Origin of the sequence: Amycolatopsis lurida, from assembly GCF_900105055.1 — a bacterium.
GTDB classification, from domain to species: Bacteria; Actinomycetota; Actinomycetes; order Mycobacteriales; family Pseudonocardiaceae; genus Amycolatopsis; species Amycolatopsis lurida.
In genome coordinates, this window is the sequence record NZ_FNTA01000004.1 from 4962604 (window position 1) to 5018026 (window position 55423).

Below are 55423 nucleotides of genomic sequence, written 5' to 3' on the forward strand. Positions count from 1 at the left end.
CTGCGCCACCAGATAGGTCGTCGACCGCTGCTGTTCCGGGTTGAGGGAGTCCCAGCCCTCGCGCTCACGGGAGAAGTCGATGTCGGCGGGGTTCCAGAACTTCTTGTTGCCCTTGACGAACAGCCGCAGCGGGAACGAATCCCAGTTCAGCCCGCCCTTGCGCAGTGAGGAAAAACCGGTCCGCAGTTCGGAGAGCGTATCGGTCATGACGTACCCTTCGTGTCACTCCATTGTGGACGAATCGGTGGTCAGCGCCCGGATCGCGGGCGCCAGCACGGCGACGACGGAGGCCGCCGCCTCGTCGGCCGGATGCGTCGGCATGACGAGATGGGACAGGGAAAGCCGCACGACGGTCTCCGCCAGCAGCGTGGCGGATTCCGGGGAGAGCGACGGCTCGAACTCCCGGTACTGCCTGGCCGCGACCTCGGTGGCCGCGGTCAGGATGGGCTCGCCCTTGGTGGTGAGCAGGGGGAGGAGGTCCTCGCCCGCTTCGGTGCCCAGCGTGGTGGCGACGAGCCGGTTCTCCCGGGCGTGCTCGATCGTGTAGACGACCGCTTCGCGGATCCCGGCGCGCAGGTCCGGCGCGTCCTGCACTCTCAGCCGGATGCCTTCCAGGAACTCCGACGTCGTCCGGAGGACCACGGCCTCGGTGAGCGCGGCCTTGGTGCCGAACTCGTTGTAGACGGTCTGCCTGCTCACCCCGGCGCGAGCGGCGACGTCCGCCATCCGCAAGGCCGCATAGCCGCGTTCGGTGAGCAGCTCGGTGGCCGCGTCGAGCAGCGCCTCCCGCAGAGAGGCCTTGGTCCGATCGGAGAAGCTCGTGATCTCGCCCACATTCCCAGCTTGACACAGATCGCGTCCATGTCAAAGAAGTTGACGGGCGGCCATGCGATGTAAATCGGTCGGTGGTGGCGGCTACCGTGGCCGTATGGGCATCACCGTGGGGTTCGACCTCGACATGACACTGATCGATCCGCGGCCGGGCATGGTCGCGGTGATGAACGCGCTCGGCGTGGAGTCCGGCCTGCCGCTGGACGGCGAATTCTTCGCGGCCAACCTCGGCCCGCCCCTCGACGCCAGCCTGCGGGGCTTCGGGGCGCCGGAGGAGCGGATCCCGGAGCTGGTCACCCGGTTCCGCGCGATGTATCCGGACACGGTCGTGCCCGTGACGGTCGCGCTGCCCGGCGCGGCCGAGGCACTGCACGCGGTCCGCGAGGCGGGCGGGCGCACCGTCGTCGTCACGGGCAAGTACGGGCCCAACGCGAAACTCCACCTGGACGCGCTCGGTTTCGAGGTCGACGTCCTGGTCGGGGAGCTGTGGTCGACGGAGAAGGCCGCCGCGCTCACCGAGCACGGCGTCCGTGTCTACGTCGGCGACCACCTCGGCGACATCCGCGGCGCGCTGGCGGCGGGCGCGGTCCCCATCGGGGTCACGACCGGCCCGTGCACCAAGGACGAGCTGCTCGCGGAAGGGGCCGACGTGGTGTTCGACTCGCTGACCGAGTTCCCCGGCTGGTTCAGCTCTTTCGGCGAGCCTCGCGGATCAGGGCGATCAGCCCGAGGGCGAGCCCCAGCGGAGTGATCACGCCCGCCGCGGCGGACAGCCACACCGGCAGGTTCTCCAGCCCGGCGGCGAACAGCACGAACACCGCCGTGACGGCGAGCATGCCGAGCGCGAACAGGCCGATGCCGACGCGCATGAGGATCGGTTTGCCGGGCTTCCCGGGGACGGCCACAGCGGCCTCCTTTACTGCGGTCTCCATGAAGCAGAGGGTATCCGCCGGTATCCGCTTCTCCACAGGGCATGTGGCGAGATACGCTTATGGGACGCGCGCCCTGGGTACGCCCCCGGGCGCGTTCGTTGTGAGCAGGACAGCAAAGGACTGGTGAGGGAAGTGCCGACCGGCAAGGTCAAGTGGTACGACGCGGAGAAGGGTTTCGGTTTCGTCACCCAGGATGGGGGCGCCGACGTCTACATCCGTAAAGCCGCGCTGCCGCAGGGCGTCGAAGGACTCAAGGCCGGGCAGCGCCTCGAGTTCGGTGTCGCCGACGGCCGCCGCGGCCCGCAAGCGCTCTCCGTCCGGCTGCTGGACCCGCCGCCGTCGGTCGCCGAGGCGCGCCGCCGTCCCGCCGAAGAGCTGCACGGGCTCATCGAGGACATGATCAAGCTGCTCGAGCTCAAGGTGCAGCCGGACCTGCGGCGCAATCGCTACCCGGACCGCAAGAACACGAAGCAGATCGCCGAGATCATGCGTGCCGTCGCCCGGGACCTCGATCCCTGATCGGCGCGCCCTTGTGGCCCAAGCGCGTGAAGGCCCCCTTCCCTCGGCTGAGCCGTGGGAAGGGGGCCTTCACGCGATTCAGCTCAGGGGGGATCCGCGGGTGGTAGCAAAGGTCCCTTGCTCCCTGGAAGTACATGAAGGCCCCCTTCACTGCGCTAGGCGCAATGAAGGGGGCCTTCATGTACTTCAGGCGGCGGGCGGCTCGACCTGCAGCGACCAGATCGCCGTGGTGACCGCCTCGGCGTCCTCCGGACGCCCGGTCTGGCTGATCACCGAAGCCTGCGCGACCTCGACGACGAGAATCTGGTCGTCGGGCCGGGGCGTCGTCACGGTGTAGGCGAACCGGTCCAGCGACGTGATGATGTCCTGCTTGAGTTCCTGCGGCTCGCCCTTGCCGTTCACGTACTGCACCGTGACCTTCCACGGCGTCTCCGCGATCGCGCTCGGTACCGAGATCTGCACCGGCTTCCCCGGCCGGATGCGCAATTTGCCCGCGGCGTCGGGCCGGGTGGTGCACTGCGCGCTCTTGATGTCGCAGGACGCCAGCGGAGCGACGTTCACCGTCTTCCCGTCGGCGAAGAAGGTCACCTCTTCGGGACCGGGGGCCGCACAACCGGCCACCACGAAACCACCCGCCGCGAGTAGGGCCAAAATACGAAGTCGCCGCATACGGTGAAGATTACGAGCCCGGCCGCCACCGGGAGTCACCGGGCTGCGAGGGGATCGGCGATTCGCTGGTCGGCTCCGGGCGCAGCGGCCGGTCGCCGCCGAGGCCCGGGATCAGCGAAGTGCCGCGCCGGACCATGAACGTCTGCGTGAACCCGAAGGCCAGCAGGATCGAAAGCACCAGGAAGCCGATCCAGTACGTCGGCGGCAGAAGCAGGCCGACGGCACCGCCGAAACACCAGGACATCTGCAGTACGGTCTCCGACCGCCCGAACGCCGACGCGCGCGACTCTTCCGGCAGATCCTCCTGGATGACGGCGTCGAGGCTGATCTTCGCCAGCGCGCTCGCGGTCGCGCCGACGAGCGCCACGATCGCCGCCGTCGCCAGCCCCGCCGCCACGGTGGCGATGATCGCGATGCCGAGACAGGCTCCGACACAGGCCAGGATCACCTGATCCGGTTTGCCGAAGTGCAGCCGCGAACCCAGCGCGTTGCCGAGGAAACCGCCCACACCGGCCGCGGCGCCGATGATGCCGAGAAGCAGCAGCTGCTCGAACGGGCTCTGCCCGCTGCCTTCGGCCTGCGCCTTCACCGCGAACGCGGAGAACATCATCAGGAAACCGGTCAGCACGCGGACGGTGCCGTTGCCCCACAGCGAGACGACGATCTGCCGCCCCATCGGCTGCCGCTGCTTCTTGACCCGTCGCTCGGGATGCGCGGACAACGACGCCGGCACCTCGCCCTCGGTCTTCTCGACCCAGGACGGGATGCGCATCGACTGCACCGCGGCGGCGACACAGATCAGCATGGTGAACCACAGCGCGCCCTGCGAGCCCCAGATCGCGTTGACCCCGCTCGCCAGCGCGCCGAACGCGCCGGCGGCGACCAGGCCGAACACGGTCAGCCGCGCGTTCGTCTTCGAAAGGGTGATCTCGGGCGGCAGAACCCGTGGGGTCATGGCGGCCTTGAGCACGGTGAACGACTTCGAGAGCACCATCATGCCCAGCGCCGCCGGGTACAGGAGCCAGTCGTCGAAGTGCAGCGCCATCACGATCGCCATCAGCGCCTGGCCTGCCGAAGACACGCACATCGCGAGCCTGCGGCCGCGCTGGATCTTGTCCAGCGCCGGGCCGATCACCGGGGCGACCAGCGCGAACGGGGCGATCGTGATGAGCAGGTAGAGCGCGACCTTGCCCTTGCTCTCCCCGCTGGTGGCGGCGAAGAACAAGGTGTTGGCCAGCGCGATCGCCATGGCGGCGTCGCTGGCGTAGTTCAGCATCACCGCGTACGTCAGCGACGTCAGGCCCGATTTGTCGGCGCCGTCCGCCTTCGTCGCGCGCTGGAAGGCGCCGACGGCCTGCCCGGTGAGCTGACGGCTGCGCATCGCCGCGACCCGGGTGACCGTGATCTTCTTCGGCATCTTCGGCAGGGAACCCGCGCGTGGCGGGACCGCGGTCGTCGGATGCTCGTGCGGCTGCTCTTGGGCGACCCGCGGCTCACCCGCGTAACCGCCGGTGTCGTAGTGCTCGTACTCACCGCTGCCGGGCGGGTGCTCGTCGTAGAACCCGCCCGGACGACGCCGGACGGGTTCGGTCTGCCGCTGCGAAGGATCCGGATACGGTCTCGCGCCACGGGGCGGGGTCCGAGGCGGAGGCGGCGGGGGTGGCTGGTGGTGCCCCATCGGGATCGCGCTGGTGCGCGCCTCGTCGGCGGTCGGCCCGGCCGGATGCGGCTGGTAGTGGGGTTGGTGCTGCGGACGGGCCGCGGGCGGCACCGGCTGCTGGTCGACGCGGGTCGGCGGCGGCGCGGACCAGTTGCGCGCCTGGGCGGCTCCCGGCTCCGGCGTCCACTTCCGCTTGCTCTTGCGGCCACGCTCCTTGCCCGGCCTGCCGGAAGGCGTGCCGTCGGGTCCAGAGTTCGAGCCGAAGATTCCCACGCTTCAATCCTGCCTTACGCGGGTCTCGCTTCGCGCGTTCACCACTGCTTTCTAGGTGGCCGGGACGAATTTCACGCGGAACATCCTCGGCCAGAGCTTGCCGGTGAGCACGAACTCGTCGGTCCCCGGCACCGCCGCGATGCCGTTGAGGACGTCGGCGGAGCTCCGTTCCCCGGGAGTGAGCAGCCCGGACGCGTCGATCTCGCCGGTGATCCGCCCGGTCGCGGCGTCGATGCGCAGGATCCGGTCGGTCTGCCAGACGTTCGCGTACACGGATCCCCCGACGCATTCCAGCTCGTTCAGCTGGTCACGGCCCACCTCGACGCCGCCCGTCGGCGCGAAGGTCACGGGGTCGCGGAAGGTCAGCTTCGACGAGCCGTCGCTCATCACCAGCTGCCCGTCTCGGTGACACAGCCCCCAGCCTTCGCCGGTGTACGTCACGCGCCTCAGCTCGGCCAGCGTCTTGGCGTCGCGTTCGATCGCGACGCCGTCCTTCCAAGTGATCTGCCAGGCCGTCGGCCCCAGCACGGTGATGCCCTCGCCGAACAGGCCGGGCAGGTCCTGCCGGGCCGACGGCGCCGCGCCCGCGGGCCCGGCCCGCATCGACGACTTGCCGACCAGACCGGTTCCCTCGTACAGGGTCTCGCCGGAGAACTCGAGGCCCTGGGTGAAGGCGGCCGGGTCGTGGGGCAGCGTCGAGACCACCCGCACCTCGAGCTTCTCGGGCGCGGGCGGGGCGGCGTCGCTCACCGGCGCGGCGGCGCAGCCACCGAGGACGGCGGCCAGCAGGAGCGACAGGGTCATCAGCGTGCGCACGCGGACAGCCTGACACGGACCGCGATATCGCGTGCGGCAGAATGGGGGCATGACCCTGCTGTTGACCCTGGACGACGGCTCCATCCAGCGCAAACTCGCCGAGGCGGTCGATCTCGCCCGTGCGGCGGTGCTGGAGGACGCCGGTGCCGAACAGGTCGGCGCGCACGTCGGCGTGGACCGGGAGGACGCGGTTTCCGCGAGCCACCTGTTCGAGGCGACCGTGTCGGGTTATCGGGGCTGGCGCTGGTCGGTCACGGTCGCGCTCGCCGGCGAGGAAGAGCCGATCACGGTCAGCGAGGTCGTGCTGATCCCCGGTCCGGAAGCGCGTGTCGCCCCGGCGTGGGTGCCGTGGGATCGCCGCGTCCAGGCGGGCGACCTCGGTGTCGGCGACATCTTCCCGGTGGAGAAGGACGACCCGCGGCTCGTCCCGGCGTACCTGGAGTCCGACGACCCCGCGGTCGAAGCGGCCGCCATGGAGGCCGGTCTCGGGCGGGTCCACGTGCTGTCCCGGCACGGCAGGCTCGACGCCGCCGCCCGCTGGCACAGCGGCGAGTTCGGCCCGCGGTCGGACATGGCGCGCAGCGCGCCGGACGTCTGCGGGAGCTGCGGGTTCTTCGTGCCGCTCGCCGGGTCGCTCAGCGCGGCCTTCGGCGCGTGCACCAACGACATCTCCCCGGCGGACGGGCACGTCGTCGACGTCGAGTACGGCTGCGGCGCGCATTCCGAGATCGAGGTCGAGGTGACCTCGTCCGTGCCGGTGGCGGAACTGGTCTACGACGACTCGCTGATCGACTTCGAGCCCGAGCCGGAGACCTCCGCCGAGCCGGAGCCCGAGCCCGCCGAGGCCACGGTCGTCGACGAGTCCGAGGCCCCGGTGGCCGAGACGCCGGAGACCGCCGAGGTCCAGCCGGAGGTCGAGCCGGAGGCCGCCGTGCAGGAGACCGGCGACGAAGCACAGGTCGAGGCCGAAAGCGCCAGTGAGCACTGACCCGTTCGGCACCGAGCGGCTCCGCGCCGCCGTCCTGCGGGCGTGGGCGGATTCGCCGACGAGGTTCACCGAGGACACGAACACCGAGAACGACCTGCGGGTCGGCGGCTATCGTGACCGGCTGTTCGTCGAGCTGGCGCAGAACGCCGCGGATGCCGCCCTTGCCGCCGGTGAACGCGGCACGCTCCGGGTGTCCGTTGTGGACGGTGAGCTGAGGTTCGCCAATACGGGCGCGCCCTTGGACGCCCGCGGTGTCGAATCGCTTGCCTCCCTTCGCGCTTCCGGCAAGGGGGAGGAGACCGTCGGCCGCTTCGGCGTCGGGTTCGCCGCCGTGCTCACGGTTTCCGCCGAGCCGAGGATCGTTTCGGTGACCGGTGGCGTCGCCTTCTCCGCGGAACGCACGCGGGCCGAAGCCGGCCGCACCGGTGACGTTCCGGTGCTCCGGCTTCCGTGGCCCGTCGCCGAAGCCGAACCTCCCGTGCCCGAAGGCTTCAGCACCGAGGTCCGGCTTCCGCTGCGCGAGGGCGTCGACGGCCAGGCCCTGCTGGCGGAGCTGAAGAACGACATCGGTGATCTTCTGCTCACCCTGTCCTGGATCGAAAGCATCGAGGTCGAGGGCGGTGTCTGGCGCCGATCCGAGCTGGGCGACGGGGTCGTCGAGCTCGTGTCGCCGGACGGTTCCGAGCACTGGCAGGTCCATCGCGGTGACGTCGTCTGGGCCGTCCCGCTGGACGGTTCCGGTTCGCCCCGGCCGCTCGGCGAAGACGTCCTGCACGCGCCGACCCCGACCGATGACGAGCTTTCCCTGCCTGCCAGGCTCATCGCGACATTGCCGATCGAGCCGTCCCGCCGCCGCGCGCTGCCGGGTCCGGAGCTGACGGCGGCGCTGAAGAACGCCGCGCGGGAGTACGTCGAACTCGTCCGTTCCTTGCCGGGCATGGAACGTCTGGCGCTCGTACCCGGCGCGGGCTTCCCGCGTTCCACTGTGGACGGAACGCTGCGAGAGGCCATCCTCGAGAATCTCGCCGACTCGCCCTGGCTTCCCGCGCAATCGGGTGACGACTTGCCGGGGCGTCGGGCGCGTGTCCTGTCGGTGGACGTGCCGGGGCTGGCGCCGTTGCTGGCGGACCTCGTGCCCGGGCTGACTTCACTGTCCGGTGTGGACCTTCGCGCCGTCGGCGCGCAGTCGCTTTCGCCCGCCGAGGCCATCGATCTGCTGACCGGGGCGCAGCGCGAGCCCTCGTGGTGGCGTTCGCTCTACGACGTGCTGCTCCCGGCGCTCGAAGCGCACGACCTGACCAAGGACGATCTCGGCGCGTTGCCGGTGCCGATGTCGGACGGCCGTACCTTGCCGGGCGTTCGCGACGCACTGCTCGTCGGCGGCTCGGCGGAACTGCTCGAACTTCTGTCCGATGTGGACATCATCGGCCTGCGACTCGTGCACCCGGCCGCGGCGCATCCGTTGCTGGAACGCTTGGGAGCCAAGCACGCCGAGGCGGGTGACCTGCTCGAAGCCGACGCGCTGAGCGCCGCCGTCGAACGCAGCGTCGAAGACGTCCGGTCCGGTTTGGACGGTATGGCCCTCGCGGGCGCGGTGCTCCGCCTGATCGCCGAGGTCGGCGACGAGGCCCCCGATTGGGCGGGTGCGCTGGCCCTGCCGAGCGAGGACGGCTGGCGGCGCGCGGACGAACTCGTCCTGCCCGCGTCGCCGCTGGGCGACATCTTCGATCCCGAGGTGTTCGAAGAAGACGGCGCCTTGTCGGTACTGGACGAGGAATTCGCCGAGGATTGGCCGGTGGCCACGCTCGTCGCGGTCGGCGTCCTGGACTCCTTCGCGATCATCACCGACGACGAACCGCTGGAACCCGAGCACGGTCTGCCCGACGAGCACGACTGGTGGGATTCCCTGGAGCGTCCGCCGTCGCGGGTGCTGGCCGTGCGCGATCTCGATCTCGTCGCCGACGACGCCTGGCCGGAGGCGCTGCGGTTGCTCGCGGCGCGTCCCGAAACCTGGCGTGCCCTCACCGAACCCGGCGGGCACACCGGCTGGTGGCTCGCGCGGTACGCGCTCCTGGACGGGCACGCGCCGCTCGATTGGCGGATGCCGGAGGCGTCCGCGCTGGCCGGGCTTTACGACGTCGTCCCGGATTCGGGGCTGAGCAAGGAGATCCTGCTCGCCGCCGGGGTTCGGACGGAGTTGGGGACGGACGCCGAAGACGTCGAAGATCTCTTGGAGCGGCTGGGTGATCCCGAGCGCACGGTGAGTCCTGGACTCGCTTCCCGGGCACACGCGGCCCTCGCGGAGTACACAGTGGACGTTGCCGCGCCGGATCGCGTCCGCGCCGCGGACGGCTCGGCCGTCGACGCTCGCGACGCCGTCGTGCTCGACGTGCCGTGGTTCGCGGCCGTGCTGGCGCCGGAGCGGATGGTCGTCGCGGCGAGCGGTGCCGCCGCACTGGCGGAACTGCTGGACCTGCCGGTGGCGAGCGGTCTCGACGCCAAGGTCACCGAAGACGGCGAGTTCGTGCCGTGGACGAAGCTGTCCGCGCTCCGGCTGGCCGCCGATCAGCTGGGCGTCGAACTGCCCGAGGGCGGGGTGCTGCTGCACGAGGCGCTGACGGTGACCTTCGAGGACGCGGAGCACGAGGTCGCCTGGTGGTCCGACGGCAGGCTGCACGCCGCCGACACCCTTGAAGGCCTCGGCCGGGCCTTCGCCTGGGCCACCGACCGTTGGGCCGACCGGCACGTCCTGACGGCCCTGCTCGACGACCCCTCGCCTTCCGCCCTCCTGAACTGACGCAATTCGTCATCTACTTGCGATGGGTGCGGAGCGCACACGTCGCAAGTAGATGACGAATTGCGGGGGTGGGGCTAGAGGTCCTGGGCGCCCTTCGAGCCCCGGCGGGCGGCGGCGCGCTGCCACGCGATGATCGCGAGACCGATGAAGCCGAGCACGAGGCCGGAGAACGCGGTCTGCACCCAGATGCCGTCGGTCACAAAGAACAGGACCACGGTCGCGACCGCCCAGAGCGAGGTACCTACGATCACGACCGGCGTCAGGTCGGTCAGCCGCTTCGGCAGTTCCGGCGTTGGCCGCAATGAACCGTTTACTTCCCCGGAATTGATCGATTCGCCCACGTGGGGAAGGGTACCCGGCAACGGGCGAAGGGTGGTAAGCGATGGCGGAGCAGCGCACCCGGTCCACACTGGACCGGTTCTTCAAGATCAGCGAGCGCGGCTCGACACCGGGGCGGGAGATCCGCGGCGGGGTCGTCACCTTCTTCACGATGGCCTACATCGTGGTCCTGAACCCGCTGATCCTCGGCAGCTTCTCCGCCGACGACGCGGGCGCGCACAAGGACGTCCTCGGCAACATCCTCCCTGTCCCCCAGGTCGCCGCGGTCACCGCGCTGGTCGCCGGAGTGCTGACCATCGTCATGGGGCTGGTCGCGAACTACCCGTTCGCCATCGCCACCGGCCTCGGCATCAACAGCCTGATCGCGGTCACCTTCGCCTCCCAGATGAGCTGGCCCGAGGCGATGGGCCTGGTGGTGATCGAGGGCCTGGTCATCGTCCTGCTGGTCTTCGCCGGTATCCGGACGGCGGTGTTCAACGCCGTGCCGCCGCCGCTGAAATCCGCGATCGCGGTCGGCATCGGCCTGTTCATCTGCCTGATCGGCCTGGTCGACGCCGGCTTCGTCCGCCGCGTCCCGGACGACGCGAAGACCACCGTGCCGGTCGGGCTGGGCATCAACGGTTCGATCGCGTCGTGGCCGACGCTGGTGTTCGTCGTCGGCCTGCTCATCACCGGCATCCTGGTGGCGAAGCGGGTCAAGGGCGCGATCCTGATCGGTGTCCTCGCCTCGACCGTGCTGGCGATCGTCATCGAGGCGATCACCAAGGTCGGCCCGTCGAAGGGCGTCAACCCGCAGGGCTGGAACCTCGGCTACCCGGCGCTGCCCGATCAGGTCCTCGGCGTGCCGGACCTCTCGCTGCTCGGTGACATCTCCTTCGGCGCCTGGACGCGACTGCCGATCATCACCGTCGTGCTGCTGGTGTTCACCCTGGTGCTGGCGGACTTCTTCGACACCATGGGCTCGATGACCGGCCTGGCGAAGGAGGGCGGCCTCCTCCCGCCGGACGGCAAACTTCCGAATGTCGGCAAGGCGCTGTTCGTCGACGGCACCGCCGCGGTGGCGGGAGGGTTCGCGTCTTCGAGTTCGAACACCGTGTTCGTCGAATCCGCGTCCGGCATCGCCGAGGGCGCCAGGACCGGGCTCGCTAACGTCGTCACCGGGGTGCTCTTCATCGCGGCCATGTTCCTGACCCCGCTCTATCAGGTCGTCCCGGTCGAGGCCGCCGCGCCGGCGCTGGTCGTCGTCGGCGCGCTGATGATGAGCCAGGTCAAGGAGATCGACTTCGCCGACTTCACCGTCGCGCTGCCCGCGTTCCTGACCATCGTGGTCATGCCGTTCACCTACTCGATCGCGAACGGCATCGGCGCCGGCTTCGTCAGCTACGTCGTCATCCGCGCGGTCACCGGCAAGGCCAAGGGTGTGCACCCGCTGATGTGGGGTATCGCGGTGATGTTCGTGGCCTACTTCGCGGTCGGCCCCATCCAAGCCGCGTTCAGCTGACCAGCGGTTATGTCAGCCGTGGGCGATCTCACGGGCCGATGATCCGATCGTGAGGTAAGCTAACTATATGTCCGGAGACACGCACGAGCGCTCACTGGCGAGCCGCCTGCGTCTCGCGGTGGTGCGGCTGAATCGGCGGCTGCGGGCCCAGCGTGCCGGTGACGGCATCTCGCTGACCCAGGTGTCCGCGTTGTCGACGCTGCACAAATGCGGTGCGCTGACCCCCGGTCAGCTCGCCGCGAAGGAAGGCGTCCAGCCGCCCTCGATGACGAGGGTGATCGCCGCGCTCGAGGAGATGGGTTACGTCGAGCGCAGGCCGCATCCGACGGACGGCCGCCAGGCCATCGTCGAGTTGTCCGACCGCGGCCGGGCCTACGTGATCGAACAGATCACCGCGCGGGAGATCTGGCTGGACAAGCAATTGGCGGAGTTGAGCGCCGAAGAACGTGAAGTGCTCTCTCGCGCCTCCGAGATCATCGACAGGATGGCGGGGAACTAACAGCGGTGACGACCACGGGTAACGAAACACAGTGTCCTTCCAAGAACACCGTTACCCGGGAACCCGCTCCACCACCGCCTCCCGCGCCCGAGAAGCCGCGCGGGAGCATGTTCTCCTCGCTGAAGGTCCGTAACTACCGGCTCTTCTTCACCGGCCAGGTCATCTCGAACATCGGCACCTGGATGCAGCGCATCGCGCAGGACTGGCTGGTGTTCACCCTCAGCGGCAACGACCCGATCGCGCTCGGCATCGCGGTCGCCCTGCAGTTCCTGCCGACGCTGTTCCTCTCGTTGTGGGCCGGGGTGCTCGCCGACCGCGTCGACAAGCGGCGGCTGCTGATCGGCATCCAGATCGCCGTGCTGGCGCAGGCGGTCGTCCTCGGCGCGCTCGATCTGAGCGGGATCGCGGCGCTCTGGCACGTCTACCTGCTCTGTTTCACCCTCGGCGTGACGGCGTCGCTGGAAGTGCCCGCGCGGCAGTCGTTCGTCGCCGAGATGGTCGGCAGGGACAAGGTCACCAACGCCGTCGCGCTCAACTCCTCGATCTTCAACATGGCCCGGATCGTCGGCCCGGCCATCGCGGGTTTCGCGATCACCTGGGTCGGCACCGGCTGGCTGTTCATGGCGAACGCGGTGAGCACGGGCGCCGTCATCGCCGCGCTGGTGATGATGAACCCGGACAAGCTGTTCCGCGGCCCGGCCATCCCGCGCGAGAAGGGGCAGCTCGTCGAGGGGCTGCGGTACGTGCGGCGGCGCAGCGACCTGATGACCGTGATGGTGCTGGTGTTCTTCGTGAGCACGTTCGGCATCACGTACTTCACGTCGCTGCCGATCGTCGCCGCGAACGTCTTCCACACCAACGCCGATGGCTACGGCCTGCTGTCGACACTGGTCGCCGTCGGCACCTTCACCGGCGCGCTGATGTCGGCCCGCCGCAACACCCGCGGTGGTCCGCGCGTGCGGCTACTGCTGATCTCCGCGTTCCTGCTCGGCGCGTTCGAGGTGATCACCGCTTTCATGCCGACCTACCTGACCTTCGGCCTCGCGCTGATTCCGCTCGGCTTCGCCACGATCACCTTCCTGAACACGGCGAACGCGCTGGTGCAGACCGCGGTCAGCCCGGAGATGCGCGGCCGCGTGATGGGCCTGTACGTGCTGGTGCTCATCGGCGGCAACCCCATCGGCGGCCCGATGACCGGCTGGATGGCCGACGCCTTCGGCGGCCGCTCGCCGTTCTACATCGGCGGCGCGGTCTCGGCGCTCGCCGCGATAGCCTGTGCCGTCGTGCTGATTCGGCGTGGCGGGGTGAGCCTGCCGGTGCGGCGATTCGGGAACGGTCTGCGGGTGCTGAAGCGGGAGCGGGTGTGAACAGACTCGGCGTCGAACCGTCGGTGACTCGGTGGACCGACGGCGAGGCCCGGTTCCTCGATTGGACGATCGACGGCGTCGCGCTGCGCACCATGGTTCCCTCGCAGCAGCAGACACCGTTGTTCCTGGACGACGCTGTGTGGCGCGAGGCCGCTGTCGAGACGCTTCGCCGTCTGCTGGGCGAACTGCCGGGTGATTTCGACGACGGCCGGGTGGCGCTGCTGGTGTGCCCGGCGTGCGGTGACCTCGGCTGTGGCGCGTACAGCGTCGAGGTCGTGTTCGGCGACGACGTGGTCGAGTGGCGGGCCCTCGGTTGGCAAACCGACTACGAGCCGTTCGACGGCCTGGACGAGGACGGGTTCACCGGGGCGAGGTTCGACCGGAAGGCGTACGAGACGTTGCTCGGCGACCTGCTGTCGAACTACCGGGTCTAACGGCCGAGCAGCGGCGGCACCATCTTCTCGGCGAGTGCCACGAGATCGCCGGTGCCCTTGAACTTGAGCGTCTGCCCGGCCGGATCATCGGTGAGCTGCACGAAGACGCCTCGTCCGTCGACTTGGGCGGGCAGCCCCGCGATCGTCGTGGTCGGAGCGACGACGGAGGACAGTTCGCTGTAGTCCGCGGTCACTCCGTTCAGCTCGCACGCGGCGAAGAAGGTCGGCTTCGCGTTGTCGGCGGGCACACCGAGCGCGCGGCCGAGTTCTCCGCACAACAGCCACGAAATCACCGGAAGCGGCCGGTCCTTGATCGGGCCCGGTTCGGTCTTCTCCAGGGCGATCTCGCCGTCCTCGCCGATTTTCGGCAACTTCGGCCCCGGCGGTGTCACGCCGGCGATCAGCGCTTCGGCGAGCGCCCTCGCCTTCTTCTCGGTTTCGGGGCTGTCGACGATCCTGCCGCGGAGCGAAACGTGCAGCACCGGCGTGGCGCCGTTGCGCGGCGCGACCTCGACGAGTTCGACGCTCAGGCTGGTGCCGTCCTTGTCCGTGGCGATGACCGCGAGCTTGCCGGCGACCGTGGTCTTCGTGGGCAGGCCCTGGCTCGTGTCCTCGGGCAGCGCGGGGCCATCTGGGCGCTGACGTCGAGTTTCGTGGTGACCGCGTGACAGGACCGGCCCGCCTCGCGGAGCGTGCGGTCGCCGAGGATCTCCTCCCAGCGCTGCTCCGGGATCGCTTGGCACAGCACCTGCGCACTGGTTTCGGCCGTCAGCGCGGCGATCATCTCGCCCGTCGGCATCAGGACCGGGCGAAGCGCCTGTCCGGACTTGGAGGGCCAGACTTCGGGGAGCTCCGCCTCGGTACCGGTGTCGTCCCGGTTCAGCAGGGTGATCGCGACGGCGATACCCACCCCGAACAGCAGCAGGACACTGACCAGCGCGCAGCCCGCCCAGATCCACATCGGACGGTCGGTTCTGCGCGCGATGGCGCGGTAATCGTTCGGGGTGGCCACGGGGTGAAGCTAGCCCGTCAGGCGCCGCCTGTCCGGCGAAACGCCCACCCGATGGGCGGATCCGCGGAGTGGGCCGGGCTGCCTCGCGTCTATGAAGGATTTGGGACGCTCAACGTCCCAAATCCTTCATAGACGACCACTGCGCCAGTCGCCTTCGCGCAACTTCACCGCCACCTCGCCGAGGGAGGCGGCTCCAGCGCCTCCCGCAGCTCCCCGCCCACGGCGTCCGCGATGTCTTCGACCGTCCAGATGCCCCGCTCCAGCACGGGTTCCTTGATCGCGGTCTGCCGGAGAACGCACAGGATGTCGCCGCGGAACCGGAGGATCTGCCCGGTGACGCCCGCCGACAGGTCGCTGAGCAGGTAGGTCACCAGCGGCGCCACCCGTTCCGGGGTGTGCTGCGGCGTCTGGACGACGGTCGGGTCGTTCCGGGCCATCCGCGTCCAGGCCACCGGCGCGACGGCGTTGACCCGGATGCCGTGTTCGGCCAGGTCGGCCGCCCAGGAGGCGGTCATGGAGGCGACTGCGCCTTTCGACGCCGAGTACGCGGCCGCGCGCCGCTGGCCGATCATCGAGCCGGACCCGACGTTCACGATCACGCCGCCGCCCTGTTCGCGCAGCACTTTCGCCGCCGCGGTCCCGCAGAACAGCGGGCCGAGCACGTTGACCTCGACCACTTCGCGCATCCGCGCCGGGTCGTCCGCCCACGGGTCGGCCCGGTAGTTGACGCCGGCGTTGTTGACCAGGCCGTCGAGCCTCCCGAATTCGGCGACGCATCGGTCGATCAGCCCGGCGGCCAGCGCCGCGTCGGCGACCGAGCCCTCATGGGACACGGCCAGCCCGCCCAGATCGCGGATCTCGCTCGCGACCTCGTCCGCGAGCCCCGCTTCGACGTCGTTCACCACGACCGACGCGCCCTGTGCGGCCGCGTGGTGGGCGAAAGCCCTGCCCAGACCCTGCCCGGAGCCGGTGACCACCACGGCTTTACCGCTCAGAAGACTCATGGGGACAAGTGTGCCGTCACCCGGAAGGGTGAGATCGGCATCTCTCGGCCGAACCCCTTGTCGGGGTAGATGAGGTTAGGCTAACCTCATACATGTCCGCTTCGTGGTGGGAGCGGCAGTCAGTTCGGGAACGGACGAAGCCCCGCAACCGGGTCACCCCCGCAGGCGGGGCTTCGTTCATTCCGGAGGGTTCATGGTCGATGACCGCGCCGATTCGGTCAAGGCACCCGGTCGAGTTCGATCCCGAACTCCTTCCGGTAGGCGTCCAGGATCTCCTGATCACCCGAAAGCCGGGTCTCCTCGCGGACGCCGTGGGTGGTGACGATCAGCTTGTCACGCGCCAGCGTGACCCGGCCGTGCTTAGCCGGCAGCGAGCAGGTCGGCCCCCGCGTGAAAGGCGACTCCGGTGACGTCGACTGCCAGAACGCCGTCGGGACGAACTCGTCCAGGTCCCGCGGCCGTCGCTCGATCCGGTACTGGGGAGCACCGTCGAGCAAGACGTCGATGTCGCCGTGGGGTGCGTCGAGGAACAGGAACTCGCCCTCCGGGTCGGCCTGCGCCTCGGTGGCGGACAGCCGCAGCGGGAACCGGCTGAACCGGCCGAAGCCGACGTCGGCCAGCCACGGTTCATCCAGCTCGACCTGGACGACCGCGTGATCGAACGGCGGCCCGAGGGTGCCGTCCGGCCGGAACACCTTCGCCGGCCTCAACCCGGCGTCGAACCCCAGCTCCTGGAGCAAGGCGGCGAAGAGCCCGTTCAGCTCGTAACAGAAGCCACCACGGCGCCGGAGCACGATCTTGTCGAACAGCGCCTCGGTGCCCAGGACGATCGGTTCGCCGAGGTGGATGCTCAGGTTCTCGAACGGGACCACCGCGAGGTGGCGTTCCTGCAGCGTCCGCAGCGCGGCGACGTCCGCGGTGGCGGGACGGTCGAGCCCGAGTCGGTCGAGGTATGCGGCGACGTCCATGAGTCCACTTTGGCACCTCGACTTCGCTGGAGGTCAAGGAATGAAAAACGGGGCCCTCCGTGAAGGAGAGCCCCGTTTTGTGGCGAGAAGAGTCAGCCGAGCAGCAGGCCGTTGCCACCGGCGACGGCGTTGTCGAACCGCTTGGAGATCTCGGCCCAGTTGAAGATGTTCCAGAGCGCCTTGACGTAGTCCGGCTTCACGTTCTTGTAGTCCAGGTAGAACGCGTGCTCCCACACGTCGACCAGCAGGATCGGCGTGGTCGGCAGGACCAGGTTGTTGTGGTGGTCACGCAGCTGCTGGGTGATCAGCGTCTTGCCGATCGGGTCCCAGGAGAGCGCGGCCCAGCCGTTGCCCTGGATCGTGGTGGCGACCGCGGTGAACTGCGCCTTGAACTTGTCGAAGGAGCCGAACGCCTCGTCGATCGCGGAGGCCAGCTCGCCGGTCGGCTTGTCGCCGCCTTCCGGGGAGAGGATCTTCCACCACACGACGTGGTTGGCGTGCCCGGCGAGGTGGAACGCCAGCGTGGTCTGCAGGCCGACGATGTCGCCGAAGTTGCCGGCCTCGCGGGCCTCGGCGATCTTGTCGAGCGTGTCGTTCGCGCCCTTGACGTAGGTCGCGTGGTGCTTGCTGTGGTGCAGCTCGTTGATCTCGCCCGAGATGTGCGGCGCCAGAGCGCTGTAGTCATAGTCGAGATCGGGGAGCACGTAGCGGGCCATCGGCCCTCCTTCTGTCTTCGACACAAGTTTCCAAGGACGAACTTAGTCGTCTTCACCCGTTTGCGGCGACCGGGGGCGCCGCGTTTCTCCCCAGGTGGAACGACCCGTTCGTAGCGGCTGTACCCGGTGGGGCCACCGCCTGAAACCCACCCTGCTAGCTCCAGTTAGCTGGAGGTCAAGGCGATGTGACGGCAGTCATCAAGCGAGGTAGGGCAGCCCGACCAGGTGATAGGAGGTGATCACCCCGAGGAAGGCCACCAGGGCCACGGAAACCACCGTGTAGGTGATCCTGGCGGGGGTGGTCCACCAGCGGCGGAGCCACGCGAGCGCCGTGCAGACGACGGCCGCGCCGGTCAGGAGCAGGACGACGTTCGGCAGGAGCAGCGTGACGCTCAGCAAGGGGGAGTGCCCGGAGGTCAGTGCGACGGCCGCGGCGCTCAGATCGCTCATGAGGAGGGCGAAACCGCCTGTGAACAGCAGGACCGCGAGGGCCGCGGACCAGGCGGCGACGGTCGCGAACCGGGCGCCCGACGGGTTCCGCTCACGGCCTCGCCGGACGAACGCGCGGATCGGCCACCACGCCAGCGCGCCCAGCAGGAGCAGCAGCGCGATACCGAGGATCAGCAAGTGTGTGGAGGACGCTTCGAGCCACGACGTGCGCTGGTAGGAGGAGTTCGGGTCGTCACCCGCGAACAGCAGCATCTCCCCGCCGGACTCGCGGAACGCGAGCCGCTCACCCGCCGCGTCGGTGAACAACCCGGGCTCCGTCTGTGTCCATCGCCGGGTTCCTTCGCCGAGGCCGGACGTCGTCAGCACGCCGTCGCCATCGGCGGTCACTGTGACGCCGCCCGCGAGCGCACGCACCTTCGTGAAGCTGTCGTAGTCCAACCGGGTGTTGGTGTAGCTGCCTTCGAACCGCGAGACATCACCCGCGAGGGTCACGGGCGCGGGAACGGGAGCGGCGGGCTGGAGCCGCTCGACGAAGGCCCTGAGCACCTCGGCGGTCACCGCGGCGGCGTCGCCGGAGAACGCGCCGCCGTTGAACGCCAGGTACACGCCGGTGTTCTTCTCGGGGATCAGTTCCAGCACGCTGAAGAACCCCGGTGAGTCGCCGGTCTTCTCCACCATGCGCAGGCCGTTCAGATACCGCTCGGAGAAGCCGAACCCCATCGCGGGCAGCCGCCGGTCGTTGCGGAACCGCGCGCCGTGCAGCTGGTCGAGCAAGGAGCGGCTGAACACGCCGGGCACGAGGTTCGCGGACAGATAGCGGCCCATGTCGGCCGGAGTGGCGACGTTCCCGTCACCGGCGGGCGGTTCGGGGCCGAAGTTGGCGGGCGGGACGACCTGTGCGGCACCGTCCCAGCGGTACCCGCTCGCCAACGGGACGTCCGGGGTGGGCTGCGCGACGCTGCTGTCCTTCATCCCCGCCGGTTCGAAGATGTGCTGCCGCACGTAGTCCGAATAGGACTGTTCGGACGCGAGTTCCACGAGATGCCCGGCCAGCGCGAAGCCGTAGTTCGAGTAGATCGCGACGTCGCCGGGCGGGCGGACGCGGGTGGGCATCTCGTTCGCGAGGTGCTCGGCGAGCGAAGGGAGTTTCTCGTCCCGCGGCGTGAACATCCGGTACACGCGGTCCTCGAAACCCGCGGTGTGGGTCAGCAGGGAGAACAGGGTGACCGGACGACCGGGGAAGGTTTCGGGGATCTTGAACGATTTCAGGTAAGTGTTGACGTCGGCGTCCAGCGCGAGCTTGCCCTGTTCGACCAGCTGCATCGCGGCGGTCGCGGCGATCGACTTGCCGACGGAGTTGATCAGGAATCCGGTGCGCTCGGGGTCCACCTTGGCCTGGGTGTCCACTGAGGACACTCCGTAACCCTTCGAGAACACGGTCTTCCCGCCTTCGACGACCACCACGGCGGCACCGGGGATGTGATGCTCGGCAAGGCTCCGCGGAAGTATCTCGTCGAAGACGCCGGCGGGTGTCGCGGCTTGGGCGGCGGGGGCACTCAGGACCGTCGCGAAGGTCAGCAGGGCGGCGGTGGCCGCGATCCGGAACATACCCCGAAAGTTAGGGATTTCCCCGGGGAGAAGGGATCCGGCGGGCCGCCGATCGCGGGGTGGGGCCTGCCCTACCCCGCGACCGGCCCGCCATCAGGAGAAGGAGACCGGGATGAAGACGTCCGCGTTCCGGTCGTTCGAGGCGAAGTGATCGCGACGCGAGATGATCGCGCAGGTCACCGAGGGGTTCGAGCAGTCGAGACCGGAGTTGACCTCGGCGATCCGGATCCGCGTGGTGAAGGTGCCGTTCGAGGCGATCGGCGAGGTGCCGCCCGGGAAGTTGGTGACCCAGGCGGACGGGCCGACACCGGTGCCGCCCTGGCCGTCGCCGCCCGCGCAGGGGCTCGGTTTGGTGCCGTAGCTGTAGTCCTCCGGAACGGCGCACAGCGCGACGTAGTAGCCCTCGGTGGAGCTGAAACCGCTGCCCGTGACCGTGATGGTCTCCCCGGCGGCGGCGAGACCGGTGGCGTTGGAGGCGGAGAGGGTCTTGCCGTTATGGGTCGCACTGCCCGGCGCGGCCGACGCCGGGGCCGCGAGCGCGGTGACGGCCGCGGTCGCGGCGGTCGTGACCAGTGCGGCGCGGAGCAGGACCGATCTCTTCGACATGAAGGTTCCCTTCGATCACAAGCAGGTTACAGCCTTAGGTGAGGCTTACCTATCCATCAGTAAATATGGTTAGCCTTGCCTAATGTTGTCAAGGGGGTTGCTGTCCACGGTCGCGCTCTGCCTCGTCATCGTTGTCACCGGATGTTCGTCCCCGCCATTGGCGACCACAAAGGCCGCCGAAACCGGCGCTGACCTTCGCCCGCTTTCGCAGGTCAAGCCCTTGGCGGAGCCCCAAACCCACGTCGGACCGACCACCGCGCGGCTCGCGCAGGCCGACATCACCGGCACGAAACCGGCGGTGCAGCACCTCCCGGCGACCGTCACCGACCACCAAGGCACCCAGGTCACCGTGACCGACACGAGCCGGATCCTCGCCTTCGACATGTCCGGCACCCTCGCCGCGACCGTCTTCGGGCTCGGCCTCGGCGGCAACGTCGTCGGCCGCGACGTCTCGACCGGTTTCCCCGCGGCCAGGGATCTGCCGCTGGTCACGATGAACGGCCACCGGCTCAACGCCGAGGCGATCCTGGCGCTGCGGCCGACCGTGGTGATCACCGACACGACCCTCGGCCCTTGGGACGCCGTGCTGCAGTTGCGCGCGTCCGGGGTGCCCGTGGTCGTCGTCGACTCGAAGCGTTCGATGGACAACGTCGGTGACATCGTCCGCCAGGTCGCCGCCGCACTCGGCGTTCCCGAAGCGGGTGAAAGCCTTGCCGTCAGGCTCGCGGCCGACGTCGACGCGAAGAAGGCGGAGATCGCGAAACTCGCGCCCGCCGATCCGAGCCGCAAGCTCCGCGTCGTCTTCCTTTACATGCGCGGGCAAGCCGGCGTGTATCACCTGTTCGGCAAGGGTTCCGGTGCCGATTCGCTGATCCGGGGGCTCGGCGCGATCGACGTCGCCACCGAGGCGGGTATCGAGGGCATGCGCCCGGTCAACCCGGAGGCGCTGGCCAAGACCGCACCCGACGTGATCCTCATGATGACCAAGGGGCTCGAATCCGTCGGCGGGGTCGGCGGTGCGCTCCAAGTGCCAGGTGTGGCGCAGACCCCCGCCGGGCAGCACCGCCGCATCGTCGACATGGCGGACTCGCAGATCCTGAGCTTCGGGCCGCTCACCGCCGGCGTGCTCGACGCGCTGGCGCGAGCCCTCTACGCGCCGGATGACGCCGGATGAACCGCGGTTTCAAGGTGACGGCGGTCTTCGCCGTGCTCGTGGGCGGTGTCGTCGCGATTTCGCTCGTCTCCGCGGGCAGCGGACAGTACGGCCTTCCGCTGTCGCAGGTCTTCGATTCGGTGCTGCACCGGCTCGGGCTCTCGGAAACGCCACTCGACCCGTTCGCCGAGGGTGCGCTGTGGCAGGTCCGGTTCCCGCGCGTGGTGATGACGTTGCTGGTCGGCGGGGTGCTCGGCGTCTGTGGCGCGTTGATGCAGGGCGTGTTCGGCAACCCGCTCGCCGAACCGGCCGTGGTCGGTGTCTCGTCCGGCGCGGCCGTCGGCGCGAGTCTGTCCATTGTGGCCGGTTGGACGTTCTTCGGCGCGTTCACCACGCCTGCCCTGGGTTTCGCGGGCGGGCTCGTCACCACGCTGCTCGTCTACGTGCTTTCGCGGTCACGCGGGCGCTCCGAGGTGGTCACGCTGATCCTGACCGGGGTCGCGGTCAACGCGGTCGCGATGGCGCTCATCTCGTTCCTGATGTTCTCCGCGGACCAGGCCGCCCGCGAACAGATCGTGTTCTGGCAACTGGGTTCCCTGGCCGGTTCGCGCTGGCCGTACGTGGTGACAGTGCTGCCGCTGGTCGCCGTCGGTGTCGTCGTGTCGATCGCGCTGGCACGGAAACTCGATCTCCTCGCGCTCGGGGAGCGGCAGGCGAGGCACCTCGGCGTGGACGTCGAAAGGCTGCGGATCGGCGCGGTGGTGGTCGTCGCCCTGATGGCGGCCGCGGCCGTTTCGTATTCGGGGATCATCGGTTTCGTGGGCCTGATCGTGCCGCACGGGCTGCGGATGCTGCTCGGCCCGGGGCATCGCGTGCTGATCCCGGCGAGCCTCTTCGGCGGCGCGCTGCTGCTCGCCGCGGCCGACCTCGGCGCCAGAACCCTGTTCACCTACGCCGATCTGCCGATCGGCATGCTGACCGCGCTCGTCGGCGGCCCGTTCTTCTTCTGGCTGCTGCTGCGCACCCGGCGACGTTCGGGAGGCTGGGCATGAACGGTGCCGAACTCGACCGCGTTTCCTATACGGTCGAAGGAAAGACGCTGCTTCGCGAAGTATCGCTGCAGGTGCTCTCCGGTGAGGTCCTCGTGGTCGTCGGGCCGAACGGCGCGGGCAAGTCGACCACGCTCGGACTGCTCGCCGGAGACCTTCGCCCGGATTCGGGACGGGTCCTCGTCGCCGGAGCCGAACTCGGTTCCTGGAGCGGGATCGAGCTCGCACGACTGCGCGCGGTCCTGCTCCAGCAGAACACGGTGACCTTCCCGTTCACCGTGGCCGAGGTCGTGCGGATGGGCCGGACCCCTTGGAAGGGAACGGAAGCCGAGGACTTCGACGACACCGAGATCGCGGCCGCGCTGAAGGCGACCGGGATGACCGAATTCGCCGAGCGCCGGTTCACCACGTTGTCCGGCGGTGAGCAGGCGCGGGCCGCGCTCTCGCGGGTGCTCGCCCAGCGGGCGGGGATCCTGCTGCTCGACGAACCCACCGCCGCGCTGGATCTCCGGCACAGCGAGGAGATCCTCACGCTCGGGAGGGCGCGGGCCGAGGCGGGGGACGCGGTGCTCGTCGTCCTGCACGACCTCGGGCTCGCCGCCGCGTACGCGGACCGGGTCGCGGTGCTGTCCGAGGGACGGCTCGCCGCCGAGGGCACGCCCGCCCAGGTGCTGACGGAGTCGTTGCTCAGCGAGGTCTACCGGCATCCCGTGGAAGTCCTGACCCATCCCCGCACCGGGAAACCGATCGTCCTTCCCCACCGAGCGGCCGAGGAGCGCCGATGAAACAGCTGATGAGAGTGGCCGTCGCAGCCGGGCTGCTCATGATCGCCGCACCCTTGCCCGCTTCCGCGGCGGGCGCGGCCGTGACGTTCTCGCCCGGCTCCGCGGATCCGGAGTACGCGACCTCCTTGCAGGTCAAGGGAACCGGATTCCAGTCCGTGCCGAAGGGGCACGGCGGCATCTATCTGCTGTTCGGCTGGGTCGCCGACGGCACGTGGCAGCCGAGTCAGGGTGGCGCGGCAGGCGAGACCTACCGGTACGTCAAAGACAAGGAAACCAAGGACAACAACGGCTTCCAGCGGTTCCTGGCCTTCCCCGGCAGCGACACCGGGTCCGCGGCCAACGGCGAGATCGCCGCGAATGGGACGTGGTCGGCGACGCTGGTGATCCCCGGCGCGCGGTTCAAGGCCGCCGACCGCACCGGGAAGGTCGTCGACGTCGACTGCCTCAAAGTCCGATGTGGACTTATCACGGTCGGCGCCCACGGCGTGGTCAACGCGAACAACGAGACCTTCACCCCGGTGACGTTCGCGGTGCCGAAGGCGCCGACGACCCAGGCCGCCGCTCCGCCGCCTCCTTCGTCTTCGCCGGTGCCACCGCCATCCTCCAGCGCGGCGCCGACTTCGACTTCGACGCCGATTGTGTCCACTGTGGAATCCACTGAACCCGTGCCGGTCGCCAAGCCCGCCGCGCAGAGCGGGGAACCCGGTTCGTGGTGGTGGATCGCCGTGGTGGCGGGTGTGGTGTTGATCGCCGTGCTCGCCGTCCCCCTGATCCGGGCCCGCAAGCGGACCCGCAACGCGGAAGGTGAATGAAGTGTCCTTGCGAAGATGGGGTGCCGTGCTGGCGGGCGTCGCGCTGGTGGGCGGAATCGCCGCCACCCCGGCGATCGCCGCCGATCCGTTCACGCCCAAGGTGACCGTGACGCCGAGCGCGGGCCTCGACCCGGCAGGTACGAAGATCGTCGTCAAGGGCACCGGTTTCGACCCGGCCGCCAACGACGGAAAGGGCTTCGGCCTGCGCGTGGGCCCGGCGAAGGCCGACGTCCGCGATCGGGCCGGTAAGGATTTCCAGGTCAGCCGCCTGATCAAGAAAGGCGCGGTCGGCAGCCAGATCCCGGTCGGCGACGACGGGAGCTGGGAATACACGGTCACCGTCAAGGCCGAGTACGTCGCGAGTGGCACGACCTACAGCGCGAAGACGCAGCCGTTCAGCGTTTTCGTCTTCGGCTGGGACACCCCGGCGCTCACGTGGGACAGCACGACGCCGTTGAAGTTCACCGGCCTCGGTGATCCCGGTCCGGGAGACACCGCGCCAGGCCTCGGCTGGGGACTCAAGCAGTCCTGGCGGTCCTACATCACCCGGGGCGGTGGCACGGTGACTCTATCGAACGGGGCGGCCTTGGACACCGCGGCGCCGAACGCCGAGCCGTACCCGTACACCTGGAAGTACGGATCGTCCACAGTGGATTCCGGAAGAGGAACGGTCTCGTACACCGGACAGGTCACGTACACCTTCGAAGCGCATACGATCTGGGACTTCACCGTCGCCGACCCGCGGATCACCTTTTCGGGCGACGGCACCGGGACACTCGCCGCAAAGGTCGGTTATGCCTTCTACGGGACCAAAACCGCGCCGGAGAAGGTGCGGGCACCGTCCGACGTCGTGCTGGCGGACCTCAAGCTGAAGGCTCCGGCACAGGCCGGGGACAACGTCTTCGCCGACATCGAGTCGGCGAAACTGACGGCCGAGGGTGCCGCGGCGTTCGCCGGCTTCTACAAGGCGGGGGACGCGCTCGACACGGGCCGGATCGTCTTCCCAGGCAAGAGCGGACCCGCTCCCACGTCGAGCGCGCCTACCAGTTCGGCTCCGCCCACGCCGACGACGACTTCTCCGGCGTGCGTGCTCACCCCGGAATCGGTGAAGCAGGGAAACCTGTTGTGGGGCTTCAAACAGAGCTTCCGCCGCTACGTCGGGACCGGTTCGGGCACGTCGATCACCGCTTCGGACGGTGTCGAGATCACCGACATCGACAAGATCGACGGGACGGGACCGCCGAGCGGGGCCTACCGGTGGGGCTTCGACAGCGCTCAGTACAAGTCGGCGGCGGAGTTCACGACGCAGTTCCGCGGCAAGGTGACGTTCGCTTACCCGGGGCACTCCTTCGTGTTGTCGATCGGGCGGCCGAAGGTGGTCGTGGCGCAGGGCAAGGGCAAGCTCTTCGCCGATGTGGAGCTGAAGACGACCAGCGGGGCGCCGTCTCCGCCGATCAACCAGCCGGGTGTCGAGCTCGCTTCGCTGGACCTCGCGGCGGCGAAGACCAGCGAGGGCGCGGGCGCGCTGAGCGTCGCCGGGATCAAGGTGACCTTGGGGAACGCGGAGGCGTTCGCGAAGTTCTACAAGGTCGGGGAGGCGCTCGACGAGGCGACGGTGACCCTGGGTGCTTCTTGCGCGAGCCTGCCCAGCGGCTCGGTGCCCGGTCCGGGCGGGGGTGCGGGGTCTGACGACCTGGTACCTGAGGTGAAGTACCGGCCGAACTCGGCGCTCGCGGCCACCGGAGTCGACGGCGGCGTCTGGCTGCTGTGGGGCTTGGTGCTGCTGGGTGCCGGCACCGGGCTGATGCTGGTAGTCAGGCGCAGGAGGGCGTAGGGCTCGTGAGTGGTAAGGACGGTTAGAACCGTCCTTACCACTCACGAGGTCAGGCGGCCCGGTACGCGTCCAGCTCGCTCGCCAGCTCGTCGAACACCGCGATGTTGCACTCGAAGGCCACGATGGCCTCGTCGATGAGCCGCGCGCGCTCATCCTCGGTCCACGGCGCCGAGTTCAGCTGCTCGCGGTAGTCGTCCCGGAACTTGGGCGCGCTGCCCAGCTGGTCGAAGTGGTAGAACAGCGAACCCGCGTCCGTCAGCTCGTACTTGCGCTCCAGTAGCCGCCGGATGACCTGCCCGCCGGCGATGTCGCCGAGGTAGCGCGTGTAGTGGTGGGCGACGAAGCCGCCGGACCAGTCCGACGCCTCGGCCACGCGCCGCGCGTAACGCTCCGTCGAGGGCAGCGGCCGGATGGTCTCGCGCCAGTCCGGGCCGACGAGGTGTTCGAGGTCGCGTTCGAGGCTCGGCAGCCGCCGCAACTCCTCGAAGACGAACTTGCCCGCCACGGGGTCTTTCGCCAGCTTGTCGGCGGCCTGCTCGATGGCCTGGTAGATGAAGTAGTACTGGATCGCCAGCCGGGTGTACCCGTCGCGCGTGAGCTCGCCGCCGAGCAGCGCGTTCATGTACTCGGAGTGGTTGGCCCGCTCGTGGGCGGGCAGGGTGGAGGCGCGCAGGGTCGCGGAGAACGGCCCGGATTCGACGTCGGTGGTCACCGGCATGGACAGAGCCTCCAAGCATCGATCTGACATGCTGTCAGAAAGAGCGTAAGGCACAACTGCGGGTTAGGCTACCCTTATTTACGGGTTTTCCGTCATCCCGACCGCTCTGAGCACGAAGCGGACGGCTCCCTCGATAGCGTCGTCCAGCCGTTCGGGTGGCACGTCGACCACCTGACGGCTGCCCAGCGCGGCGGTGATCATCGGGATCAGTACCTCGGGGTCTTCGTCCGGCACCCCCTCAGCGAGGATTTCGCGCAACTGGCCGGTGATGGGGTCGGCGTGCGCGCTGATCCGCCGGTACGCGGCGGGCGCCAGCGCCGACGCGAGCGCCGTCCCCGGCGGCAGGTGGTACTCGGCCAGCACCCGCAGCTGGAGCCGGACGAACGTCGAAAGCTTCTCGACCGGGGTGTCCGCGGTCGCGACGGCCGCCGTCAGCCGTTCGACGTACCGGGTCGCCTCGTCCTCGACGAAGGCCACCAGCAGGCTTTCCTTGTCGGGGAAGTGGTTGTACATCGCCGTGCGGCCGAGGCCCGCTTCGGCGGCGACACCCGCGAGCGTGATCGCGTCGAATCCGCGCTCGTACAGCTGCCCGCGCAGGACGTCGAACACCCTGCTGCGGACCTCGCGCCGGTGCTCCTCCAGCGACCGGCCGATGATCTTGGGCACGAGCCACCTCCCTGGAGGGAAACTCTAAGCCTCCAGCGACCAGGTGTGCACCGGCGTCTCGGTGGCCGACAGCTCCAGGTACCGGCCCAGCATCCGATTCAGCGCGGTCTCCCGCTCGGCGCCGCGCTCCTCCGCGCGCAGGACGTACTCCCGCTGCCACGCCGCGCCGGTCCGCCGAGTGAGACACCGCTGCTCGATGATGCCCAGATAGCGCTCTCTCGCCACGTCCGAGACATCCGATCGGCGTAGTCCTTCGTGCGCCAGCGGCAGCAGGACCCGCAGCACCAGCTCGTCCGGCGGGATCCAGCCGATACCCGGCCAGTACAGCTGCGCGTCGAAACCCCGGCGCGCCCCCGCGTACATGTTCTCCTCGGCGGCCTGGAACGACATCTGTGTCCACACAGGACGGTCGGCCTCGGCGAGCGCCCGCTGTGCGCCGTAGAAGAAAGCGGCGTTCGCGACCATGTCGACGACGGTCGGGCCCGCGGGCAGCACGCGGTTCTCCACCCGCAGATGCGGCAGGCCGTCAACGACGTCGTAGACCGGCCGGTTCCAGCGCCAGACGGTGCCGTTGTGCATCCGCAGTTCGGTGAGTTTCGGGGCCTGCCCGGAGTCGAGCGCCTCGATCGGATCCTCGCGGTCTGTCTCGGGGAGCAGGCCGGGGAAGTACCGGACGTTCTCCTCGAACAGGTCGAAGATCGACGTGATCCACCGCTCGCCGAACCACACCCTCGGCCGCACGCCCTGGTTCTTCAGTTCTTCGGGCCGGGTGTCCGTGGCCTGCAGGAACAGCGGGATCCGGGTTTCGTGCCACAGCGCCTTGCCGAGGAGGAACGGCGAATTCGCGCCGACGGCGACCTGGACGCCCGCCAGCGCCTGCGCCGCGTTCCAATGCGCCGCGAACTCCTCCGGCGCGACCTGCAGATGCAGCTGAACGGAGGTGCAGGCGGCCTCGGGCAAGATGGATTCGGAGTAGCTGCGCAGCCGCTCGGGCTGACGGCCGGGGAGCGGCGAGCCCTCCATCGAGAGCACGGTGCGCTCGCCGCGCGCGGCGAAGATCCGGTCGTTGAGCAGCGAATACCGGGCGTTGTTGGTCAGCCACTTCTGGTCGAAGTGCTCGTGTCGCAGCGTCGGGAGGATGCCGATCATCGCCAGGGAGGCGCCGGATTCCTCGGCCTTGCGGGAGGCGGCGCCCAGATACGCGTGGAGGTCGTCCTCCAGTTGCAGCGCGGACTCACCCGCCAACGGCCGCGGCGGCACGTTGAGTTCCAGGTTGTGCTGGCCGAGTTCGGTGGTGAACGACGGATCGTTCAGCGCTTCGAGCACGGTGGTGTTCGTCATCGACGGGCGCATCTGGCCGTCGACGAGGTTGAGTTCGACCTCGAGGCCGATGTTCTTGCGCGGGAAGGAAAAACTTCCGTCGGTGAGCATACGGGCCAAGGTGTCGAGGCAGCGCTGGACCTTTCGGCGATAGCGGCCGCGATCCTGCGGCTCGGAGGGGTCCGCCGAAAGATTCTTACCCATGTTCGTCGAGCTCCTCATTGGCCACGCTCCGCGAGATCCAGGCGGGACTGCCAGGCGGCCCAACGGTTTCACGCCTCGCAGTCGCCCGGCTAGCGGCCAAACTGGTGCTCTCTGTCACTAGGGGTTAACTGACAGCAAAATACCTCCATACGTACTATTTACCCGCAGGCGATCGGACGCAAACGGCACGCAGCGGGCGGATGACACACTCTCCCGGTGGCAGAACTGATCACCATCGACGACCGCGACGATCCGCGGCTCGACGATTTCCGCGACTTGTCCACAGCCGATCGGCGTCCCGATAGGCCGGGTGGGCGGGGCTTTGTGATCGCCGAAGGCACCGTCGTGGTCGAGCGCCTGTTCAAGTCCCCCTATCCGGTCCGTTCCCTGCTCGGGGTGGAACGGCGATTCCGCGAACTGGGCGGCGACCTGGACCTTGTCGACGTCCCCGGCTATGTGACTTCGGCCGAGACGATGGCCGATGTGGTCGGATTCCATCTGAACCGGGGCATCCTGGCCGTCGCGGACCGGCCGGTCCCGCCGTCGACGGTCGAAGAGGTCATCGACGGTGCGCGCGTGCTCGCGGTGCTCGAAGGCGTCGGTGACCACGAGAATCTCGGTTCGCTGTTCCGCAACGCGGCTGCGCTCGGCGTCGACGGGGTCCTGCTCGGCGCCGGCTGTTCGGACCCGCTGTACCGGCGCAGCGTCCGCGTCTCGATGGGGCACGTGCTGCGCGTGCCGTTCGCGACCTTCGGCTCCTGGCCCGGCGACCTGGAATTGCTGCGGGAACGCGGTTTCCGTATCGCTGCCCTCACTCCTCGTGCGGATTCCGTTTCGCTGCGCCAGTTACGGGACCAGACACCGGAGAAGGTCGCGCTGATGCTGGGCGCGGAAGGCCCCGGCCTGACCGAAGAGGCCATCGCCGCCGCCGACGTCGCGGTGCGGATCCCGATGCCGGAAGGCGTCGATTCGCTGAATGTCGCCACGGCGGGCGCGATCGCGTTCTACGAGACGCGTCCACCGCTATCGTGAGCACCCGAGCGATCACGAGGAGAACCGATGGAATTGCGGATCCGTGAGGGACGCGCGGTGCTGGCCGGTCCGGGCGGCGAACGCGCGCGCGAAGTGGACCCGCATTCACTCGCGATCGGTTCGGATCTCGCTCAGGCGCTGCACGAATGGGCCAGGGTCGCGTCCGCCGTGGGCGGCACCGGCACCGAGGCGGCTTCCGTGGTCTCCCAGCGAGGCCGCCAGCTCGCACAGCGGGTCGCCGCCACGATGGGCACGTCGGTGCGGTTCGTCGATCCCGTCTCCGGTGACGGCGTCATCATCGATCCGCCCGCCCCCGCACCCCGCAACGAACTCGCGCGGCGGCTCTTCGGCACGCCGGACCCCGCCGGGGAACCGACACCGTGGCTGACCGGGCTGACCGTCTCCGCGTTCGCCGCGGCCTTGGTCGTCGTGGCGATGCTGGCACTGGCGAACACCCTCGCGCGCGAGACCAACGGCTGGCTCGCGCTGCTCGCGTCGGCCGTCGTGACCGCCGGGATCACGCCGTCACTGTGGCTCGCGCGTCGGGTGCCGATCGTGCGGTGGGCGGCCTTCGGCGCGGCGGCGGGGATCGTGATCGCGTGGATCGGCGTGCTGGTCGTCGTCTTCTAGAGATCGAAAACCGTGTCGATCGGCTCGTCGTGGTCGTCCTCGACGGGGTCCGGCCGCGGCGCGGGCTTCCCGGTCAGCGCCCGCCGGATGGTCGCCGTGATGACCTCGCCGAGCGCGCTCGCACTCGACGCCAGCGCCTTGTCGGTGAGCCGGACCTCGCCGATCACGCCGCCGGGACCGACGGTCACCGTCACCGTCTCGTCGGGGGAGGTCACCTCGGTCACCTCACCCGCCGCGGCGAGCGCCTTGGCGTTCTCGGCCTTGCGCGCTTCGACCTCGCGCAGCTGCCAGCGCATTTCCTCGATCAGCTGCGGATTGCTGAGGTTCGCCATGGTCATTCCTCCGTGGTGCCCGGGCGAAGGCTGTGCGCCACGCGGGACGCGGCCTCGGCGACCGCGGGCCACGCCTCCATCGAATCCGCGGTCACCGCGAGGATCACGACGCCTTCGCCAGTGGGCAGTGGAACCTGAAACTCCGCCTTGATCCGGGGCTGGACCAGGTCGTCCGCCCGCCCGGTGAGCTCGGGCGGAAGCCGGAATTCGCCGACCTCGATCGCCGCCAGCGCGGGGCCGAGCGGTAACCGGACCGCACGAACATCCGCCCGCGGGTGATTTCGCCGATAGACGTTCAGCAACGCACTCGTCATCACCTCGCCGTCCGGTTCAGCCGGCCCGGTGCGGACGGACGGCAAGCGGACGGTCCCGAGGGCCAGTGTGGCCACGTGCTCCGGGCCTTCGCCGACGGCGAATCTGCCGAACAGGCGGACGCCGTTCTCCTTGAAGTAAGGGGTCAGCGACCTCAGATGAGCACTGAACTCTCCGGCATCCGTCCCGGTGGCCTCGGCCACCTTCTGGCCGAGGGCCTTCGCGATCCCCGCGTTCGTTTCGTCGTCGGCCGTCACCGGCATGCCGATGAAGCCAGGCGGCAAATCCAGGAGCAGGCCGGTCTCGGTCGAGGTCATGAATCAGCTCCAGGCCTTGTCTTCCGCGCGTTCGCGTCGCCGCTCCGGGGTGTTGTCCGCGGCGACCCCCGCTTCGGCGGCGTTGCCCACCGCGACGGCTCCCCACAGGATGGGCAGCCCGTTGAAGATCGACGCCGACGCCATGGCGGCTTGCCCGGCGTCCTTGGGCCACCAGTAGTTCTTGAAGTCGTCGATCGGGCCTTCGAAGCTCAGCCCGGCCACTTCGGTACCCGCGTCGGTCTGGAACTGCGCGCCCACCGAACCCAGGCCCAGGGGCTTGATCCACGGACTGTTCGGGAAAAGGGCGCCTAGGCCGGAGGTGGCCACCCCGGCCAGGTCGAACGCGATCGTCTCCGGCGAGACGTCGGCCCCGGCGAAGGCGGCCGTGGCGTGACCCGCGGTCGCGACGACCCCGAGGCTGGTGCCCACGGCGGAGACGACGTCACCAGCCGGTGGCGGAATGAACTCCCCGGCCAGGCCCAGGAGGTTGCCCGCGTCGCCCACGACGTCCGAGACCTTCGACAGGACCTCGGCGTTGTCTTGAACGGCGTCCCAGACCGCGTCCACCACGTCGGCGGTCAGATTGACCAGATCCTTGACGACGCCGGTGACCGCGTCGACGACGTCGTCCAGGAGATCGGGCTCGTCGGGAGCGAGTTCTTTCGCCTTCCGGAGCAAGTCCGCGACGCGAGCGGCGACCGAGGTGTGCTGGGCGAACAGTTCTTTCGCGGCTTCCTGAACCTCCGTGCAGCCGTCGATGGCCGCTTGGAGTTGACGTCCGGCGTTGTCGAGAAGCGCCTGCGCGATCCGCAAGGACTGCTGGTCGGTGAACGTCTGGCTCGCCAGTGCGAAGTCCGGGTTGGCACGAGCCTGCTCGGCGGCCTGGGCGGCAGCCTGAGCCCGGCGCTCCAGGTCCGCTGCTTGACGCTGCATTTCGCCGAGGTCGCGAGCCCAGCCTTCGAGTGCGTAGGCGGCTTGCGCCATCGAACGCGCGGCACCGTCCAAGTACTCGGGCAGCGGGCCGAGACGGCGTGCGAACGCTTCGCTCGCTTCACCGGTCCAGATTCCCTGCTTCGTGACGATCTGGCGCAGCATGGTGTCGGCCTCTTCGAGGTCGCGGCTGACCGTGCGGTATTTCTCGGCCAGCTCGCCGACGCCCCCGACGTCACCGGGAGCCGGGTCGAAGCCGAGCGCGGGGTACGGGTTCCCGGTCACCTGCCGCCTCCGAGGATGTCGGTGATGCCGCCGGTGTAGCCGCCGCCGACCGGCCCGCCGTCGTCACCGAGCGGGAATCGAGGCGAGGGATCGGGGCCACCGGTGCCACTGGGTTTCGGCGGGCCGTCGACAGGATCGGGAATCAGGTCACCGAGCTTGTCGAGGCCCTCGCCGAACTCTTCTTCCATCTTCTGGTACTTCTGCTGAGCGGTCTTCAGTCTTTCGGTGACGCCTTCCGCGGCCTCACCGAGCCTTCCGATACCGAATTCCCAGGCTTCCTCGAAATCCATGCCGGATTTCGCGAGATCCGGGTTGCCGAGCGCACCCCATACGCCTCCGCCGGCGAGTTTCTTGTTAGCGTCCGCCATCCGGTCGGCGCCGGTTTCGAGATCACCGATGAGCTTCCCCAGCTCGGCGATCTTCACCGCGTACCCGGCCATGCCGTCCTCCCCTGTGAATCGGTGTCGAAAGGCTCAGGGCCGTTCGACCGTTCCGGAATCCGACGATCGTTCGTTCATCCGCGTTCCCCGGACGAAGACGATTTCGTTCTGCCATTCGTATTTGCCCCGGCGCCAGGCGGTGTAGAAGTAGCCGAAACCGGCGGCCAGCTGCGCCGCGAGCTCGGGATCGAGCCCGCTGACGATCGTATTGACGTGGACTGCCGGGTCTTCGGCGGTGAACCGGTTCGCGAGCCACCCCACGCGAGTGGAACGCGGCACCAGGTGGATCCAGAGCGCGGCGGCCACGATTCCGGGGAGCAACAGCGCAACGCCGAGGTAGAACAGCCATTCGTGCGGGGTCAGCTTGCCCACGAGCACGAGGACGCCGCACAGCAGAACCGCGATCACGCCGGTGAACAGGGGAAATTGCGGGGAGCCCGGGTAGAACCCGCTTCGGTGCCGGGGCGGTGCGGCCGGGTCGCGCTGCAGCAGGAGAAGCCTGTCGGCACTGGTCGCGAGTTCCCGGGTGATGACCATGCCGTTCTGGTGGGCGAGCTCGGCGACGTACCGGCGAGCCAGCCTCACGTGCCGAAGGCTGAGCCAAACCTCGTTTTCGCCGCGGATCCGCCGGAGCAGAGCGCGTTGCCCGGCGGGGTCCGGTTTCGGCTGCCAATGGTCATAGAGCCGCCCCGGAAAGCTGTCCGGCGCGTACTGGAAACTCAGCAGGCTCGGATCGGAAGGCGGGATTTCGATATACCGCCGATCGGCGGCCATTTGCCGGATCACCTGCGGATCCATCGCCCATATCGAGGGCGAGACATGGACGACGGGACGGCCGTCGAAGTGCAGATACCGCAGTGAGCCCAGCCGGCACGCCCAGTCGACGCCCAGAGAGACCGGCTGGATGCCTTGTTGCGACAGGTACACCGATGATCACCCTCCCCGGCGCCGAGGGTAACCGAGTCACACGCGTTTGTAGAACTTGAGACTCGGCCCGCCCGCCTGTGTCGCGGACTGCCCGTAAAGCTCATAACCGTGGTACGCGGCGATCTGCACGACCAGGTCGGCGGGCATCTGATAGGAGCGCATCGCGAATTCCACGTGCGGGCTGCCGTCGAATTCCCGCGCCAGCCAGCCGACGCGAGTGGTACGCGGGAACAGGCCGGTGGTGAACGCGGCCGGGACGGCGCCGGCGAAAGCCGCCATGAACAGGAGGCTGACGATGGGGGCCTCGTGGCCCGACGGCATTCCGACGATCACCGCCGCGGCGCTGAGGAGAACGAAGACGGTGACGGGTGCGATGTTGTTCAGCCACGCGTAGCGGAACCGGAATCCGGTGGGTGCGGGCAAGGGAAGCCGCGGCGGTGAAGGATCCCGGCTGAGCAGGAGGACCCGATCGTTCGGATCGGCGAATTCGGCCGCGACACGCAGGCCTTCGGTTTCGGCGAGCTCCGCGACACGCCGAGCGGAGAGGTTCGCGTGCTTGAGGCTGACCCAGACCTGTTCGGAGCCGGTGAGGTGGTTCAGCAGCCACCGTTCGCGGTCTTTGTCCGGTCTGTCCGGCCCGTCGAAGACGGGGACCGGCGGCACGTGCTGCGGCGCGAACTGGAAGCTCAGGCAGCCCTGGAACATCGGCGCGATCTCGAGGTAGCCGCGGCTGTGGGCGATGCCGCGGAGAGCGCCGGGATCGATCCGCCATTCCATCGGTGAGACATGCGCGTACGGCGTTCCGGTGAAAACCTGGAAACGCAAACGGACAGCGCGTGCGTACCAATCCTGCATGAGTCCCCCTCGGCGGCGAGGATACTGAGCTCCATGACCGGTGACCCGCTCGATTCACTCAGAAGGCTGTGTCTCGCGCTGCCGGAAGTCTCCGAGCGGCTCAGTCACGGCGAGCCGACATGGTTCGTCCGCGGCAAGAAGACGTTCGTCATGTACGCCGACCGTCATCACGACGACAAGGTCGCGTTTTGGTGCCCGGCGCCGCCGGGGGCGCAGGAGGAACTCGTGGGCGCCGAGCCGGAGCGGTTCTTCCGGCCGCCGTATGTCGGGCATCGGGGGTGGCTCGGGGTGCGGCTGGACGTGGACGTCGACTGGGCCGAGATCGAAGGCATCGTCACCGACGCGTATTGCCTCGTGGCCCCGAAATCCCTGATCGCGCAGGTCCCCGGACGCACGTAATGGCCCCTCCACCGGAAGGGGCCACTACGTGCGGATTCAACCTCGTTGTGATCGGACGCCCAGTAGGACGTCTTCCCAGGATGGGACGATGGGGTGGTTCTTCTTCCCCTTCGCCCGTGGAGCGGGTTCGGCCACTTCCTCCGGCTCGTCAGCCGGAAGTGGTGGCTCGGTCTCTTCTTCGGGCTCCGCGATCGGCGCGTCGATCACTTTCGCGACCGGCTCTTCGGGGGCCGAATCCAGGGTGGGCTGGACGGCGGCTTCCTTGCCGGGGTCCAGCGCCCGGACCGTGCGCGGGGCGCGGTAGGCGTTGGGGTTGAGCAGGACTTCGGCGTTCTCGTCGAGGGCTTGCACGGTGCCGCCGTGCGCGCCGGGCGCGAACGCCCAGTGCGCGCGGTTGTCCGAGCGGCCCGCCTTCCAGCTCAGCACGACGACCCACTTGCCGTCGTCGCCTCGCCAGGAGTCCCAGGTCGCCTGGCTGTAGTCGTGGCCGCGCTGCCCGAAGGAGTGCGCCACGACCTCGCCGAGCGTCTGGACGTCGGGGCCGTCCTCGCGGACCGGATGCGCCCGCTGGGCGAGTTCGGCGGTGCGGGACCGTTCGAGGAGGACGGGGTACGCGAACCGCTCGACGCGCTGCACGGTGACGCCGGCGCTGCTCGCGACCTGCTCCACGGACTCACCGGCCCGGATTCGTGCCTGGATCTCGCGTGGCCGCATTTGGCTCTCCAACTCGATTTCGATCTGGCCGAGGCGGGTGATGTCACCCCTCGCCGCCGCTCGCAGCCTCTCATCCGCGGGGAGCAGGAAGCGCGTGCGGCTCGCCGGGTCTTCACACACGATGGACTTACCGTCCTCGTGCAGCCCGACCACCCGTAGCGCTCGCATTCTCGCCTCCCCGATTCTTCACCATTGTGGGTGTCCACGTTAAAACGGCGCGTCGCCTTGACGTGTGAGGCGCGCCGATGTCATGTGTCCTGCTCACTATTTTGTTCATGACGGCAAGGGGAATTCTGCGGGAGCGACGGGCGGCTCGCCGCGTGACGCGCCGGACACGCACAGTCACGATCGGGGGAATCTACGGCAGGCGCACCCGGACGACCAGTCCGCCGCCGCGTCCGCCCGGCTCCGCGCCCGCGGTCCCACCGTGCGCCTTCGCGATGGACCGGACGATCGACAGCCCGAGGCCCGCGTTGCGGGAGTCGCCGGTACGGTCGCCCGACAGCCGCCGGAACGGTTCGAACAGCGCGGGCACGGCGTCCAGCGGCACCTGCGGGCCGGTGTTGCGCACGACCAGCGCCGGATCGACGCCGATGTCGACGTGGACCCAGCCGCCCTTGTGGTTGTAGGTGATGGCGTTGTGCACCAGGTTCGTGACCAGCCGCTCCAGCAGCACGGGATCGCCGGACACCGTCCGCGGCCGCAGCCGCGACTCCACCGTGACGCCAGCTTCCTCGGCCATGGCCGACGCCGACCGGATCACCGTCGCCGCGACCTCGTCCAACCGGACGGGGGTGCGCGCGGCCAGGCCGCGGTCGCTGCGGGCGAGCACGAGCAGGCCCTCGATCATCCGCTCGCTGCGTTCGTTGGTGTAGATCAGGTGCTCGCCGAGTTTCCGTACCTCGGGGCTCGCGTCGGGGTCGGCCATCGCCACCTCGACCAGCGTGCGCTGGACCGCGAGCGGGGTCCGCAGTTCGTGGGAGGCGTTGGCGACGAAGCGTTTCTGGCTGTCGAACGACACGGCGAGCCGGTCGAGCATGCCGTCGAAGGTGTCGGCGAGTTCCTTGAGTTCGTCGTCGGGGCCGTCGAGGTCGATCCGCCGGTCGAGGTTCTCGACCTCGAGTTTCCGCGCGGTCGAGGTGATCGCGTGCAACGGCCGCAGCACCCGGCTCGCCATCAGCCAGCCGAGCAGCACCGCGAGCGCGCCGGCGATCGCCAGCGCCACCAGCGATTGCCACAGCAGGGTCGAGAGGACGTCCGAGCGGTACTCGGTGATCGAGGTCGCGACCAGTTGCGTGGCTTGAGCACGCTCCACGGGCATGATGGTCGTCGTGTCCATGGGGTACGCGCGCTGGACCGCGACCCCCGCGGCGTCGGTCGCGAACGTCGCCGTATCCGGCAGCGTCGAACTCACCAGCAGGTAGTTGACGATGAGCAGGGCGAGCCCGACGAGCAGGAACGCGCCGCCGTAGAGCGCCGTCAGCTTGGTGCGGACGGAGAGCCGGAGCGGTTTCACGAGCCGAACCGGTAACCGGCGCCGGGCACGGTCTCGATCAGCGGCGGTTCACCGAGTTTGCGCCGCAACGTCATCATCGCCACCCGGACGGCGTTCGTGAACGGATCGGCGTGTTCGTCCCAGGCCTTCTCCAGCAGGTCTTCCGCGCTGACCACGGTCCCTTCGGCGCGCATGAGCACTTCCAGTACCGCGAACTCCTTGGGGGACAAGGGAAGGAACCGGCCGTCGCGCGACGCCTGATGCCGGGGCAGGTCGAGGACCACGCCGCCGCGCTCCAGTACCGGCGGCAGCGCCGGCCGCGCGCGCCGCGACAGCGCCTGCACCCGCGCGACGAGTTCGGCGAACGCGAACGGTTTCGTCAGGTAGTCGTCGGCGCCGAGACCCAGCCCGGCGACCCGGTCGTCGACGTCGGCCGCGGCCGTCAGCATGAGGACCCGCGCCTCGCCGCCGGTCCCGATCACCGCGGCGCAGACCTCGTCGCCGTGCACGAGGGGGAGATCCCGGTCGAGGACGACGACGTCGTAGCCGTGCACGCCGACCCGGTCCAGGGCCTGCGCGCCGTCGTAGCAGACGTCGACGGCCATGGAGAACCGTCGCAGGCCCTCGGCGATCGTGTCCGCCAGCAACCGCTCGTCTTCCACCACCAGCACTCTCACCTGGCCAGTCTGCCCCGGATGGGGGTAAGCGGGGGATAAGCGCGGCTCAGCCGACCGGGTGTGGCCCGGGTGTTGCGAAAGCCACTTTCGCAACCTTGAACGTTGCGAAAGTGGCTTTCGCAACGTCGCTTCGCGCTGCGGGGCCCAGGTGAAGGGCGCCTTCCCCGCATCGGACGAGGGGAAAGTCCCCTTCGCGACGCCCGGGCCTTGCTCGGCGCTCGCCCCTGCGTGGATCCACCGACCGGATGGCGAACGTCCCCTTCATGTCAAGGCGCGCGCCGGTCCATGGTGCCGCGTCCGGCGAGAGTGGTGCTTGGAGGCGTAACTCACGTGCTTGAAGCCGTAACTCACGTGATTGAAGGCGGAACTGCGTGTTCCGGCTCCAAGCACGCGAGTTACGGCTCCGATCACGCGTTATCCGGCCGGGTGCAGCTGCCGTGCCGGAATCACCTGCTGAGGGGTGTTCGGGCTGGACCACAGCAGCTTCATCGACGCCTCGCCGCCTCGTTCGGTGTGGTCGAGCCGGATCGCGTACGACCGCCCCGCGACCAGATCGAGTGTCGCTTTGTCGACACTCGGGCCGTGCGGGGTGGTGTTGTCGATCAGGAGTTTCCCGTCGACCCACAGTCGCACGGTGTCGTCCGAAACCGTGGTGAACGTGTACTTCCCGGTGTCCCGCGCGGTGACCTGCCCGGTCCAGCGCGAGGAGAAGGTCTCCGCCGGGATCTTCGCGTCCGGTGAGCCGGTGAACTTCCAGTTGTGGTTCACGCCCGGTTCGACCCGGCGCACCGCCGGTGTTCCGGTGAAGTCCGCGTTCGGCCAGTACTCGGCGGTCAGCCCCGTCCCGCGGCCGGCGGGTGCCTGCGGCAGCGGATCGACGCTCAGTTCGATGACGGTCGCGACGTCGTTCGTCCGGCCGCCCGACGGGGTGAGCTTCACGCTTCCGGACGTCTGCTCGACCCGCACGCGCTGCCGGCTGCCGAGCACCCGCGCGTCGCGAACCCGGAAAGGCGCCAACGCGTCGAGCGTCAGCGGGCCGCCCGAAGCGGGCCAATCGAACACCGACGCGTAAAGCTTGTCACCGCGACGGCTGACGACGCCCCAGCCCGGTTCGGCGACCAGCCCCGGCGCGCCCGCCCCGTAGACGGCGGCGGACTGGCCGTTCGTTCGCAGCCACTGGCCCATCTGCTTCAGCCGGTCGATGGATTCCCGCGGCACGCGGCCGTTGCGGTCGGGGCCGACGTTGAGCAGGAAGTTGCCGCCGCGGCCGGCGATCGAGAGCAGTTTCCTGGTCAGATCCGCCGAGGATTTCCAGTTGTGGTCCCAATCCGTGTATCCCCAGCTGCCGTTGAGGGTCATGCACGACTCCCACAGCTGCCCGTCGACCGGCTTGTCCGGGATCTCCTGTTCGGGTGTTCCCGTGTCGCCGTCGACCACCCGGCGTTTGCCGACGCGGTTGTTGACCACAATGGACGGGTCGAGGCTGCGGACGTAGGCCTCCAGTTCCTCGCCGTCCTTTTCCGTCCACGGGTTGTTGGGCCGGTCGGTGCTCCATTCGCCGTCGAACCACAACACCGCCGGGCGGTAGTTGTCGACGAGTTCCTTGAGCTGGGCGTACATCCGTTCCTTGTACTTCGGGAACGTCGCGGGATCGGGGAAGTCCGGGTCGTGCCAGTCCCAGATCGAGTAGTAGAAGCCGAGTTCGACATCGCGCGCGGCCGTCGCGCGTTTCAGCTCGGCGAGGATGTCGCGCTTCTTGTCGAACGAAGAGTGGTCGCGGAGGTTGAACTTGTTGACCTTCGTCGGCCACATCGCGTAGCCCTCGTGGTGTTTCGACGTGATCACCACGTACTTCTGCCCGGCGTCCTTCGCCGACTGCGCGATGGCGTTCGCGTCGAACCCCGCTGGGTCGAACTTCGCGGCGATCTGCTCGTATTCGGCGCGCGGGATCTGGCAGTTCCGCTGGATCCACTCGGCGTCCTGGCAAACGCTTCCGTCGGGACGGGTGTACTTCCCTTGAAGCTGGGAGTACGCGCCGAAGTGGATGAATTGGCCGAAGCGGTCGTCACGCCACCAGCGCGTCCGCTCGGCGGTGAACGGGTCGTCGTAGGCGTGGTCGGACGGGAGTGGTGCGGCTTCCGCGGCGGGCGCGACGCCCAGTGCGGTGGTCGCGATGACGAGGGCCGCCAGGGCCCGGAGTGGCTTGCGGCGATTCATGCACTCCTCCTCGCTGAGGTGTGGACGTCGGAACTCTAAGAAGCCAGAGATCGGATGTGAACCCCTGAAAGTCTCGTGAAGCGCCTAGTTCACCCGTAAAGACGGCAGATAGATCGGATCTCTGTTCCGCTGACGGGGACGGTAAGCGCGGCATAAGCGACTTCGCTTACCGCGCCGGAATCGCCCGCTCCGTAGAAATCGGTGCGCCAAGACGACCGAAGGAGCAGCGATGCGGAAACGACCGATGGCGGTACTGATCGCCGGAGCGGTCCTCGCGCTGGTGGCCGGCTGTGGCGGCGGCGGGGACGGCGGCGACAAGGTCGCCTCGATCTCGTCGCCGCCGGCGCCCGGCGCCGCCGGTGACGGAAAGCAGGCCGACAACGTGTCCGACGAGGACAAGATGCGCAACTACCGGAAATGCATGCGCGAGCACGGGATCGAGATGCCCGAACCCAAGCCCGACGGCAGCGGGCAGGACACCGTCACCTTCGACGCGCGCGACATGCCGGACGAGAAAAAGATGAACGCCGCGAGCGACGCGTGCCGCAAGCTGCTGCCGAACGGCGGCGAGATCAAACCGCCCACGCCCGAAGAGCTCGACAAGATGCGCAAGGAAGCGAAGTGCATGCGCGAGCACGGCATCGACTTCCCGGATCCCGAGCCCGGGGGCAAGGGTGGCGCCGCCATCGCGCTGGGCGACGCGAACGGTGATCCCAAGAAGTTCGAAGAAGCGGCGAAGGCCTGCGGTCTCGGCATGACCATGAGGGCGGCCCCGGCGAAATGAGCGAACACGAAGGACCCGGCGGCGCACGGCGTTCGCGCCGGGCACGCTGGTTCATCATCGCGGCGGTGCTCGTCGTCGTGGTCGGGACGATGTCGGTGGTCGTGCTGACCAGGGTCACGTCGGAAGCCCAGCAGGTCGGGCAGGCGCCGCCGCCGGTCGAGACCGCGAAAATCGAGAAGACCGACCTGCAGGAGGAGGAAGAGGCGAACGGAACTCTGGGCTACGGCGCGGAAAACTCCCTCGCCGGCCGGAAACAGGGCACCATCACGTCCCTGCCGGACGCGGGCGCGGTGCTCACCCGGGGCAAGGCCGTGTACGGCGTCGACGCCAAACCGGTGCCGTTGTTCTACGGCACCTTGCCGTTCTTCCGCGACCTCGCGGACGGGGCCGCGGACGGCCCGGACGTCAAACAGCTGGAAGAGAACTTGAAGGCGCTCGGTTTCGGCGGGTTCGGCACCCCGGACAAGAAGTTCACCTCGGCCACCGCCGCCGCGCTCAAGAAATGGCAGAAGTCGCTGGGCCTGGAGCAGACCGGTGCGTTCGGACAGGGCGACGTCGTCCTCGCGCCAGGCGAGATCCGGGTTTCGCAGGTCGCCGCGCAACTCGGCGGTCCCGGCGGCGGCGAACTCCTGAAGTACACCGGCACCGAGCGTCTCGTCGAGGTCAAGCTCGACGCCGCCAAGCAGGCCATCGCCAAGGTGGGGGACAAGGTCGGCGTCGACATCACCGGCGGCAAGTCCACGACCGGCGTGATCGCCGACGTCGGCAAGGTCGCGGAGAACGGCAAGGACGGCGCCGGGCAGGACGACGGCAAGCCGAAGATCAAGGTGAAGATCAAGCTGGACGATCCGGCCGCGGCGGGTTCGCTCGATTCGACGCCCGTCTCGGTGCGCTTCACCAAGGAAGTCCACAGTGGAGTGTTGGCGGTCCCGGTCGGGGCGTTGCTCGCGCTCGCCGAAGGCGGATACGCCGTCGAGGTCGACGAAGGCGGACAACGCCGTCTCGTCGCGGTGAAGACCGGCCTGTTCTCCGGCGGCCGCGTCGAAATCAGCGGTACCGGCCTCGCCGCCGGGATGCGGGTGGTGACCACCTCATGACCCCGGTGCTGGACGTGCGCGGCGCCTCGCGCACCTATCCCGGCGGGGTGCGGGCACTGCACGAGGTGTCACTGTCCATTGAGGACAGAGAGATGGTCGCCATCGTCGGCCCGTCCGGCTCCGGCAAATCGACCCTGCTGCAGCTGATGGGCACGCTCGACCGGCCGACCAGCGGCGTCATCGAACTGCGCGGGCACGACGTGGCGAAACTGCCCGACCGCAAGCTTTCCGCGTTGCGATCGCGGTGGATCGGGTTCGTGTTCCAGCAGTTCTTCCTCAGCGAGGGGGTGAGCGCGGTCGACAACGTCGCGACGGGGCTGCTGTACGCGGGGGTGCCGCGGCGGAAACGGCATGAACGCGCGCTGGCCGCGCTCGACCGGGTGGGTCTCGCGCATCGGGCGGGCCACTTCCCGAACGAGCTCTCCGGCGGGGAACGGCAGCGGGTGGCGATCGCGCGGGCGGTCGTCAACTCGCCGTCGATCCTGCTGGCCGACGAGCCGACCGGGAACCTCGACACGGGCAACGGAGCGGCGATCCTCAATCTGCTGGCCACGTTGAGCTCGCAGGGGACGACGGTCGTGATCATCACGCACGACCGGGAGATCGCGGCGGGCATCCCGCGGCGCATCGAGCTGCGGGACGGCCGGATCCGGCTCGACACCGGGACGGGGGTGCTGGTGTGAGCGCACCTGTCACCGACAAGACGCCGACGCCGAATCCGGCCAGGCTCGGCCCCCGTGACGTGCTGAACCTCGGTGCGCACGGGATGCGGACGCGGCCGATGCGGGCGGTGCTGTCCGCGCTCGGCATCGGGATCGGGATCGCCGCGATGGTGGCGGTGCTCGCGATCCCGGCGTCGGGTGCGAAGGCGTTGCAAGACCAGCTGGCCGCGCTCGGCACCAACCTGCTCACCGCGGGGCCGGGGAAGACGATGTTCGGCGGCGACGCGACCCTGCCGGACAGCGCGGTGCCGATGGCGAAGCGGATCGCCCCGGTGACGGCGGCCTCCGCGACCGGGACCACCGGCGCGACCGTGCGGCGCACGGACAAGATCGACAAGGACGAGACGTCCGGGCTCGGTGTCTACGCGGCGACCCCGGACCTTCTCGACGTCATCGGTGGTGCCGTCCGCGTCGGGCAGTTCCTCCGTGACGCCACTCGCGACTACCCGGTCGTCGTGCTGGGGTCGGTCGCGGCCGCGCGGCTCGGAATCGACCGCATCGACCCGGCCAAGCCGCCACAGGTGTTCATCGACGGGAAGTGGTTCACCGTGGGCGGCATCCTCGGGCCGACGCCGCTGGCGCCTGAGATCGAGCGCTCGGTACTGGTCGGCTGGGACGCCGCCAAGCGGCTCCTCGACTTCGAGGGGCACCCGACCACCGTGTACCTGCGGGCGAAGGACGCGCAGGTCGAGAACGTGCGTTCGGTGCTCGCGCAGACGATGAACCCGGAGGCGCCGAACGAGGTCGAGGTGCGCCGTCCGTCGGAGGCACTGGAGGCGCAGAAGCTGACGGAGAACACCTACAGCGCGCTGTTCCTCGGGCTCGGCGGGGTGGCGCTGCTGGTCGGCGGCGTCGGGGTGGCCAACACGATGGTGATCTCGGTGCTGGAACGACGCCGGGAGATCGGCCTGCGTCGCGCGCTCGGCGCGACGAAACGGCAGGTGAGAGGCCAATTCCTGGCCGAGTCGGTGCTGCTGTCCGGGCTCGGCGGGATCGCGGGCGTCCTGGTCGGCGTGCTGGTGACGTCGGGGTACGCGCTGAGCCAGGGCTGGCCGGCGGTGCTCCCCGTCGGCGCCCTGCTCGGCGGGGTCGGGGTCTCGGCTCTCGTCGGTGCCGTCGCCGGCGCCTATCCGGCGATGCGCGCGGCGCGGCTTCCGCCGACGCAAGCCCTCGCCTGACCACGCAATTCGGCACCTGGTCGCGAAAGTGCGCAGCGCGTACTACCGCAACCAGGTGCCGAATTGCGGGGTAGCGGTGGGTAATCTCGCCGGGTGCTGGTGGGATTGTCGGGGCGGAAACTCGCGGGGGCGTTGATCGCGCTCGAGGTCGTCGTGGTCGGCGTGCTGTTCACCCTCAAGGTGTTCGACGGCCAGGACCTCGAGGTCTACATCGGCGGCGCGCGGCTCCTCGTCGAGTCGGGTGACCCCTACGGCGCGTGGGTGCAGACGCACGGGGGCTGGCTGCCCTTCACCTACACGCCGTTCGCGGCCGCGGTGTTCCTGCCCGGCACGCTGCTGTCCGCCGCGCTGGCCACGAGACTGGTCGGGCTCGCGTCGATCATCGCGGGCGGCATCGTCGTCTACGTCTTCGTGGCGACGCTCAACGGCTCGCTCACCGACCGTGCCAACGTCCGTGGCCGCGCCATCGCCGTCCTCGCGGCGATCGGGGCACAGGCCGTCGGCGGGATCATGGAGCCGGTCCGCTCGACGCTCGGCTTCGGCCAGGTCAACACCCTGCTGATGCTGCTGGTCGTGCTCGACGCCCTGCTGCCGGGCCGCGCCCGCACGAAGGGGCTGCTGATCGGCGTCGCCGCGGCGATCAAGCTGACCCCGGCCTTCTTCATCCTGTTCTTCTTGTTCCGCAAGGACTTCCGTTCCGCGGCCCGGGTCGTGGCCGGTTTCCTCGGCGCGGGCGCGCTGATGTTCCTTGTGGCGCCGGACGCGTCCGCGAAGTTCTGGACGAACATCCTCTTCGACACCGGCCGGATCGGCGATCGCGGCTACGTCGGCAACCAGTCGCTGCGCGGGATGCTCGCGCGGTTCGGGCTCGGCTCGGCGGAGGACGTCGTCTGGGTGCTGGCGTCGATCGCCGTGGTCGCGCTGACCGCGTTCGTGATCGTGCGCGTCGCGGAGCCGGTGTTCGCGCTGACGGCGTGCGCGATCGGCGGGCTGCTGGTGTCGCCGGTGTCCTGGACGCACCACTGGATCTGGTGCGTGCCGATCCTCGCGCTGCTGATCTGGGCGCGCTCGGTCGTTTCGTACGCGCTCGCGGCCGTGACGGTGGCGCTGTTCGTGATCGCGCCGATGTGGCTCGCGCCGCGGCCCGCCGGGAACTTCGGCTGGTGGCTGGCGACGGAGTCCTACGTGCTGTACGGCCTTGCGCTCTTGCTCTATTTCGCCCTGGTAGCGCGTGAAGGCCCCCTTCCCTCGGCTCAGCCGAGGGAAGGGGGCCTTCACGCGCGAAAAGAGTCTTAGCCCAGACGCTCGACGACGTACTCGATGCTCTGGGTCAGCTTCGTGATGTCGTCCGGGTCGATGGCCGGGAACAGACCGACGCGCAGCTGGTTGCGGCCGAGCTTCCGGTACGGCTCGGTGTCGACGATCCCGTTGGCGCGCAGCACCTTCGCGACCGCCGAGGCGTCCACCTCGTCGGCGAAGTCGATGGTGCCGACGACCTGCGAACGCAGCGACGGGTCGCTGACGAACGGCGTCGTGTAGCTGGTCTTCTCGGCCCACTCGTACAGCCGGGTCGACGAGTCGCGGGTGCGCGAGGTCGTCCACTCCAGGCCGCCGTTCGAGTTCATCCACTCGATCTGGTCGGCCAGCAGGAACAGCGTCGACACCGCCGGGGTGTTGTACGTCTGGTCCTTGCGGGAGTTGTCGAGCGCCGTGGTCAGCGACAGGAACTCGGGGATCCAGCGGTCGCTCGCGCCGATCTCGCCGATGCGCTCGATCGCGGCGGGCGAGGCCAGCGCGATCCAGAGGCCACCGTCGGAGGCGAAGGACTTCTGGGGCGCGAAGTAGTAGACGTCGAAGTCCTCGGCCTTGACCGGCAGGCCGCCTGCGCCGGAGGTGGCGTCGATGGCGACGAGGGCGCCTTCGCTTCCTTCGGGGCGGCGCACCGGCACCGCGACACCGGTCGAGGTCTCGTTGTGCGCCCAGCCGACCAGGTCGGCGCCGGCTTCGTAGGCGATCTCGGGCGCGCTGCCCGGGTCGGCCTTGACGACGATCGGGTCGGCGAGGAACGGGGCGCCCTTGGTCACCGTGGCGAACTTCGAGGAGAACTCGCCGTAGGTGAAGTGCTGCGCACGTTCCCGCACGAGCCCGAAGGCGGCGGCGTCCCAGAATGCGGTCGTCCCGCCGTTGCCGAGGACCACTTCGTAGCCGTCGGGCAGGGAGAACAATTCGGACAGACCCGCACGCACGCGGCCGACGAGGGACTTCACCGGCTTCTGACGGTGCGAGGTGCCGAGGTAGGTGGCACCGGATTTCGCCAGGTTGGCGAGCTGCTCGTCACGGACCTTGGACGGTCCGCAGCCGAAGCGGCCATCGGCAGGCTTCAGGTCCGCGGGGAGGGTCAACTCAGGTGCGTCGGTCATGTGCCCAGTCTCTCAGGTCGGGACGGGCCTGCTGAAAGTCGGTGCGGCCTGTCCGGCATGTGGGATTCGCGGACCGGCTCCCGGCAGCGCCGATCGCCGGGTAGCTTCTCGCCTCATGGCGACAGTGCACGAACGATTCCCCGTGCCCCCCGAGGCGTTGTGGCAGGCCCTCCCCAACGGGGTCGACGCGGTCAAGGGGCAGGCCCCCTACTACGACGCCGCGGCCGGGTACGTCACCTTCTCGACCAAGCTCGGCTTCTTCAGCTACGGGCAGACGGTCACCGTGAAGGTGGAGCGGACGACGGAGGGCTCCGGGCTGGCGATCCAGACGAGCTTGAAGTTCGGCTTCGTCGATTGGGGCGAGGGCAAGCGCATCGCCCGCAAGTTCATCGCGGCCGTCGGCGCGGCGGTCGGGCACACCCCGGCGGCCTGATGCCCGACCCGTGGAGACCCAGATGGGGCTTCCTGCTCCTGTACTTCCTCGGGCTCGGCGGGCACTGGATCTTCCGCGACTGGGACGACACCGCCACCATCGGAGCGATCGTCGGTTTCGTGGGCGCCCTCGTGCTCGTGTTCGTTCCCGGCCTGCCGTCCTGGATGCACGGAGACCTGCCTGGGGAGCGCTCTTCGCCGAGGATCCGCCAGTGGTGGGCGGCGCTGCGGTACACGATCCTCCGTCGTGAACGTGTCCTCGACGTGGTACTCGGGCCGTGGGCGCTGGCCACCGCCACGCTGGACCCGGACGCCGGGTCCGCGCGCGGATGGGCCGTCCTCGACGGCGACCCGGCGAAGTTCGTCATCGACGACTGTCCGGACGAACTCGCCGAGTCACTGCGCGGCCCGCGCCGGATGTGGGTCGTCGGCGACGCCCGCTACGGCGATGTCCTGGTGTGCGCGGACGGCGGCCGCGAGTTCACGACCGCCGCCTTCCGCTTCCGTTAGCGCCAGCCCTCGGCGTCGACGCCGCCGGGGATGGGCGCGGCCGGGTCGAACGGGGTCCGCGAGAAGATGAACGTCGCCAAGTCGAGGTGGTTCGGCTTCCCTGCCGAGTCCCGCCCGACTCGCAGCGTTTCGCCCGCGTAGTAGGCGTCGAGCCCGACCCAGGTGTCCTCGCCCACCGGCGCGAACCGTGACGCGCGCCCGGGGCCGTCGGTCGGCGCGAGGGAGAACAGGCCGCCCGGGAGCAGGCGCAGGTGGTACGGCGTCGGCCCCCAGTGCCACAATCCCGTCAGCTCCAGCAGCTTCGGGTCCACAGTGGACGGTTGCCACTCGGCGGGCATGGCGGGCTCGTGCTGTTCGGTCAGCTTCATCAGGTCGAGGCAGAGCTGCGTGATGCCGACGCCCGCCGTCGAGTTCGTCAGCACCAGCGCGCCGATGCCCGCGTTCGCGTCGACCAGCGAGCAGGCGAGGAACCCCGGCATCGACCCGGTGTGCCCGGCCAGCCGCCTGCCTTCCGTGCGGACCAGCATGACACCGAGGCCGAACCCGGTGGTCCAGGCGTCGCCGTCGTCCACGGTGACCATTTCGCGCATCTCCGCGACGGTCTGCTCGCTGAGCACTCCGCCGGTGTGGCCGCCGAGGAACGACGTCCAGCGGGCGAGGTCGGTGATCGTCGACCACAGCTGCCCGGCGGGTGCCATCGCGCCCGCGTCCGGTGACGGCTCCGGCATGAGGAGATCGGCGAAGGGGTGCACCGCGAATCCGCTCGCGTGCGCGCCTTCGGGATGCGGCGACGTCCGGGTCATGCCGAGCGGGCCGAGGATCTCGGCGCGGACGACGTCGAGCCACGACTGACCGCGGTGGCGGGCGACCAGCTCGCCGAGCACGCCGTAGCCGACGTTGCTGTAATGGAACTTGCTGCCCGGCCGCAGCCGAGTCGCGCCGTCCTTGAGGCTCTCGACGAGCGCGTCCCAGTCGGCGCCGACCGTGCGCTCCCACCAGGAGCCGGGCGATTCCGCGGTCAGCCCGGAGGTGTGCGACAGCAGCTGCGCGATGGTGGCCGAGCCGAACGCGGTGCCCGGCAGATGCTGCTCCAGCGGGTCGTTCAGGTCGAGCTTGCCTTCGTCACGCAGCCGCATGACCGCCGTCGCGACGAGTGTCTTGGTGATCGAGCCGAGCCGGTACTGCGTGTCGGCGCCGGGTGTCTCGCCGTCGACGCGTCCGCGCCCTCCGGACCAGGCGAGTTCCCCGTCGCGGACGACGGCGGCGACGATGGACGGGGCGCGGCACGAGGATTGCTCGTGCGCGAGGCGGCGTAGCAGCGCCAATTCGGTCGAGGCAAGCATGGGACGCATTCTGCCTACCCGAGCAGGCCCAGTCGCATAGCGGTGGTCACAGCGGCCGTGCGGTCCGAAACGTCCAGTTTGCCGAACGCGCGCAGCAGGTGGGTCTTGACCGTCGCCTCGCTGATGTGGAGCGTCCGGCCGATCTCGGCGTTCGTGCTTCCCCCGGCCACCAGCCGGAGTACTTCGATCTCGCGCGCCGACAACGGCGATGTCGTCGGGTTGCGCACGCGGTTCACCAGCTTCCCGGCCACCGAAGGTGCCAACACCGTCTCACCGCGTGATGCGGCACGGATCGCACCGGCGAGCTCCGCACGCGAAGCGTCCTTCAGCAGGTACCCGGAGGCGCCCGCTTCGACCGCGCGCAGGATGTCCGCGTCCGTCTCGTAGGTGGTGAGCACGACCACGCGCTGATCAGGCCGGTCGGCGAGGATCTTCCTGGTCGCCCCGACGCCGTCGAGGCCGGGCATCCGCAGGTCCATCAGGATCACGTCCGGCTGCTTGACCCGGCTCAGCGCGACGGCCTCGTCGCCCGAGCCCGCTTCGCCGACGACGCTCAGGTCCGGCTCGGCCTCCAGCATGCCGCGCAGGCCCTCCCGCACCACGGGGTGATCGTCGACCAGCATGATCGTGATCACGCGGGCACCTCCAGTTCCAGCTTCGTCCCCGCACCGGGTCGGCTTGTCAGTCTCACGATGCCACCGACCTGATCGGTGCGCGCCCGCATCCCCGACAGGCCGAAGCCGCCGGTGGGCGCCGCGGGGTCGAATCCGGCGCCGTCGTCGGTCACGGCGAGGTGGACCCGTCCATCCATAGTGGACAGACGGAGCGCGGCCGAGGTGGCGCGGGAGTGCTTGCGGATGTTGCTCAGCGCCTCCTGCGCTCCTCGCAACAGGACGACCTCGGTGGCCATCGGGAGCGCGGGCAGCGGGCCGTCGACCTCGATCGACGCCTCGATACCGGTCTCCTCGGTCAGCCGTTCCGCCTGACGGCGCAACGCTTCTTCCAGCGAAGCGGCGGCGAGCGCCGACGGTGCCTGCGCCGCGACCATCGCCCGCGCCTCCGCCAGGTTCTCCCGGGCCGTCCGGGCCGCGAGTGCCAGGTGACGGCGGGCCGCCTTTGGGTCGGTGTCCATTTCGGACTCGATCGCCTGGGCCAGGGTCACGATGCTTGTGAAGCCCTGAGCGAGCGTGTCGTGGATCTCGCGGGCCATGCGCTCGCGTTCGGCGGCCGTTCCCGCCTCCCGCGAGAGCCGGGAAACCTCCGCCTGACTGGCCTTCAGCTGTTCGATCAGCGCCGCCCTGCTCTTGCTCTGCTGGATGATCTGGGTGGTGTAGCGGCCGGCGAGGAGGCTGAAGATGATCAGAATCGCCGTCATCGGCAGCATGACCGGCTGTTCGTCGAGCCCGCCCCGCACGAGCAGGGAAGCCGGGCTCGAGAGCACCGCCGCGGTGGTGAGGATCGACGCGGCCTTCGTCGGCATCGTCATGTACAGCACGGGGCAGACCAGGAAGAGGACGAAGCTCGAGTTGCCCGACGCGAACACGGCCCCCAGCGTGAAGAGCATCATCACCCCGGCGAACAACCATGGCGTGTGGTCGTAATCCGGGCCCTTGATGAGGCGGCGTCCTCGGACCAGGTAGGTCACGCCGAGCCCGGCCAGGCACAGGAGCGCGACCGTTTTGCCCGTCGTCGCCCCGTCGTCGAGCAGTACCAAGGCCGTCGTCGCGACGAAGGTGACCCCGAACAGGACTTCCCAGAGCCAGTAGAACCGCTCCCAGGCGTTCACCTGCCCTCGTTCGACCAGCGGAACGTCAGCTTCGCCAGCAGCAGCCCCGCGGCGCACCACGCCGTCAGCACCAGTGCCACCATCGGAAGTTCCCATGTTCCCGCCATCTCCTGTGTCGCGGCCTCGGCCGGCAGGAACACCGAGCGGAAGCCCTGGCAGATCCACTTCACCGGGAAGAACGAAGCGATGTCGACCATAACCTTCGGCAGAGTGGTGATCGGCGTGACGAACACCCCGGAGATGAACTGCAGCGCGAGGTAGATCAGGTTGGTCACCGCGACCGCGCCGCTGACCGTCCGGGTGACCGAGCCGAGTGCGATCCCCAGCAGCGTGCAACCGGTGATGCCGAGGAGGAAGACCCACAGCGCGGTCAGCAGTTTCGCCGGATCGGTCGGCAGTTCCAGATCGAAGAGCAGGCTGCCCACGATCGACATCAGCACTACCTGCGCGATGCTGGTGAAGCCGACCAGGATGATCTTGCCGACGAAGTAGGACGCCGCGGGCATCGGCGTGCCACGCAGCCGTTTCAGCGCCCCGAGCTCGCGATCGGACGCGAGGTTGATCCCGATGCTGGTGAAGGACGTCGAGACGATGCCGGAGCCGATCATGCCCGCGGCCAGCACCTGGCCGGTGGTGATCGCCATGCCGGGCATCGAGGAGTTCAGCATCGAGCCGAGCAGGATCATCAGCAGCGACGGAAACGCGAAGGTGAAGATCACCTGCTCCCGGATGCGAAAGAACTGTTTGATCTCCGCGGCACCCCGGACGAGACCGAGCGAGAAGGTGCCCGGGAGGGTCAGCGTGCTCATCGGGCTTCTCCGATCAGGTCGAGGTAGGTGTCTTCGAGGGTGGGGCGGTGGACGGTCAGCTCCGACGGCTCGCGGCCGTCGGCGGAGAGCTCGCGGATCAGCTTGGCCGGGAAGTGGGTGCGCTCTTGGTGGCCGCCGCGCTCGTCGGTCCAGCGGACGGTGGCCTCCGCGGTCGCCCGGCCGCCGAGCGTCTGCGGTGTCCCTTCGGCGACGATCTCCCCGCGAGTGATGACCGCGACGCGGTCGGCCAGCGCCTCGGCCTCGTCGAGATAGTGGGTGGTGAGCAGGATCGTGGTGCCTTCGCGGGCCAGACTCCTGATCAGTTCCCAGAACTGGCGCCGGGCCGCCGGATCGAAGCCGGTCGTGGGCTCGTCGAGGAACACCAGCTCGGGCCGCCCGATGATCCCGAGCGCCACATCGACACGACGCCGCTGCCCGCCGGAAAGGTTCTTGACGCGGGCACCCGCCTTCTCGGTCAGGCCGACCCTCTCGATCACTTCATCGGTGTCATGGGGATTCGGGTAATAGCGGGCGAAATGCCGGACCGTCTCGGCGACGGTGAGTTCGGCGGCGTCGTTGGCCGTCTGCAACACGATTCCGAGCTTTGCCCGCCAGGCGCGGCCGGCGGTGCCTGGATCCTCGCCGAGTACGTCGACCTCGCCCGACGTCCGCTCGCGGTGCCCCTCCAGGATCTCGACCGTCGTCGTCTTGCCCGCTCCGTTCGGGCCGAGCAGCGCGAACACCTCGCCCTGCTCGATGTCGAGATCGATACCCCCGACGGCCGTGTGGCCCGGGTACTCCTTGCGCAGACCGCGCACTCTCACTACCGTTTTCATACCTCGATCGTGCTGTGCGGGGTCCGGGCCGCGGGACGTCCGCTGGACTGAACCCGGCTGTCAACCGATCGATGGACACCGGCGTCCCCTTTCCCCGCAATTAGTCACCTACTTGCGTCGGCTTGCCTGAAGCGCGGTCTTCACGCGAGCGACCATGCCCTTCGGATCCCCGTAGAGCTCCTCTTTCGTGATCACGACGAATCTCCAGCCGTCGGCTTCCATGAGTGCCCGTCGTTCGGAGTCGAAGCGGGGTTGCTCCCCTTCGAGATGCCAAGCGCCGTCGTATTCGATGGCGAGTTTCGCTTTGCGGATCGCGAGGTCGAGGCGTCCGAGGAATCGTCGTTCGCGGTACACCTCCACCTGGGGCTCCGCCTCGATGTCGTGGATCCACAGCCAGACCCGGACCTCGGATTCGGGGATGGATTCGGCTCTCGCGTCGGAAAGCGCCAGCGCCTTCCGTGCCCTGACAATGCCGTGGTCGTGACGATGCCCGAGGTAGTTTTCGAGCTGTTCGCGTTCGATGAATCCGGCATGAAGCAGCGCGTCGACCAGACCGACCACCCGGGGAAACGAGCGATGGAGCCGGGTGTTGGACAAGATGTCCATGGTCATGCGCAGCGGGCTCGCGATCCGGCCGTCTCGCCAAGGCTCGAAATCCTCGCCGATCAACCGAGATCGTTTCAAGTGCATCCCACGCTGGAAATGGAACCCTTCCTCCTCGGGTATGACGAACTCGACCGGATCGTTGTCGAGGGCGAACGGGAAGCCGCGCACTGTCGCGGCCGAACAGCCGGTCAGTACCGCGCCGGGGGGTGCGGCGAGGATCGCCGCCTTGCAGCGGAGCACATGATCCTGCGGGATGCGGATCGGAACGTAGACGTTCTGGAACAGCCGGTTGTAGGGCCCCGATCGGAGCTGTGAACGGGTGATGTCACCTTCGCTGATGGCGCGGCTGCCAAGGAAGGGACCGCTGAAGTCGGCGACTTCCGCGTAGTGGCTTCTGGACATGATCCGACGATGGCATCCGTTCCTGACGCCAAGACCGCTCCAAGATCAACTTCGGCTCAGTTGTCCACAATGACCCACGCCTGTGCGTAACTCGTCTGACCTGGCGCAAGTAGGTGACTAATTGCGGGGAGTGAGCAGGGTTCGTACCGAGGTTTCGAGGGAAGGAAGGAGGGCGGCGGGGTCGGCGGCGGTGAGCATCCGGTTCGCGAAGCCGTCGGTCAGGGCGAGGACGGCGTCGGCCAGGTCGCTCGCCGCGAGGTCGTCGCGCACATGGCCCGCCGCCTGCGCTTTCGAGAGGTACTGGGCCGTGATCTCCACGAGCTCGTCGTAACCCGTGCGGATGAACTCGGCCCACGACGGCCGGACGGCGGCGCGCGCGGTGAAGGCGTTGATGACGATCACCTCCGCGCGGCGCTGCTCGTCGAGCGGCATCGCCTCGACCAGCAAACGCAGCAGGAGGTCGAGCAGGTCGCCGGACTGGTCGAGGGTGTTCCAGCGCTGCTCCAGGAACTCGCTGGTCATGTCGAGGGCGAAGCGGAACAGGTCTTCCTTGGTGGAGAAGTACTTCTGCACCGCGCCCGCGGACACCCCTGCTTCGACGGCGACCGAACGCACGCTGACGGCCTCGACGCCTTCGCGCGCGACGATGCGCAGGAGGGCGCCGGCGATCTCGCGGCGGCGTTCGGCGCGGTCCACGATCTTCGGCACGGACGCATCCTCCCTCGCAGTCGGCTGATTTGCCCTTCGTGGCCGGAGCCAGGCGTTGCGGGAGTCGACCGCAAGTTGCTCACCCGGCGCTCTTTAGAATACAGTCGTATTCGAACAGGGGGTACTGGGGTGGACGAAGTAGCGCAGAAACGAAGGGCGGAGGAGAACCAGCTCGCCGCCGCGCTGACCAAAGGCCCGGCGGAGGTTCTCGATTTCCTGCTGCCGTTGTGGGTGGGGAGTCAGCTCGGCGCGTCGGCCGCCGAGGTCGGGGCGCTGACGGCGCTGGAGACGCTGGTGTCGTTCGTGGTCCGGCCGATCGCGGGTTCCCTCGCGGACCGGTTCGACCGCGGCCGGATCGCCGCCGTCGGTGCAGTCCTCTATGGACTGTCCTTTGTAGTCTATGCGGTGGCTCCGGGGATCGGGGTCGCCTACCTGGCCGCGGTTCTCGGCGGCGCGGGCGGCGCGCTGTTCTGGGTCGCGTTGCGGGCCCGCGTGGGGGAGGGGCTCGCGAGGGACGACGGCGCGTTCAGCAAGCTGTTCGCGGCCGAAGGCGGCGGGACATGGATCGCGTTCGTGGTCGCGCTGACCGCCATCGCCTGGATCGACTACCGGGGCGTGTTCTGGCTCGGCGCGGCGGCCTGCGCGGTGGCCGCGGTGGTCCTGCTGAACGCGAAATCCACGCCCGTGCGCGAAGAAGGCGCGCCGCGGTTGCTGCAACTGGGCAAGAGGATGCGCCCGATGCTCGCGCTCGTCGCGTTGACCGCGATGGCGGAGGCCGGGGTCGCCCTCCTGCTCCTGATGCACCTGCAACGCGGACATCAACTGCAACTCGGCGAGATCGCCGCGGTGTTCATCCCCGGATTCATCGTGTACAGCCTGCTGCCGGACTACCTGCACGGCTTCGTCCGCAAGGTCGGCCGGACGCGGGTGCTCGCACTGGCGATGGTGGCGAGCGCGATCTTCGCCACCGGGTTGTCCTTCGCGCCGAGTCCGCCGGTGCTCGCGGTCATGTGGGTGCTGTCCGCGGCGGCGTTCGCGGCCGCCATCCCGGTGGAGCAGGCGGTGGTCGCCGAGGCGGCCGGGCTCAGTCTCGGCCGCGCGATGGGGATCTACGAGAGCGCGACGCTACTCGGAGCGACGATCGGCACCTTCGTGGCGGGCCAGCTCTACGGTTCGGACGCCGGTTGGCGTGTCGCCTGCTTCGGCGCGGCGGCGCTCCTGCTCTTCGGATCGTTCGTGGTTCGTGGCGCCGTACGGCGTGTCGGAGTTGCGGAGTTTCCCGTGGAACCACGAAAAACGGTGTCACAAAAGGAAAAGCCGGTAACCCGCACGGTCGAGGAGAGTCCGCAAGCGGCCGAATCGGTGACGGAGGAGCCGAACAAGCGCGCGAACCCGCTTCGCAACTGGACGGTCCATGTCGCGGTGTACGTCGTCGCGCAGGCGGCGCTGGCGTTCGCCGGCTACAGCTGGCCCGTCGAAGCGTTGTTCGGCGGCTCTCACCCCGCCGGCTGGTACTGGAACTCCAGTGGTCACTGGCTGTTGAACATCGGCCGGATCTGGACCTTCGTCCTGGTGATCGACACGGTGTGGACCCTCGGCCGCGCGGTGCTGAAAAAGCGGCCTTATTGACAAGTTGTCTAACATGACATCATGTCTCACAAGTGGGTGACGGCCAGCGACGGTGTCCGCCTTTCGGTC

General features: G+C 69.0%; 60 protein-coding genes (2 of these 60 running past the window's edge). 25 read left to right on the forward strand and 35 right to left on the reverse strand.

The annotated features are described in order from the left end of the window. Positions 1 to 207 carry the 5' end (the start) of a R2-like ligand-binding oxidase gene (locus BLW75_RS28825; protein ID WP_034308380.1) on the reverse strand. Its footprint begins 765 nt before the window's first position, so only the first 207 of its 972 coding nucleotides appear in the window; its start codon is at positions 205 to 207; its stop codon lies beyond the left edge, outside the window. 15 nt (positions 208 to 222) lie between these two features. Beyond that, positions 223 to 834, reverse strand: coding sequence for a TetR/AcrR family transcriptional regulator (locus BLW75_RS28830; RefSeq protein ID WP_198935692.1), 612 nt, complete (start codon positions 832 to 834; stop codon positions 223 to 225). A gap of 94 nt (positions 835 to 928) precedes the next feature. Here BLW75_RS28830 and BLW75_RS28835 point away from each other — a divergent pair, with 94 nt between their 5' ends. Beyond that, positions 929 to 1582 carry an HAD family hydrolase gene (locus BLW75_RS28835; RefSeq protein WP_034308383.1) on the forward strand — a complete coding sequence of 218 codons (654 nt, stop codon included), beginning with the start codon at positions 929 to 931 and terminating at the stop codon, positions 1580 to 1582. Here BLW75_RS28835 and BLW75_RS28840 read toward each other — a convergent pair. Then, positions 1518 to 1763, reverse strand: a complete 246-nt coding sequence (locus BLW75_RS28840; RefSeq protein WP_091598517.1) for a hypothetical protein — start codon at positions 1761 to 1763, stop codon at positions 1518 to 1520. The two genes, BLW75_RS28835 and BLW75_RS28840, sit on opposite strands and share 65 nt — an antisense overlap. Before the next feature lie 132 nt (positions 1764 to 1895). Here BLW75_RS28840 and BLW75_RS28845 point away from each other — a divergent pair, with 132 nt between their 5' ends. Beyond that, positions 1896 to 2282, forward strand: a complete 387-nt coding sequence (locus BLW75_RS28845; RefSeq protein WP_016337551.1) for a cold-shock protein — start codon at positions 1896 to 1898, stop codon at positions 2280 to 2282. A gap of 186 nt (positions 2283 to 2468) precedes the next feature. Here the strand turns inward: BLW75_RS28845 and BLW75_RS28850 are convergent, their stop codons facing one another. The 3 genes from BLW75_RS28850 to BLW75_RS28860 are packed head-to-tail and all read right to left on the reverse strand — an operon-like array spanning position 2469 to position 5700. Further along, positions 2469 to 2933, reverse strand: coding sequence for a DUF2771 family protein (locus BLW75_RS28850; RefSeq protein ID WP_034308387.1), 465 nt, complete (start codon positions 2931 to 2933; stop codon positions 2469 to 2471). A 28-nt stretch (positions 2934 to 2961) separates the two neighbouring features. Continuing rightward, a complete protein-coding gene (locus BLW75_RS28855) occupies positions 2962 to 4884 on the reverse strand; it encodes an MFS transporter (protein ID WP_034308390.1) in 1923 nt (640 codons plus the stop codon). A 51-nt stretch (positions 4885 to 4935) separates the two neighbouring features. Further along, on the reverse strand, positions 4936 to 5700 hold the full coding sequence (locus BLW75_RS28860; protein ID WP_034308392.1) for a glutaminyl-peptide cyclotransferase: 765 nt from the start codon (positions 5698 to 5700) through the stop codon (positions 4936 to 4938). Between the two features lie 49 nt (positions 5701 to 5749). On the opposite strand from BLW75_RS28860, the gene BLW75_RS28865 reads away from it, so the two are divergent. Next, positions 5750 to 6688 carry a DUF3027 domain-containing protein gene (locus BLW75_RS28865; RefSeq protein ID WP_034308394.1) on the forward strand — a complete coding sequence of 313 codons (939 nt, stop codon included), beginning with the start codon at positions 5750 to 5752 and terminating at the stop codon, positions 6686 to 6688. Further along, complete coding sequence (locus BLW75_RS28870) at positions 6678 to 9485, forward strand: sacsin N-terminal ATP-binding-like domain-containing protein (RefSeq protein ID WP_034308397.1); 2808 nt, start codon at positions 6678 to 6680, stop codon at positions 9483 to 9485. The genes BLW75_RS28865 and BLW75_RS28870 overlap by 11 nt, the downstream gene beginning before the upstream one ends. A 74-nt stretch (positions 9486 to 9559) precedes the next feature. Here BLW75_RS28870 and BLW75_RS28875 read toward each other — a convergent pair whose 3' ends face one another. Next, positions 9560 to 9787 (reverse strand): DUF2530 domain-containing protein, encoded by a 228-nt coding sequence (locus BLW75_RS28875; RefSeq protein ID WP_034308400.1) that lies wholly within the window; start codon positions 9785 to 9787, stop codon positions 9560 to 9562. Positions 9788 to 9867: 80 nt separating this feature from the next. Here BLW75_RS28875 and BLW75_RS28880 point away from each other — a divergent pair, with 80 nt between their 5' ends. From BLW75_RS28880 to BLW75_RS28895, 4 genes are all read left to right on the forward strand, one after another. Beyond that, entirely contained in the window at positions 9868 to 11325 is a 1458-nt protein-coding gene (locus BLW75_RS28880) for an NCS2 family permease (protein ID WP_034308403.1), read from the forward strand. 67 nt (positions 11326 to 11392) lie between these two features. Continuing rightward, positions 11393 to 11824, forward strand: coding sequence for a MarR family winged helix-turn-helix transcriptional regulator (locus BLW75_RS28885; RefSeq protein ID WP_016337543.1), 432 nt, complete (start codon positions 11393 to 11395; stop codon positions 11822 to 11824). A gap of 107 nt (positions 11825 to 11931) precedes the next feature. Further along, a complete protein-coding gene (locus tag BLW75_RS28890; protein WP_034308406.1) occupies positions 11932 to 13191 on the forward strand; it encodes an MFS transporter in 1260 nt (419 codons plus the stop codon). Beyond that, positions 13188 to 13625: a hypothetical protein gene (locus tag BLW75_RS28895; protein WP_034308409.1), complete on the forward strand. Its 438-nt coding sequence runs from the start codon at positions 13188 to 13190 to the stop codon at positions 13623 to 13625. Before BLW75_RS28890 ends, BLW75_RS28895 begins: the two co-directional genes overlap by 4 nt. On the opposite strand, the gene BLW75_RS43630 is transcribed toward BLW75_RS28895, so the two are convergent. From BLW75_RS43630 to BLW75_RS28925, 7 genes are all read right to left on the reverse strand, one after another. Then, positions 13622 to 14107, reverse strand: a complete 486-nt coding sequence (locus BLW75_RS43630; RefSeq protein WP_241783429.1) for a hypothetical protein — start codon at positions 14105 to 14107, stop codon at positions 13622 to 13624. The genes BLW75_RS28895 and BLW75_RS43630 overlap by 4 nt on opposite strands. A 44-nt stretch (positions 14108 to 14151) precedes the next feature. Beyond that, positions 14152 to 14637, reverse strand: coding sequence for a hypothetical protein (locus BLW75_RS43635; protein WP_241783431.1), 486 nt, complete (start codon positions 14635 to 14637; stop codon positions 14152 to 14154). A 164-nt stretch (positions 14638 to 14801) separates the two neighbouring features. Then, on the reverse strand, positions 14802 to 15641 hold the full coding sequence (locus BLW75_RS28905; RefSeq protein WP_034308412.1) for an SDR family NAD(P)-dependent oxidoreductase: 840 nt from the start codon (positions 15639 to 15641) through the stop codon (positions 14802 to 14804). Positions 15642 to 15859: 218 nt separating this feature from the next. Then, complete coding sequence (locus BLW75_RS28910) at positions 15860 to 16609, reverse strand: arylamine N-acetyltransferase family protein (protein WP_034308415.1); 750 nt, start codon at positions 16607 to 16609, stop codon at positions 15860 to 15862. Positions 16610 to 16701: 92 nt separating this feature from the next. After that, positions 16702 to 17325, reverse strand: a complete 624-nt coding sequence (locus BLW75_RS28915; protein ID WP_016337537.1) for a superoxide dismutase — start codon at positions 17323 to 17325, stop codon at positions 16702 to 16704. A gap of 198 nt (positions 17326 to 17523) precedes the next feature. After that, positions 17524 to 19383 (reverse strand): serine hydrolase domain-containing protein, encoded by a 1860-nt coding sequence (locus BLW75_RS28920; protein WP_091598520.1) that lies wholly within the window; start codon positions 19381 to 19383, stop codon positions 17524 to 17526. Between the two features lie 93 nt (positions 19384 to 19476). Then, positions 19477 to 19989: a hypothetical protein gene (locus tag BLW75_RS28925; RefSeq protein WP_034308417.1), complete on the reverse strand. Its 513-nt coding sequence runs from the start codon at positions 19987 to 19989 to the stop codon at positions 19477 to 19479. A gap of 82 nt (positions 19990 to 20071) precedes the next feature. On the opposite strand from BLW75_RS28925, the gene BLW75_RS28930 reads away from it, so the two are divergent. Genes BLW75_RS28930 through BLW75_RS28950 form a run of 5 tightly spaced genes read left to right on the forward strand, consistent with a single transcriptional unit; the run spans position 20072 to position 25622 of the window. Continuing rightward, positions 20072 to 21163 carry a heme/hemin ABC transporter substrate-binding protein gene (locus BLW75_RS28930; RefSeq protein ID WP_034308419.1) on the forward strand — a complete coding sequence of 364 codons (1092 nt, stop codon included), beginning with the start codon at positions 20072 to 20074 and terminating at the stop codon, positions 21161 to 21163. Then, positions 21160 to 22194 carry a FecCD family ABC transporter permease gene (locus BLW75_RS28935; RefSeq protein ID WP_034308421.1) on the forward strand — a complete coding sequence of 345 codons (1035 nt, stop codon included), beginning with the start codon at positions 21160 to 21162 and terminating at the stop codon, positions 22192 to 22194. Before BLW75_RS28930 ends, BLW75_RS28935 begins: the two co-directional genes overlap by 4 nt. Next, a complete protein-coding gene (locus BLW75_RS28940; RefSeq protein WP_198935693.1) occupies positions 22191 to 22976 on the forward strand; it encodes a heme ABC transporter ATP-binding protein in 786 nt (261 codons plus the stop codon). The genes BLW75_RS28935 and BLW75_RS28940 overlap by 4 nt, the downstream gene beginning before the upstream one ends. Next, on the forward strand, positions 22973 to 23788 hold the full coding sequence (locus BLW75_RS28945) for a hypothetical protein (RefSeq protein WP_241783433.1): 816 nt from the start codon (positions 22973 to 22975) through the stop codon (positions 23786 to 23788). The genes BLW75_RS28940 and BLW75_RS28945 overlap by 4 nt, the downstream gene beginning before the upstream one ends. 1 nt (position 23789) lies before the next feature. Next, the gene (locus BLW75_RS28950) at positions 23790 to 25622 is read left to right on the forward strand and encodes an HtaA domain-containing protein (RefSeq protein ID WP_158005369.1); all 1833 of its coding nucleotides are present in this window, start codon (positions 23790 to 23792) and stop codon (positions 25620 to 25622) included. Positions 25623 to 25671: 49 nt separating this feature from the next. On the opposite strand, the gene BLW75_RS28955 is transcribed toward BLW75_RS28950, so the two are convergent. The 3 genes from BLW75_RS28955 to BLW75_RS28965 form a co-directional block, all read right to left on the reverse strand. Beyond that, positions 25672 to 26340 (reverse strand): biliverdin-producing heme oxygenase, encoded by a 669-nt coding sequence (locus BLW75_RS28955; protein WP_034308426.1) that lies wholly within the window; start codon positions 26338 to 26340, stop codon positions 25672 to 25674. A 78-nt stretch (positions 26341 to 26418) separates the two neighbouring features. Further along, positions 26419 to 27006: a TetR/AcrR family transcriptional regulator gene (locus BLW75_RS28960; protein WP_034308428.1), complete on the reverse strand. Its 588-nt coding sequence runs from the start codon at positions 27004 to 27006 to the stop codon at positions 26419 to 26421. A 24-nt stretch (positions 27007 to 27030) separates the two neighbouring features. Then, entirely contained in the window at positions 27031 to 28530 is a 1500-nt protein-coding gene (locus tag BLW75_RS28965; protein WP_034308430.1) for a glutamate-cysteine ligase family protein, read from the reverse strand. Positions 28531 to 28746: 216 nt separating this feature from the next. Between BLW75_RS28965 and BLW75_RS28970 the strand changes: the two genes are divergently transcribed. Together BLW75_RS28970 and BLW75_RS28975 are read left to right on the forward strand one after the other, a co-directional pair. Continuing rightward, positions 28747 to 29562 carry a TrmH family RNA methyltransferase gene (locus BLW75_RS28970; RefSeq protein WP_034308432.1) on the forward strand — a complete coding sequence of 272 codons (816 nt, stop codon included), beginning with the start codon at positions 28747 to 28749 and terminating at the stop codon, positions 29560 to 29562. Positions 29563 to 29589: 27 nt separating this feature from the next. Continuing rightward, positions 29590 to 30192, forward strand: coding sequence for a DUF2537 domain-containing protein (locus tag BLW75_RS28975; RefSeq protein ID WP_034308435.1), 603 nt, complete (start codon positions 29590 to 29592; stop codon positions 30190 to 30192). Here the strand turns inward: BLW75_RS28975 and BLW75_RS28980 are convergent. From BLW75_RS28980 to BLW75_RS29005, 6 genes are read right to left on the reverse strand one after another with little or no spacing between them, the layout of a single operon-like run. Then, positions 30189 to 30524 carry a hypothetical protein gene (locus tag BLW75_RS28980; RefSeq protein WP_034308437.1) on the reverse strand — a complete coding sequence of 112 codons (336 nt, stop codon included), beginning with the start codon at positions 30522 to 30524 and terminating at the stop codon, positions 30189 to 30191. The two genes, BLW75_RS28975 and BLW75_RS28980, sit on opposite strands and share 4 nt — an antisense overlap. 2 nt (positions 30525 to 30526) lie before the next feature. After that, entirely contained in the window at positions 30527 to 31153 is a 627-nt protein-coding gene (locus BLW75_RS28985; protein WP_034308439.1) for a hypothetical protein, read from the reverse strand. 3 nt (positions 31154 to 31156) lie between these two features. Beyond that, positions 31157 to 32368, reverse strand: a complete 1212-nt coding sequence (locus BLW75_RS28990; RefSeq protein WP_034308442.1) for a putative T7SS-secreted protein — start codon at positions 32366 to 32368, stop codon at positions 31157 to 31159. After that, positions 32365 to 32808: a hypothetical protein gene (locus tag BLW75_RS28995; RefSeq protein ID WP_034308445.1), complete on the reverse strand. Its 444-nt coding sequence runs from the start codon at positions 32806 to 32808 to the stop codon at positions 32365 to 32367. Before BLW75_RS28995 ends, BLW75_RS28990 begins: the two co-directional genes overlap by 4 nt. 33 nt (positions 32809 to 32841) lie before the next feature. Beyond that, entirely contained in the window at positions 32842 to 33735 is an 894-nt protein-coding gene (locus BLW75_RS29000) for a hypothetical protein (protein WP_034308448.1), read from the reverse strand. Between the two features lie 36 nt (positions 33736 to 33771). Further along, positions 33772 to 34590: a hypothetical protein gene (locus BLW75_RS29005; protein ID WP_034308451.1), complete on the reverse strand. Its 819-nt coding sequence runs from the start codon at positions 34588 to 34590 to the stop codon at positions 33772 to 33774. 33 nt (positions 34591 to 34623) lie between these two features. Between BLW75_RS29005 and BLW75_RS29010 the strand changes: the two genes are divergently transcribed. Further along, on the forward strand, positions 34624 to 34989 hold the full coding sequence (locus BLW75_RS29010) for an MmcQ/YjbR family DNA-binding protein (RefSeq protein ID WP_034308453.1): 366 nt from the start codon (positions 34624 to 34626) through the stop codon (positions 34987 to 34989). 36 nt (positions 34990 to 35025) lie between these two features. On the opposite strand, the gene sepH is transcribed toward BLW75_RS29010, so the two are convergent. The 4 genes from sepH to BLW75_RS29030 form a co-directional block, all read right to left on the reverse strand. Then, on the reverse strand, positions 35026 to 35871 hold the full coding sequence (gene sepH, locus BLW75_RS29015) for a septation protein SepH (protein WP_034308455.1): 846 nt from the start codon (positions 35869 to 35871) through the stop codon (positions 35026 to 35028). A gap of 190 nt (positions 35872 to 36061) precedes the next feature. Beyond that, on the reverse strand, positions 36062 to 37219 hold the full coding sequence (locus BLW75_RS29020; protein ID WP_034308458.1) for an ATP-binding protein: 1158 nt from the start codon (positions 37217 to 37219) through the stop codon (positions 36062 to 36064). Beyond that, the gene (locus tag BLW75_RS29025; protein ID WP_034308461.1) at positions 37216 to 37875 is read right to left on the reverse strand and encodes a response regulator transcription factor; all 660 of its coding nucleotides are present in this window, start codon (positions 37873 to 37875) and stop codon (positions 37216 to 37218) included. Before BLW75_RS29025 ends, BLW75_RS29020 begins: the two co-directional genes overlap by 4 nt. A 414-nt stretch (positions 37876 to 38289) precedes the next feature. After that, positions 38290 to 40092 (reverse strand): alpha-L-fucosidase, encoded by a 1803-nt coding sequence (locus BLW75_RS29030; protein WP_034308463.1) that lies wholly within the window; start codon positions 40090 to 40092, stop codon positions 38290 to 38292. Between the two features lie 229 nt (positions 40093 to 40321). On the opposite strand from BLW75_RS29030, the gene BLW75_RS29035 reads away from it, so the two are divergent. From BLW75_RS29035 to BLW75_RS29055, 5 genes are all read left to right on the forward strand, one after another. Beyond that, on the forward strand, positions 40322 to 40876 hold the full coding sequence (locus tag BLW75_RS29035; RefSeq protein ID WP_034308465.1) for a hypothetical protein: 555 nt from the start codon (positions 40322 to 40324) through the stop codon (positions 40874 to 40876). Next, a complete protein-coding gene (locus tag BLW75_RS29040) occupies positions 40873 to 41973 on the forward strand; it encodes a peptidoglycan-binding protein (protein ID WP_034308468.1) in 1101 nt (366 codons plus the stop codon). Before BLW75_RS29035 ends, BLW75_RS29040 begins: the two co-directional genes overlap by 4 nt. Continuing rightward, positions 41970 to 42656, forward strand: a complete 687-nt coding sequence (locus BLW75_RS29045; protein ID WP_034308470.1) for an ABC transporter ATP-binding protein — start codon at positions 41970 to 41972, stop codon at positions 42654 to 42656. Before BLW75_RS29040 ends, BLW75_RS29045 begins: the two co-directional genes overlap by 4 nt. Beyond that, complete coding sequence (locus BLW75_RS29050; RefSeq protein WP_034308473.1) at positions 42653 to 43873, forward strand: ABC transporter permease; 1221 nt, start codon at positions 42653 to 42655, stop codon at positions 43871 to 43873. Before BLW75_RS29045 ends, BLW75_RS29050 begins: the two co-directional genes overlap by 4 nt. Before the next feature lie 93 nt (positions 43874 to 43966). Next, positions 43967 to 45169 (forward strand): glycosyltransferase 87 family protein, encoded by a 1203-nt coding sequence (locus BLW75_RS29055; RefSeq protein WP_103746165.1) that lies wholly within the window; start codon positions 43967 to 43969, stop codon positions 45167 to 45169. On the opposite strand, the gene serC is transcribed toward BLW75_RS29055, so the two are convergent. Next, on the reverse strand, positions 45166 to 46293 hold the full coding sequence (serC, locus tag BLW75_RS29060) for a phosphoserine transaminase (RefSeq protein WP_034308475.1): 1128 nt from the start codon (positions 46291 to 46293) through the stop codon (positions 45166 to 45168). The two genes, BLW75_RS29055 and serC, sit on opposite strands and share 4 nt — an antisense overlap. Positions 46294 to 46408: 115 nt before the next feature. Between serC and BLW75_RS29065 the strand changes: the two genes are divergently transcribed. Continuing rightward, entirely contained in the window at positions 46409 to 46726 is a 318-nt protein-coding gene (locus BLW75_RS29065) for a hypothetical protein (protein WP_034308476.1), read from the forward strand. Continuing rightward, positions 46726 to 47235, forward strand: coding sequence for a PH domain-containing protein (locus BLW75_RS29070; RefSeq protein ID WP_034308478.1), 510 nt, complete (start codon positions 46726 to 46728; stop codon positions 47233 to 47235). The genes BLW75_RS29065 and BLW75_RS29070 overlap by 1 nt, the downstream gene beginning before the upstream one ends. Here BLW75_RS29070 and BLW75_RS29075 read toward each other — a convergent pair. The 7 genes from BLW75_RS29075 to BLW75_RS29105 form a co-directional block, all read right to left on the reverse strand. Beyond that, positions 47232 to 48578, reverse strand: coding sequence for a serine hydrolase domain-containing protein (locus BLW75_RS29075; protein WP_034308481.1), 1347 nt, complete (start codon positions 48576 to 48578; stop codon positions 47232 to 47234). The genes BLW75_RS29070 and BLW75_RS29075 overlap by 4 nt on opposite strands. Positions 48579 to 48592: 14 nt before the next feature. After that, a complete protein-coding gene (locus BLW75_RS29080) occupies positions 48593 to 49213 on the reverse strand; it encodes a response regulator (RefSeq protein WP_034308484.1) in 621 nt (206 codons plus the stop codon). Next, a complete protein-coding gene (locus BLW75_RS29085) occupies positions 49210 to 50364 on the reverse strand; it encodes a sensor histidine kinase (protein ID WP_034308485.1) in 1155 nt (384 codons plus the stop codon). Before BLW75_RS29085 ends, BLW75_RS29080 begins: the two co-directional genes overlap by 4 nt. Beyond that, positions 50361 to 51173 (reverse strand): ABC transporter permease, encoded by an 813-nt coding sequence (locus BLW75_RS29090; protein WP_034308487.1) that lies wholly within the window; start codon positions 51171 to 51173, stop codon positions 50361 to 50363. The genes BLW75_RS29085 and BLW75_RS29090 overlap by 4 nt, the downstream gene beginning before the upstream one ends. After that, positions 51170 to 52009 carry an ABC transporter ATP-binding protein gene (locus tag BLW75_RS29095; protein ID WP_091598529.1) on the reverse strand — a complete coding sequence of 280 codons (840 nt, stop codon included), beginning with the start codon at positions 52007 to 52009 and terminating at the stop codon, positions 51170 to 51172. Before BLW75_RS29095 ends, BLW75_RS29090 begins: the two co-directional genes overlap by 4 nt. 108 nt (positions 52010 to 52117) lie before the next feature. Further along, the gene (locus BLW75_RS29100; protein ID WP_034308492.1) at positions 52118 to 53017 is read right to left on the reverse strand and encodes an endonuclease domain-containing protein; all 900 of its coding nucleotides are present in this window, start codon (positions 53015 to 53017) and stop codon (positions 52118 to 52120) included. A 117-nt stretch (positions 53018 to 53134) separates the two neighbouring features. Continuing rightward, positions 53135 to 53725, reverse strand: coding sequence for a TetR/AcrR family transcriptional regulator (locus BLW75_RS29105; RefSeq protein WP_034308495.1), 591 nt, complete (start codon positions 53723 to 53725; stop codon positions 53135 to 53137). Positions 53726 to 53854: 129 nt separating this feature from the next. Here BLW75_RS29105 and BLW75_RS29110 point away from each other — a divergent pair, with 129 nt between their 5' ends. Continuing rightward, positions 53855 to 55354: an MFS transporter gene (locus tag BLW75_RS29110; RefSeq protein ID WP_034308498.1), complete on the forward strand. Its 1500-nt coding sequence runs from the start codon at positions 53855 to 53857 to the stop codon at positions 55352 to 55354. 36 nt (positions 55355 to 55390) lie between these two features. Continuing rightward, positions 55391 to 55423, forward strand: the 5' end (the start) of a protein-coding gene (locus BLW75_RS29115) for an SDR family oxidoreductase (protein WP_034308706.1). The gene runs 1659 nt beyond the window's last position; only the first 33 of its 1692 coding nucleotides appear in the window; it begins with the start codon at positions 55391 to 55393; its stop codon lies beyond the right edge, outside the window.

Coding starts and splice junctions, on each gene's coding strand:
- BLW75_RS28835 (WP_034308383.1), top strand. CDS start 929: ATGGGCATCACCGTGGGGTTCGACCTCGACATGACACTGATCGATCCG.
- BLW75_RS28840 (WP_091598517.1), bottom strand. CDS start 1,763: ATGGAGACCGCAGTAAAGGAGGCCGCTGTGGCCGTCCCCGGGAAGCCC.
- BLW75_RS28865 (WP_034308394.1), top strand. CDS start 5,750: ATGACCCTGCTGTTGACCCTGGACGACGGCTCCATCCAGCGCAAACTC.
- BLW75_RS28880 (WP_034308403.1), top strand. CDS start 9,868: ATGGCGGAGCAGCGCACCCGGTCCACACTGGACCGGTTCTTCAAGATC.
- BLW75_RS28885 (WP_016337543.1), top strand. CDS start 11,393: ATGTCCGGAGACACGCACGAGCGCTCACTGGCGAGCCGCCTGCGTCTC.
- BLW75_RS28890 (WP_034308406.1), top strand. CDS start 11,932: ATGTTCTCCTCGCTGAAGGTCCGTAACTACCGGCTCTTCTTCACCGGC.
- BLW75_RS28905 (WP_034308412.1), bottom strand. CDS start 15,641: ATGAGTCTTCTGAGCGGTAAAGCCGTGGTGGTCACCGGCTCCGGGCAG.
- BLW75_RS28910 (WP_034308415.1), bottom strand. CDS start 16,609: ATGGACGTCGCCGCATACCTCGACCGACTCGGGCTCGACCGTCCCGCC.
- BLW75_RS28915 (WP_016337537.1), bottom strand. CDS start 17,325: ATGGCCCGCTACGTGCTCCCCGATCTCGACTATGACTACAGCGCTCTG.
- BLW75_RS28920 (WP_091598520.1), bottom strand. CDS start 19,383: ATGTTCCGGATCGCGGCCACCGCCGCCCTGCTGACCTTCGCGACGGTC.
- BLW75_RS28925 (WP_034308417.1), bottom strand. CDS start 19,989: ATGTCGAAGAGATCGGTCCTGCTCCGCGCCGCACTGGTCACGACCGCC.
- BLW75_RS28930 (WP_034308419.1), top strand. CDS start 20,072: ATGTTGTCAAGGGGGTTGCTGTCCACGGTCGCGCTCTGCCTCGTCATC.
- BLW75_RS28935 (WP_034308421.1), top strand. CDS start 21,160: ATGAACCGCGGTTTCAAGGTGACGGCGGTCTTCGCCGTGCTCGTGGGC.
- BLW75_RS28940 (WP_198935693.1), top strand. CDS start 22,191: ATGAACGGTGCCGAACTCGACCGCGTTTCCTATACGGTCGAAGGAAAG.
- BLW75_RS28945 (WP_241783433.1), top strand. CDS start 22,973: ATGAAACAGCTGATGAGAGTGGCCGTCGCAGCCGGGCTGCTCATGATC.
- BLW75_RS28955 (WP_034308426.1), bottom strand. CDS start 26,340: ATGCCGGTGACCACCGACGTCGAATCCGGGCCGTTCTCCGCGACCCTG.
- BLW75_RS28965 (WP_034308430.1), bottom strand. CDS start 28,530: ATGGGTAAGAATCTTTCGGCGGACCCCTCCGAGCCGCAGGATCGCGGC.
- BLW75_RS28975 (WP_034308435.1), top strand. CDS start 29,590: ATGGAATTGCGGATCCGTGAGGGACGCGCGGTGCTGGCCGGTCCGGGC.
- BLW75_RS28980 (WP_034308437.1), bottom strand. CDS start 30,524: ATGGCGAACCTCAGCAATCCGCAGCTGATCGAGGAAATGCGCTGGCAG.
- BLW75_RS28985 (WP_034308439.1), bottom strand. CDS start 31,153: ATGACCTCGACCGAGACCGGCCTGCTCCTGGATTTGCCGCCTGGCTTC.
- BLW75_RS28995 (WP_034308445.1), bottom strand. CDS start 32,808: ATGGCCGGGTACGCGGTGAAGATCGCCGAGCTGGGGAAGCTCATCGGT.
- BLW75_RS29005 (WP_034308451.1), bottom strand. CDS start 34,590: ATGCAGGATTGGTACGCACGCGCTGTCCGTTTGCGTTTCCAGGTTTTC.
- BLW75_RS29010 (WP_034308453.1), top strand. CDS start 34,624: ATGACCGGTGACCCGCTCGATTCACTCAGAAGGCTGTGTCTCGCGCTG.
- sepH (WP_034308455.1), bottom strand. CDS start 35,871: ATGCGAGCGCTACGGGTGGTCGGGCTGCACGAGGACGGTAAGTCCATC.
- BLW75_RS29030 (WP_034308463.1), bottom strand. CDS start 40,092: ATGAATCGCCGCAAGCCACTCCGGGCCCTGGCGGCCCTCGTCATCGCG.
- BLW75_RS29035 (WP_034308465.1), top strand. CDS start 40,322: ATGCGGAAACGACCGATGGCGGTACTGATCGCCGGAGCGGTCCTCGCG.
- BLW75_RS29040 (WP_034308468.1), top strand. CDS start 40,873: ATGAGCGAACACGAAGGACCCGGCGGCGCACGGCGTTCGCGCCGGGCA.
- BLW75_RS29045 (WP_034308470.1), top strand. CDS start 41,970: ATGACCCCGGTGCTGGACGTGCGCGGCGCCTCGCGCACCTATCCCGGC.
- serC (WP_034308475.1), bottom strand. CDS start 46,293: ATGACCGACGCACCTGAGTTGACCCTCCCCGCGGACCTGAAGCCTGCC.
- BLW75_RS29065 (WP_034308476.1), top strand. CDS start 46,409: ATGGCGACAGTGCACGAACGATTCCCCGTGCCCCCCGAGGCGTTGTGG.
- BLW75_RS29070 (WP_034308478.1), top strand. CDS start 46,726: ATGCCCGACCCGTGGAGACCCAGATGGGGCTTCCTGCTCCTGTACTTC.
- BLW75_RS29075 (WP_034308481.1), bottom strand. CDS start 48,578: ATGCTTGCCTCGACCGAATTGGCGCTGCTACGCCGCCTCGCGCACGAG.
- BLW75_RS29090 (WP_034308487.1), bottom strand. CDS start 51,173: ATGAGCACGCTGACCCTCCCGGGCACCTTCTCGCTCGGTCTCGTCCGG.
- BLW75_RS29095 (WP_091598529.1), bottom strand. CDS start 52,009: ATGAAAACGGTAGTGAGAGTGCGCGGTCTGCGCAAGGAGTACCCGGGC.
- BLW75_RS29100 (WP_034308492.1), bottom strand. CDS start 53,017: ATGTCCAGAAGCCACTACGCGGAAGTCGCCGACTTCAGCGGTCCCTTC.